General features: G+C 50.8%; 39 protein-coding genes, 1 rRNA gene and 1 pseudogene. 23 read left to right on the top strand and 18 right to left on the bottom strand.

All coding sequences use genetic code 11. The features are described 5' to 3' along the window. The first annotated feature begins 30 nt into the window (after positions 1–30). Together rrf and rlmM are read left to right on the top strand one after the other, a co-directional pair. Positions 31–146: ribosomal RNA gene (gene rrf, locus ELY33_RS11680) — 5S ribosomal RNA — on the top strand. Positions 147–382: 236 nt separating this feature from the next. Further along, the gene (gene rlmM, locus ELY33_RS11685; RefSeq protein ID WP_126948093.1) at positions 383–1,450 is read left to right on the top strand and encodes a 23S rRNA (cytidine(2498)-2'-O)-methyltransferase RlmM; all 1,068 of its coding nucleotides are present in this window, start codon (positions 383–385) and stop codon (positions 1,448–1,450) included. Between the two features lie 30 nt (positions 1,451–1,480). Here rlmM and ELY33_RS11690 read toward each other — a convergent pair whose 3' ends face one another. Next, complete coding sequence (locus ELY33_RS11690) at positions 1,481–1,768, bottom strand: antibiotic biosynthesis monooxygenase family protein (RefSeq protein ID WP_126948094.1); 288 nt, start codon at positions 1,766–1,768, stop codon at positions 1,481–1,483. A 28-nt stretch (positions 1,769–1,796) separates the two neighbouring features. On the opposite strand from ELY33_RS11690, the gene tusA reads away from it, so the two are divergent. Continuing rightward, positions 1,797–2,048, top strand: coding sequence for a sulfurtransferase TusA (gene tusA, locus ELY33_RS11695; RefSeq protein WP_126948095.1), 252 nt, complete (start codon positions 1,797–1,799; stop codon positions 2,046–2,048). A gap of 75 nt (positions 2,049–2,123) precedes the next feature. Here tusA and ELY33_RS11700 read toward each other — a convergent pair whose 3' ends face one another. The 3 genes from ELY33_RS11700 to ELY33_RS11710 all read right to left on the bottom strand — a co-directional run bounded on the left by ELY33_RS11700 (position 2,124) and on the right by ELY33_RS11710 (position 5,367). Then, entirely contained in the window at positions 2,124–2,834 is a 711-nt protein-coding gene (locus ELY33_RS11700) for a hypothetical protein (protein ID WP_126948096.1), read from the bottom strand. Positions 2,835–2,946: 112 nt separating this feature from the next. After that, the gene (locus ELY33_RS11705) at positions 2,947–3,945 is read right to left on the bottom strand and encodes a DUF3080 family protein (RefSeq protein WP_126948097.1); all 999 of its coding nucleotides are present in this window, start codon (positions 3,943–3,945) and stop codon (positions 2,947–2,949) included. Between the two features lie 3 nt (positions 3,946–3,948). Next, complete coding sequence (locus ELY33_RS11710) at positions 3,949–5,367, bottom strand: MATE family efflux transporter (protein ID WP_126948098.1); 1,419 nt, start codon at positions 5,365–5,367, stop codon at positions 3,949–3,951. A 242-nt stretch (positions 5,368–5,609) separates the two neighbouring features. Here ELY33_RS11710 and ELY33_RS11715 point away from each other — a divergent pair, with 242 nt between their 5' ends. Beyond that, on the top strand, positions 5,610–6,194 hold the full coding sequence (locus ELY33_RS11715) for an elongation factor P hydroxylase (protein ID WP_126948099.1): 585 nt from the start codon (positions 5,610–5,612) through the stop codon (positions 6,192–6,194). Here ELY33_RS11715 and ELY33_RS11720 read toward each other — a convergent pair. Together ELY33_RS11720 and ELY33_RS11725 are read right to left on the bottom strand one after the other, a co-directional pair. Next, positions 6,191–6,670, bottom strand: a complete 480-nt coding sequence (locus tag ELY33_RS11720) for a hypothetical protein (RefSeq protein ID WP_126948100.1) — start codon at positions 6,668–6,670, stop codon at positions 6,191–6,193. The two genes, ELY33_RS11715 and ELY33_RS11720, sit on opposite strands and share 4 nt — an antisense overlap. 12 nt (positions 6,671–6,682) lie before the next feature. Continuing rightward, positions 6,683–7,534, bottom strand: coding sequence for a TatD family hydrolase (locus ELY33_RS11725; RefSeq protein ID WP_126948101.1), 852 nt, complete (start codon positions 7,532–7,534; stop codon positions 6,683–6,685). A 266-nt stretch (positions 7,535–7,800) separates the two neighbouring features. Here ELY33_RS11725 and ELY33_RS11730 point away from each other — a divergent pair, with 266 nt between their 5' ends. Genes ELY33_RS11730 through ELY33_RS11750 form a run of 5 tightly spaced genes read left to right on the top strand, consistent with a single transcriptional unit; the run spans position 7,801 to position 14,735 of the window. Next, a complete protein-coding gene (locus tag ELY33_RS11730; protein ID WP_126948102.1) occupies positions 7,801–9,030 on the top strand; it encodes an ABC transporter substrate-binding protein in 1,230 nt (409 codons plus the stop codon). A gap of 47 nt (positions 9,031–9,077) precedes the next feature. After that, positions 9,078–10,634, top strand: coding sequence for a fatty acyl-CoA synthetase (locus ELY33_RS11735; protein ID WP_126948103.1), 1,557 nt, complete (start codon positions 9,078–9,080; stop codon positions 10,632–10,634). Positions 10,635–10,636: 2 nt separating this feature from the next. Then, on the top strand, positions 10,637–11,779 hold the full coding sequence (locus tag ELY33_RS11740; protein WP_126948104.1) for an acyl-CoA dehydrogenase family protein: 1,143 nt from the start codon (positions 10,637–10,639) through the stop codon (positions 11,777–11,779). A gap of 50 nt (positions 11,780–11,829) precedes the next feature. Further along, positions 11,830–13,017 carry a beta-ketothiolase BktB gene (gene bktB, locus ELY33_RS11745; protein ID WP_126948105.1) on the top strand — a complete coding sequence of 396 codons (1,188 nt, stop codon included), beginning with the start codon at positions 11,830–11,832 and terminating at the stop codon, positions 13,015–13,017. A 35-nt stretch (positions 13,018–13,052) separates the two neighbouring features. Beyond that, a complete protein-coding gene (locus ELY33_RS11750) occupies positions 13,053–14,735 on the top strand; it encodes a fatty acid--CoA ligase (protein WP_126948106.1) in 1,683 nt (560 codons plus the stop codon). A gap of 3 nt (positions 14,736–14,738) precedes the next feature. On the opposite strand, the gene ELY33_RS11755 is transcribed toward ELY33_RS11750, so the two are convergent. After that, on the bottom strand, positions 14,739–15,752 hold the full coding sequence (locus ELY33_RS11755) for an AraC family transcriptional regulator (protein WP_126948107.1): 1,014 nt from the start codon (positions 15,750–15,752) through the stop codon (positions 14,739–14,741). A 154-nt stretch (positions 15,753–15,906) separates the two neighbouring features. Between ELY33_RS11755 and ELY33_RS11760 the strand changes: the two genes are divergently transcribed. Next, entirely contained in the window at positions 15,907–17,826 is a 1,920-nt protein-coding gene (locus tag ELY33_RS11760) for an ATP-binding cassette domain-containing protein (RefSeq protein WP_126948108.1), read from the top strand. Between the two features lie 51 nt (positions 17,827–17,877). Here ELY33_RS11760 and ELY33_RS11765 read toward each other — a convergent pair whose 3' ends face one another. Beyond that, a complete protein-coding gene (locus ELY33_RS11765; RefSeq protein ID WP_126948109.1) occupies positions 17,878–18,330 on the bottom strand; it encodes a universal stress protein in 453 nt (150 codons plus the stop codon). 322 nt (positions 18,331–18,652) lie between these two features. Between ELY33_RS11765 and ELY33_RS11770 the strand changes: the two genes are divergently transcribed. Beyond that, positions 18,653–19,192 carry a preprotein translocase subunit YajC gene (locus tag ELY33_RS11770; protein WP_126948110.1) on the top strand — a complete coding sequence of 180 codons (540 nt, stop codon included), beginning with the start codon at positions 18,653–18,655 and terminating at the stop codon, positions 19,190–19,192. 8 nt (positions 19,193–19,200) lie between these two features. Here ELY33_RS11770 and slyA read toward each other — a convergent pair whose 3' ends face one another. Then, positions 19,201–19,653: a transcriptional regulator SlyA gene (slyA, locus tag ELY33_RS11775; protein WP_126948111.1), complete on the bottom strand. Its 453-nt coding sequence runs from the start codon at positions 19,651–19,653 to the stop codon at positions 19,201–19,203. 71 nt (positions 19,654–19,724) lie between these two features. After that, positions 19,725–20,882, bottom strand: coding sequence for a DUF5924 family protein (locus ELY33_RS11780; RefSeq protein ID WP_126948112.1), 1,158 nt, complete (start codon positions 20,880–20,882; stop codon positions 19,725–19,727). Positions 20,883–21,153: 271 nt separating this feature from the next. Here ELY33_RS11780 and fadB point away from each other — a divergent pair, with 271 nt between their 5' ends. Continuing rightward, positions 21,154–23,328, top strand: a complete 2,175-nt coding sequence (gene fadB / locus ELY33_RS11785) for a fatty acid oxidation complex subunit alpha FadB (protein WP_126948113.1) — start codon at positions 21,154–21,156, stop codon at positions 23,326–23,328. Positions 23,329–23,351: 23 nt separating this feature from the next. Continuing rightward, a complete protein-coding gene (gene fadA / locus ELY33_RS11790) occupies positions 23,352–24,530 on the top strand; it encodes an acetyl-CoA C-acyltransferase FadA (RefSeq protein ID WP_126948114.1) in 1,179 nt (392 codons plus the stop codon). Positions 24,531–24,589: 59 nt separating this feature from the next. Here the strand turns inward: fadA and ELY33_RS11795 are convergent, their stop codons facing one another. Together ELY33_RS11795 and ELY33_RS11800 are read right to left on the bottom strand one after the other, a co-directional pair. Beyond that, positions 24,590–25,678, bottom strand: coding sequence for a histone deacetylase family protein (locus ELY33_RS11795; protein WP_126948115.1), 1,089 nt, complete (start codon positions 25,676–25,678; stop codon positions 24,590–24,592). A gap of 120 nt (positions 25,679–25,798) precedes the next feature. Then, positions 25,799–26,260 (bottom strand): flavodoxin family protein, encoded by a 462-nt coding sequence (locus tag ELY33_RS11800; protein ID WP_126948116.1) that lies wholly within the window; start codon positions 26,258–26,260, stop codon positions 25,799–25,801. 81 nt (positions 26,261–26,341) lie between these two features. Here ELY33_RS11800 and ELY33_RS11805 point away from each other — a divergent pair, with 81 nt between their 5' ends. From ELY33_RS11805 to ELY33_RS11845, 9 genes and pseudogenes are all read left to right on the top strand, one after another. Then, a complete protein-coding gene (locus tag ELY33_RS11805) occupies positions 26,342–26,716 on the top strand; it encodes a thiol-disulfide oxidoreductase DCC family protein (RefSeq protein ID WP_126948117.1) in 375 nt (124 codons plus the stop codon). Between the two features lie 32 nt (positions 26,717–26,748). Next, a pseudogene (locus tag ELY33_RS18125) lies at positions 26,749–26,955 on the top strand (hypothetical protein); the annotation flags it as partial. A gap of 258 nt (positions 26,956–27,213) precedes the next feature. Next, entirely contained in the window at positions 27,214–27,672 is a 459-nt protein-coding gene (locus tag ELY33_RS11815) for an SUF system Fe-S cluster assembly regulator (protein ID WP_126948118.1), read from the top strand. A 74-nt stretch (positions 27,673–27,746) separates the two neighbouring features. Then, the gene (gene sufB / locus ELY33_RS11820) at positions 27,747–29,189 is read left to right on the top strand and encodes a Fe-S cluster assembly protein SufB (protein WP_126948119.1); all 1,443 of its coding nucleotides are present in this window, start codon (positions 27,747–27,749) and stop codon (positions 29,187–29,189) included. A 71-nt stretch (positions 29,190–29,260) separates the two neighbouring features. Then, a complete protein-coding gene (sufC, locus tag ELY33_RS11825; RefSeq protein WP_126948120.1) occupies positions 29,261–30,010 on the top strand; it encodes a Fe-S cluster assembly ATPase SufC in 750 nt (249 codons plus the stop codon). Continuing rightward, positions 30,007–31,347, top strand: a complete 1,341-nt coding sequence (gene sufD / locus ELY33_RS11830) for a Fe-S cluster assembly protein SufD (protein WP_126948121.1) — start codon at positions 30,007–30,009, stop codon at positions 31,345–31,347. Before sufC ends, sufD begins: the two co-directional genes overlap by 4 nt. Before the next feature lie 30 nt (positions 31,348–31,377). Then, positions 31,378–32,643: an aminotransferase class V-fold PLP-dependent enzyme gene (locus ELY33_RS11835; RefSeq protein ID WP_126948122.1), complete on the top strand. Its 1,266-nt coding sequence runs from the start codon at positions 31,378–31,380 to the stop codon at positions 32,641–32,643. Positions 32,644–32,665: 22 nt separating this feature from the next. Further along, positions 32,666–33,235: a putative Fe-S cluster assembly protein SufT gene (sufT, locus tag ELY33_RS11840; protein WP_126948123.1), complete on the top strand. Its 570-nt coding sequence runs from the start codon at positions 32,666–32,668 to the stop codon at positions 33,233–33,235. Between the two features lie 18 nt (positions 33,236–33,253). Then, positions 33,254–34,009, top strand: coding sequence for a SanA/YdcF family protein (locus tag ELY33_RS11845; protein ID WP_126948124.1), 756 nt, complete (start codon positions 33,254–33,256; stop codon positions 34,007–34,009). A gap of 121 nt (positions 34,010–34,130) precedes the next feature. Here the strand turns inward: ELY33_RS11845 and ELY33_RS11850 are convergent, their stop codons facing one another. From ELY33_RS11850 to ELY33_RS11865, 4 genes are all read right to left on the bottom strand, one after another. Next, complete coding sequence (locus ELY33_RS11850; RefSeq protein ID WP_126948125.1) at positions 34,131–34,577, bottom strand: hypothetical protein; 447 nt, start codon at positions 34,575–34,577, stop codon at positions 34,131–34,133. Between the two features lie 87 nt (positions 34,578–34,664). Then, the gene (gene rimK / locus ELY33_RS11855; protein WP_126948126.1) at positions 34,665–35,573 is read right to left on the bottom strand and encodes a 30S ribosomal protein S6--L-glutamate ligase; all 909 of its coding nucleotides are present in this window, start codon (positions 35,571–35,573) and stop codon (positions 34,665–34,667) included. A gap of 39 nt (positions 35,574–35,612) precedes the next feature. Further along, the gene (locus ELY33_RS11860; RefSeq protein ID WP_126948127.1) at positions 35,613–36,053 is read right to left on the bottom strand and encodes an ATP-dependent zinc protease family protein; all 441 of its coding nucleotides are present in this window, start codon (positions 36,051–36,053) and stop codon (positions 35,613–35,615) included. Between the two features lie 69 nt (positions 36,054–36,122). Continuing rightward, positions 36,123–37,175 carry a DUF3549 family protein gene (locus ELY33_RS11865; RefSeq protein WP_126948128.1) on the bottom strand — a complete coding sequence of 351 codons (1,053 nt, stop codon included), beginning with the start codon at positions 37,173–37,175 and terminating at the stop codon, positions 36,123–36,125. A gap of 285 nt (positions 37,176–37,460) precedes the next feature. Between ELY33_RS11865 and ELY33_RS11870 the strand changes: the two genes are divergently transcribed. Beyond that, positions 37,461–37,811 (top strand): YqcC family protein, encoded by a 351-nt coding sequence (locus ELY33_RS11870; protein WP_126948129.1) that lies wholly within the window; start codon positions 37,461–37,463, stop codon positions 37,809–37,811. A gap of 165 nt (positions 37,812–37,976) precedes the next feature. On the opposite strand, the gene ELY33_RS11875 is transcribed toward ELY33_RS11870, so the two are convergent. After that, a complete protein-coding gene (locus ELY33_RS11875; protein WP_126948130.1) occupies positions 37,977–38,603 on the bottom strand; it encodes an OmpW/AlkL family protein in 627 nt (208 codons plus the stop codon). 304 nt (positions 38,604–38,907) lie between these two features. Next, a complete protein-coding gene (putP, locus tag ELY33_RS11880) occupies positions 38,908–40,398 on the bottom strand; it encodes a sodium/proline symporter PutP (RefSeq protein WP_126943440.1) in 1,491 nt (496 codons plus the stop codon). Between the last annotated feature and the right edge of the window lie 53 nt (positions 40,399–40,451).

Below are 40,451 nucleotides of genomic sequence, written 5' to 3' on the forward strand. Positions count from 1 at the left end.
TACCCAGCATGATATACAGTACCTGTTACGCCTGACGACCATAGCAAGCGTGAACCACCTGATCCCATGCCGAACTCAGCAGTGAAACCGCTTCGCGCCGATGGTAGTGTGGGGTCTCCCCATGCGAGAGTAGGTCATCGTCAGGCACCTATTCGAAAAAACCCCCAAGGCTTACGCCTTGGGGGTTTTTTTATGGCTACTAAAAATAATTTAAGCTAATCAGGTAAATAAATACTCGCTACTGTACTCGCTATGGTTCTCATTACTGTTTTTGATACTTAGAAAGCACTTGATAGAAAGTGCTATGATGCGGCGATTGAGGGTGCATTTTATTCTGAATAAATGTTCGCCCATGACATGAAATTACTTTCGAGGTGAAAGGGTGAGTGAAACAGTACCCACGTCGTGGCTTGTCTATTGCCGCCCAGGCTTTGAAAGCGATGCACTGGCCGAAATGCAGCACCATGCCAAGCAGCAGGAGGTAAGTTGCGAACCGGCGCAAGGAGAAGGCTGGGCGAGTTTAACGCGCTTGGATGGGGAGCCAATTAATGATTTGCACCGTAAAGCGGCGTTTAAGCAGCTCATTTTTGCTCGTCAAAGCCTAGCAGCGTTGCCTGCTCTCACACTGTCCCGAGAAGACAGGCTCACTGCTATTCTGGATCAGGTAAAGTTAAGTCGCTGGAGCTTTGAAGAAATTTGGCATGAAACGCCAGATACCAATGATGGCAAAGCATTGGCAGGTTTGATTAAAGCGCTGACTAAACCATTGCAAAGTATGCTAAAAAAGCGGGGTGCCTTACGCGGAAAAGCCGGTGCGCGTCGCCTGCATATTTTCTGGACAGACGGTGATCAAGTTCAGCTGGGCATGAGCTTTCCTGATAATCGTAGTGAACTGATCAACGGTATTCGTCGTCTGCGTTTCCCTTCCCGTGCACCAAGCCGTTCAACGCTGAAGCTAGAAGAGGCATGGCATGAATTTATTCCTCGGGAAGAGTGGGATAAACGGCTTTCGGCTCACATGCAGGCAGCAGACTTGGGGGCCGCACCGGGAGGATGGACGTGGCAGCTAGTTCAGCGCGGTATGTATGTTTATGCCATCGATAATGGGCCAATGGACAAGCAGCTAATGGCCACAGGTCAGGTAGATCATCTAAAAGAAGATGGTTTTGCTTGGGAGCCGCCGCAGCGGATGGACTGGTTGGTGTGTGATATTGTCGACAAGCCTGTGCGTGTGCTGGCAATGGTGGAAAGGTGGTTAACCCGTAAATGGTGTAGGGAGGCGATTTTCAATCTAAAGCTACCCATGAAGAAGCGTTGGGACGAGGTTGATCGTTGTATTAGCACTCTGGAAGAAGCATTAGCAGCGTCAAATGTGCGAGCTAAAATTACATGCCGCCACCTCTACCATGATCGGGAGGAAGTGACGGTCCATGTAAGGCTCGCTCATTAATTTAAAAGGCGGAAGAGGAAACGAATGGAGTTAGTAGCCAGGCTCGTAGATGCGGATTGTTTCGTCTTCTGTTAATAGAGGTAAGATACGTTGCATGGCCATTGCTCGTGACTCACTTGAATGCCATTCTTTCCAAGCGCGAAGATCGCGCCACTTAGTAATCATAAGGCGACGATCAGTATGGCCAAGTTCAACAAGTGTTTCACCACCGACAAACCCACGTACACCGAGTGAAACGCGCATAGCCCCTCGTGCGGCTAGTTCATATTCTTCTTCCAGGCCAGGCATAATACGCCGTTCAATGATTACCTTGATCATGCTGTCTGTTTCCTAAACGAGATTGTAAATGACTGATAATACGTACGGCCCATGTGCCTTTGACGCATCGTTAGACACAACGGGTTTATATTGCCCCGAACCCATTATGCTAATGCATAACAAGGTGCGTGATATGTCGCCTGGGCAGGTGTTGAAAGTAATAGCGACAGACCCGGCTACAGTTCGCGATGTACCAAAATTTTGTCAATTTCTGGGACATCAGTTACTGCAGAAAAATGAGTCTGATGACCTTTACGTGTATTTTATTCGCTTAGCGTAGGCTTCTGAAGGCATGCGAGGCTATCAACCAATTCCAGCATTAAGATAGACTTTAAATTGGTAGCCTCGCAATTACTTACTTAAGATCATCCTCTTTATTTGGAACAACCATCATCGCCAGGGCTTCCAACGTCGCAGGGTCTTCATCCATTATGCGGCTAGCAATATGGCGTTGAAAAAAGTAGACCGTGCGATGGCGGGAGTGAGCATCGTACAGGCACTTATCTCCAAGTAGGATAGGAGTCATCGTGGCTTGTTGCTCATCAGCAAGTACTGCTTCGACGCTTCCATCGCTATAAAGACGCCATCCGTAAACTTGCTTCATATTCCAAGGAGCATTGGGATGATTCATACACAATGCATGAGTACCAAGTGTGTCTGGAAGCTGTTGAATCAGCGTAACCTCTCCAGAAGATTCATACTCGAAGTAGCTCGCTGAAGCCGTTAGCTCTTCATATTTATGATCAGGAGGTAGATCAAAAATTTCTTCAGTTTCGGGATCACGATAGCCAATAAACAGGCCATTTTCATGGCTGTCGAGTTCGTGGCAAGCGGCGAGTGTCTCCATCCATGGGACAAGGCCAATAACGTTACCGTTCTCTTGTAGTCCCCAAGCCAAAACTGGCAGGCCGTAATACGTGTCGGGACTCGCAGCGAGCTGGTAGACCATCTCCAATCCATCTAGCTCTGGGGCTAAGCGGATTAAACATTTCTGCGCCTGCTGACGCTGACGCACGGTTTCCAGGTCGATGACCTGGGCAGAGCGGGGTGACAGGGATGCGCCCATAATGTCCCTCCTTGTGCTGCGTGGTCACGACATCGGTAGGTAGCGATTGCTGCCTACCACTTAGTTCACAAATAGCACAGGTTGCCCTGAAGGTTAAGAGGGTTTGTGATTTTTAATTATCAGAACAGCCAGTAAATTGATCTCGTAGCGCTTGGTGTTCTTCTTTCGCTCGTTGGAGTTGCTGCCAGGGAGCTTGAGGGTTGCTCAACGATAGCCAAGTGTTCTGGTAGTTTGTAACCGCTTCAGGTGGCGTTAATTCATGGACATTAATCAGTCGGTTAATTGACATAAGCCACTGGTGAGATATTTGTTCAACAGGGGCCAGCCATGCTGGGAAGTTATCCTGTAGGCATTCGTTAGTCGCTGAACGCGTTGTTTCAAGTGCTTCGTTTGCCTCTATTAAACGCTGGTGGGCGAGCAGCAAAGTGCGTAGGACTTCTGCTGTTAAAGGTCTTTCTTGCAAAGTTTTCAGGTGGTTTTCAAGCGCTGAAGAGTCTTGTTGCCACTCTTGGCTAAATTGGTGCTTTACCATTTGCTCAAGGTAATCAACTGCTAGTAGCTGGTTGTCAATATTGGGTAGCTCAAGGCTGTTTAGAGGGGAGCTCGCCCTGGAAAAACTTTTTTCCCACTCTTCAGAATCAAAAATGGCATTCCAACTGACTGTTGGTAACTGCTCCGTTTTAAGCTCAGTAAGGGCAACCAGTCGCGCTTTATCGTCATCACTTAAGGTGTCTGGTATGTCACTATTCCAGCAAGCACTCAGGCGTTGCCATAACGTCCGTTCGTAAAGCCAGTGTTGGCTAGGGGGGGCAACGCGCCCCAGCTGATTGTTCCGTGCTGCGATAAGCGACGTTATTTGGCACCCACGTAACGCATAGATATTGAGCATTCCTTCTCGGGTTTCTGGAATGTCGAATAGCCGCTCTCGACGTTCAGGAAACTCGCCAATATTAGGCGGAGAGTGGCGTTCAATAGTCGCGATAGAAAGCCCCTTGGTAAGCTGTTGGTGATAGTCTACCCAGGGTTGTTCAGCGCTATTGTTACCGCAGCCGGCTAGTATCAAGCTGGCACTGATCGCTAGCCATAAAACATGTGGTGAGTAGGGGGTCATTGATTACTCCTGTTGACTAATCCGCTTCAACCGCCAAGCAAGTAATAGTGCAGCTGTGCTGAGTCCAGCAATAAGGCCTATCCAGTAACCATGTACACCCATGGGTTCAGACATGTCACCAATACCGTGAGTTCCTAGCCAGTGGCCCCCGCCCAAACCGACAATCCAGTAAGAAAGCACGGTAATGACCATCACTATTCGAGTGTCTTTATAGCCTCGTAACGCACCTGCTAAGTTGACTTGAAGTGAGTCTGATAACTGAAAAATCACTGCTAGGGATATAATGGTGAGTGCCAAAGCTTGAATGTCGGCATTGGAGGTGTACAGCGAAATCACCGGCACTGCGGTAAACCAGAGCAGAGTGCTGTTAATGACGGCTACAATAACGCTGATGACGATACCGTTCCAAGCAACCTTGCGTGCCATGGCAGAACGTCGTTGGCCCAATGTATTACCCACACGTACAGTAAGTGCCATGCCTAGTGACATCGGCAGCATAAACAGAATACTCGTGAAGCTTAGTGCGACTTGATGGGCCCCTACAGTCACTTCTCCGAAGCTTGCGATAAACAGAGCTATCAACGTAAATAACGTCACTTCTACAAAAATGGCCACGCCGATGGGCACACCGACCACGACAAGTTCACGGACACCGATGAGCGTTGGTGGCGTCAATTTTTTCCAGATGGAGACGCTTCGATAAGTACGGCCTTTACGGGTATATAGAGCCATTGCAACGGCCATTGTCCACATCGATAGCGCAGTGGCGATGCCACATCCGAACGCGCCTAGTGCAGGCAATTGTTGCAAGCTATTGGGTAATCCATCACCAAATAAAGTAATCAGGCCATCACCACCATAGATAAGTAAATAATTGCTGGGGATGTTAACGGCTAGCCCCACTAAACTTATCCATAACGCGGGACGGGTGTGGTTCATACCATCTGAAAAAGCTCTGAGTGCCTGAAATAGGGCAATTCCCGGCATTCCGAAAGCAACAGCAGTGAGGTAAGCAGCAGACTCTCTCGCAACCGCGGGAGGTACCTTCATAAGCTCGAATATAGGTGTAACGACAGTCCACAGCAGGGCAGCTGCAATAAACCCTAGAACTAATGCGACCCAAAGTGCCTGATGAACCGCAGGGCGAATATCAGCATTACGCTGGCCCCCCAACAGGTGTGCCACAATAGGGGTAAGGCCCATTAACGTACCGGTCATAAACAGCATTAGCGGCAACCAAAGGCTTGAGCCAACCGAAACGGCAGCTAAGTCAGTGGCGTTGTGCCGCCCGGTCATGATGACGTCGACCACGCTCATGCCCGCTTGTGCCAGTTGAGCGCCGCAAATGGGCAGCGCTAATGCCATCAACGTGCGTGTTTCTGGCCAATAGATAGATTTAATATTGCTAGTAAAGCCGCCCACAGTGTGTTTCCTGTTTAGCAAAGTGACCCAACAAAATCCGATAGAGTAGCAGGAGTTGTAATGATATCGGTAGCTGTCTAATGAGTTGTCGTCTCTTTAGCACAAAGGCAAAGCGCAGGTATACTTCACATAATGAATGACGAAACGAGCGGCGACTTAGCTAGGCGACACAGTTGAACGATATAGTTGGACGATATAGTTGGACGACACAGGTAGACGACACAGGTAGACGAAATAGATATATGGTGACTCAAGAGCAGGAGCGTTGGACGCTTCACGACATAACAGCATTATTTGATGGTGTGTTTTCAACGCGCTATCAAACGCGTTTAATCAAGGGCAACGATGAACCCCTATATCGCCCTGCCACGTCTGAAATACCTTATCATCAGGTGATTTTCGCACACGGCTTTTTTGCCAGTGCACTGCACGAGATAAGCCACTGGTGCATCGCTGGAGAGAAGCGTCGGCAACAGGAGGATTACGGATACTGGTATTTACCTGATGGACGCGACGCCCAGCAACAACAAGCTTTCGAAAAAGCAGAAATTGGCCCACAGGCCTTGGAAAAATTGTTTACCCTTGCCTGCGGACGCACGTTCAACGTTAGCGTAGATAACTTAGGGGGAGACGTTGAAGTGGATCGTGATGCGTTTGCCAATAAGGTAGACGCTAAGGTAGTTCATTATTTGAAAGAGGGGTTGCCACTGCGTGCCAACGCCTTCCTGGTGGCGTTGACACGTTACTATCAGTTTCAGGATACGTTAGCGCAGGCTGTTAAGCAGGCACAGCAAGAATTAGAAGAAGCATTGATCGCGACAATTTAGTCTTTCTCATTAAGCTGCTTGTGAATCGTGAGCATCACTTCAATTTCGTGCTCGGGCCTCATTGGTTCGAGTCCCATATCGTTGAAGGTTTCACTGCGTAGGCGGTGCCAATCACTCGCGCTAATTACTTTATAAAGTACCGGTGCAGGCGCTAGTTCAACAAAAGGATCTAAGCCGTAGGTGTCAAAAAGTCGAACCAGCGCCGCTTCATCCTCACCGTTATCGCTGGTGTACAACGTAGCTGAGAAATGATCGCTCTCTAATTCACGTATGACATCCAAGGGGCTGACGCCTAGGCTCTCTAGCTCTTCAATGCTATAAGACCCCATCACGTTAGTATCTTCACTTATCCAACTATCGTCAGGTTGGATAAGTGTCTGTTTAATTCGCCCATCCGGAAGAGACCAGGCAATAGCCAGTGGCAAGCCATCATCTTCGCCCGTCTCAATGGCAATAAATCCTGGGTAATCGGCCACGCTTGGCTCCTTTTACGTTTCCGCACCAAGGCGGAAAAAATTCTGGGCAGTACGGGTTGTTGCGTTGCCCAGTTCGGTTTCAGTCACGTCATGCCACTGGGCAATTTCTCTTACAATCCATGGTAGCAAGGCCGGTTCGTGACGGCGTCCTTTTAGCTTGGCTGGAAGGTTGCGAGGCAGCAGATAAGGGCAGTCAGTCTCCACCATTAACCTTTCCAATGGAATATTTTTCACGAGTGAACGAAGGTGGTGACCTCTGCGTTCATCACAAATCCAGCCAGTTAAGCCAATATGCAGATCTAAATCGAGATAGCCATGGAGCGTATCTCGGTCGGCGGTGAAGCAGTGAATAACGGCTTGGCTGATGTCCTCCCGCCAGCTATGCAGAATGTCACACATTCGTTTTCCCGCATCGCGCTCGTGCAAAAATAGCGGTAAACCGCTTTCAGCGGCGAGGGCCAACTGAGCTTCGAACGCTCGTTCTTGCTCATGAGGCGTCGAAAAATTGCGATTAAAGTCCAGTCCACATTCGCCAACGGCGACAACTTCCCGCTTCTGATAGAGCGCTTTCAATTGGCACGCTACATCTGCGTTCCACCCGCTAGCATCGTGCGGGTGAACCCCGGCAGTGGCATATATTCCTGGGTACTGCTTCGCCATTGCTACGGCTTGGTTAGCATGTTCAATATCAGTGCCCGTTACTATAAGAGTAGCCACATTGGCCGCTTTTGCTCTGGCAATAACATCACCTAAATCACGCTTAAAACTTTCATGAGTCAGGTTAGCGCCGATATCCACTAATGATGCACTAGAATGAAATTGCAGCGCCTCAGGTAAAAAACTATCCACAGCACTTGTCGTCAAACGTCACACTCCCAGCGTCAGGTAAAAGTAAGATAACCGCTATTTCTCGCCAATTTTCAGCCAGCCTAAAACGCCATTGTAACGCTGGCGAGTAACAACAACTAATGGTCTATTTCGGTGGATATCTGAATCGAATGGCACGAATTGCAAAAAAACTGGCTCGATAGGTAAACAGTAAACTGATTTTTACTCTTAACATGAGAATGAAACATAAGATAAATCGGGCTTAACGCTCTTTTAATAACAACAATAGACAGGTGAAAAACATGCAGCTATCACGTCAATTCGCTATTTCTGCGCTATCAGCAGCCGTCATTGCAGCTGGCTATGCTCCCGCCCTGGCGGCCAATGAGGGTATCTCGGATAATGAAATCCGTATTGGCTATCTGGCTGATATGTCTGGTGTTTATCGTGACCCTATAGGCCCGTTAGGGCAAGACGCCATTGAAATGGCGATTGAAGATATTGGCGGCAGCGTACACGGTGCCGACGTTGTCGTCTTTAGTGCTGATGATCGCAATAGCCCTGATGTTGGCTCAAGCGTCGTGCGCGGATGGATTGATGAACGTAATGTCGACATGGTCACTGGCCTAGTGGCTTCATCGGTTACATTAGCGGCAGTAGGCTTGTTGGAAGAAGCAGATAAACTTGGCTTAGTGAATGGTGCTGTTTCTTCTAGCGTTACTAATGAACACTGTTCTCCCAATCATATTCACTGGGTTTACGATACCTGGGCAATGTCGAATGGAACGGCAAAAGCTATTACTCAAGAAGGGTATAAAAACTGGTACCTGTTGAGTGCCGACTACTCGTTTGGTCATGCGCTTGAGGCAGATGTAGAACGAGTCGTTATCGAAAATGGCGGGACGGTAGTAGGTCGTGCGCGTCATCCCTTCCCCAACAATGACTTTTCCTCCTTTATGCTACAAGCCCAGGCATCAGGTGCTGATGTTATTGCACTCAATAATGCCGGTGGAGACACCATTAATGCCGTTCAAACCGCAGGTGAATTTGGCATTACCCAAGCCGGACAGATTCTAGCGGGTATGGTGTTATTCAGTACTGACATACGCAGCATTGGGTTAGAAAACGCTCAAGGGCTGCAGTTCACAAAGGCGTGGTATTACGATTTAAATGACGAGACGCGTGCCTGGGCAGAGCGCTTCCGTGAGCGCACTGGCAGCATGCCAACCATGGTGCACGCAGGGCTTTATTCCAGCACCCGCCACTATTTAGAAGCTATTGAAGCAACGGGAACAGACGATACGCAAACTGTTCGTCAACAGATGGCCGATACCCCCATTAATGATGTGTTTGCAACCGGCGGCTACATCCGTGAGGACGGCCGCATGGTGCATGACATGTATCTGGTTGAAGTGAAAACGCCGGAAGAATCTACCGACGAAGATGATCTTTTCAGGATCGTGCGCACTATTCCCGCCGAGGAAGCGTTCCGGCCACTGTCTGAAAGCGTCTGCCCACTCGTTAAGAACTAGGCAAGCGCTGAAGCCTTATCAACAAATCATAAAAATATGGACTTGGCATGGAACACACAGACTTAATTCATCGTAATACGATTGGTGCTGCGTTAAACCGTAGCGCCCGTAAATACTCTCAGCAGCTCGCGCTAACGTTTGGTGAGCGAACGTGGAGCTATCAGTCGCTTAATGAAGCCGCTAACAACGTGGCCAATGGCTTGTTAGCGGCCGGTCTTTCTTCGGGAGACCGGCTGGCGGTATACGGTAAAAACTCAGATGCTTATGTTATTGCCTGGCTGGCTGCCACTAAAGCGGGCCTGGTGCATGTGCCCATTAATTTCGCGCTAAGTAGTGACGAACTGCGCTATATCCTTGAGCAGTCAGGGGCGAAGGGGTTGCTAAGCGATAGTGCGTTAGCTGACAACGTTCGGGAGGCAACCCAAGGGTTAGCGTTAACGGTCAGTGGAACACTTCATGCTGATCAGCAAACTCGTCAGTCAGGCAGTTTTGATGTTTTGAATTGTGCACGCTCTTCTTCATCATCTGGCGAGCCGGCGGTCGTCCTGGATGGAAACAGCCTTGCGCAGTTGCTCTATACCTCTGGCACAACGGCTGCGCCTAAAGCGGCAGTGATGACCCATCAAGCGCTGATGGCGGAATATATGGCGTGCATGGTGGAGCTGGACATTAAGGGAAGCGACGCTATGTTAGCCGCGCTTCCGCTTTATCACTCCGCACAAATGCATGTTTTTTTAATGCCTGCGCTGCTATTGGGTGCCCCCGTTCATCTGCTTGAAGCGCCGCTACCGGATAGCTGTCTGGCGGCCATTGCTGAACAAAACATTGTTTCGTTCTTTGCACCGCCCACCGTGTGGATCAGCTTGCTGCGCCATGCAGATTTTGATCAATTCGATCTAACCACGCTTAAGAAAGCCTACTACGGCGCCTCCATCATGCCAGTGCCTGTGTTGGAGGAGATGCAGCGGCGTTTTTCCGGCGTTGGTTTATATAACTGTTATGGGCAGAGTGAAATTGCCCCCCTGGCAACGGTATTACGCCCTGAAGAGCATGCCGAGCGTCCTGCATCGGCGGGGCGTCCCATATTGACGGTAGAAACGCGCATTGTTGATTTGGAAATGAACGACGTTGCCCCCGGTGAGCATGGGGAGATTGTCCATCGTTCGCCGCAGTTAATGACGGGCTACTGGGATAAGCCTGTGATGACCGAAGAGTCTTTTCAGGGCGGCTGGTTCCATTCTGGTGACGTGGGTTACATCGACGAAGCCGGCTATCTATATGTCGTGGATCGGATCAAAGACGTTATCAATACGGGGGGTGTGCTAGTCGCCAGTCGTGAAGTTGAAGAGGCGCTCTTTAAACACTCGGCCATTTCGGAAGTAGCGGTGGTGGGGTTACCTGACGCAAAGTGGATTGAAGCGATCACTGCCGTTGTGGTGGTGAAAGAGGGGCAAGCGGTTAGCGAGGATGAGCTCATTCATCATGCAAAAAGCTTAATCGCCCCCTACAAGGTTCCTAAGCGTGTGGTGTTTGCCGAGACACTGCCCAAAAGTACTGCTGGTAAAATTCTCAAACGTCACCTGCGCCAAGATTTAAAGGAGTGAGCATGGACGAGCAAACACAAGCACTATTTCATGACATGATCACCCGCTGTTTAGCGCAAGAAGTGGCACCTTTTTATGAGCAGTGGGAAGCAGCGGGTGAAATACCGCGCTCGTTATGGTTAGCGCTAGGTGCGGCGGGTCTATTGGGGATTGATCTTGATGAGACCCATGGCGGCTCTGGTGCTGATATTGCCATTACCCAGCTGGCACTGGAGGAAATTTCTCGGCAAGGGTTTGGTGGGTTAGCCAGCGCTTACAATATTCACGCTAATATCGTGATGCCGTACCTACAAAATTTAGGCACTGATGAACAGCGCGAAATGTGGCTGCCCCGTATGGTAAGCGGGGAATGGTTAGGGGCGATTGCCATGAGCGAGCCTCATGCTGGTAGTGACCTAGCAGCAATGAAAACCCGTGCCACTAAAACAGCCGAAGGATGGATCCTCAACGGCAGTAAGCTGTTTATTACTAATGGCCAAGTGGCGGATCTCGTTATTGTCTGTGCAAAAACAGACCCAAGTGCAGGTGCAAAAGGGGTCTCACTGTTTCTGGTCGACACGTCATTACCGGGTTTTTCCCGCGGCAAGCCGATTAAAAAAATTGGCCAACACGCCAGCGATACAGCAGAGCTGGCGTTCGACCAACTACGGCTACCCGACAGCGCCTTACTAGGGGAAGAGGGCGCTGGGTTTCGTTATCTGATGCAAGAGCTTCCCCGCGAACGGTTAGGTGTAGGCGCACAAGCGCTTGGAGCAGTAGAGGGGGCTCTGGCGTTAACGCTTGATTACGTCACTCAGCGTCACGCCTTTGGCCAGCGCGTGGCCGATTTTCAAAATACCCGCTTTACACTGGCTGAAATCAAGGCGCAGCTGGATGTTGCCCGAGCTTACTTTGACCAGTGCGTTAATAAATACCGCCAGGGCACGATGACGAGTACCGACGCCGCCATCTTAAAATTACAGCTCAGCGAGCTGCAGTGTCGCGCGGTTGATCGGTGCCTTCAGCTGTTTGGTGGTTATGGTTATACCCATGAATATCCGATTTCACGGTTTTATTTAGATGCGCGTGTGCAAACGATCTACGCTGGTAGTTCTGAGATTATGAAAGAAGTGGTCGCACGTTCGCTGTTAGGCAAAGTGGCTTAAGCCTTTATCTTCAGCTCTTAAATACCGTGCGCCATTACTAAGGAGAGATTATGCAACTGGATAGCGTTGTTATTGTAAGCGGTGCTCGCACCGCCATTGGCGGGTTTGGTGGGTCGCTTTCATCGTTTGCACCCCATGAGTTAGGCACCATCACTGCTCAAGAAGCACTGCGCCGCGCGGGCATTGATGGCGCTGCTATCGACCACGCTGTGTATGGCCATATTATTACCACCGGCCCAGAAGATGCCTACCTTGCTCGTCATATCGCATTGAGTGCGGGTGTGCCGAAAGAAGCCGGTGCCTTTAATGTTAACCGGCTATGTGGTTCTGGCGTGCAGGCGGTGATATCCGCAGCACAGCAAATCGCCCTGGGTGACAGCCGTTTGGCATTGGCGGGCGGGGCTGAATCCATGTCACGGGGTGCCTATCTACTGCCACCTCAAGCACGCAATGGAATTCGCTTGGGCGATGCCAATATCCAGGATCTTACCCTTGGTATTCTGAGTGATCCATTTGGCAGTGGGCATATGGGGATCACCGCTGAAAATATCGCCAAGCAGTATGGCTTAAGTCGCGAGCAGTTGGATCAGTTTGCCGTGGACAGCCATCGTAAGGCGGCAAACGCCATTGCAGAAGGGCGTTTTGACGAGCAAATCGTGCCTGTTGAAGTGACGAAAGGTAAACAGACAGTTTCCTTTGTTCGCGATGAGCATGTGCGAGAAGGCGTCGAGTTAAGTGATTTAACACGGCTTAAACCTGCTTTTAAAAAAGACGGAGTGGTTACCGCAGGGAATGCCTCCGGGATTAACGATGGCGCCGCTACTTTGGTGTTGGCGCACGCTGATGAAGCACAGCAGCGCAATCTAACGGTTAGGGCGCGCCTTCGCGTAGCAACCACTGCCGGCGTGGAGCCTTCTCTAATGGGGCTTGGGCCAATCCCTGCGGTGAAACGCTGCCTTCAGCAGGCAGGGCTGACGATCAATGATATTGATGTGATTGAGTCCAATGAAGCATTCGCGGCACAAGCAATGGCGGTTGCCGACACGCTGGGTTTTCCATTGGAAAAACTAAACCCGAATGGTGGGGCAGTGGCGCTCGGGCATCCGGTAGGCGCGACCGGTGCCATTTTGGTCTTAAAAGCCTTACATGAACTGGAGAGACGTCATGGGCGCTATGGGTTGATCACGCTGTGTATCGGCGGTGGGCAGGGCATTGCGCTGTTAATAGAACGCGAGTAATAACGGTTTTCCAATAACAATCGAAAGGTGTGTTTATGTCTACGATAACGCCAAAAATACTTCCTTCTACACCATCTGCCACTAGCTCGCCTCTGTTAATCAAAGAGCTGCTGGAGTCAGGTGTTCGAATGGCGGGGAGCAATCAGATTGTTTATCGAGACCAGAGCCGTCATGACTACCGACGTTTTCGTGAGCGGGTACACCAGCTTGCCCATACGCTAACTGCACAGGGCGTTCAGGCGGGTGATGTAGTAGCCGTCTTGGACTGGGACAGCCATCGATATTTAGAGTGCTTTTTTGCCATTCCGATGATTGGCGCCGTGCTGCATACCGTCAATGTACGTTTGGCGCCCGAGCAAATTCACTACACGATGGAGCATGCTGAAGACGTCTTTGTGCTGGTGCATGAGGATTTTGTCCCGCTACTGGAGCCACTCGCTGATCAATTACCTAACATACGCGGCTATCTTCTCTGTCAAGAAACAGCAAGCCAAGAAACAGCGGGCCAAGAAACAGCGAGAACAGTCAGTACGGCGCTACCGTTAGTCGGTGAATTTGAAGCGTTGTTAAGTGAGCAGCCAACGCATTACGAGTTCCCTGTTTTTGATGAAAATGCAGTGGCCACGCTGTTCTATACCACGGGTACCACCGGCAATCCAAAAGGGGTGTTCTTTACCCATCGCCAACTAGTACTCCACACACTAGGCGAAGCAAGTACCTTTCAGGCACCGGGTTTTGAGCTGCTCAATCGTGACAAGGTGTACATGCCCATTACGCCGATGTTTCATGTGCATGCATGGGGCGTGCCTTACACCGCCACATTGATGGGGGCGACCCAGGTGTACCCTGGCCGCTACGAACCTGAAATGCTGGTTAAGCTGCTGGTCAACGAAAAGGTCGATTTCTCCCACTGCGTGCCAACGCTGTTAAATATGGTTGTTAGTGCTGATGCTATTGCATCGAAAAAAATTGATTTAACTGGGTGGAAGGTGCTCGTGGGTGGTAGTGCGCTTACCCAGGCCTTGGCCAGCCGTGCTTGGTCACTCGGAATTGATACACGCAGCGCTTACGGCATGTCAGAAACCTGCCCGCTGCTGACGGCTGATATTTTACCTCGGGATGTCGCAAAGGCCGATTTTGATGTCCAGCTTCCTTGGCGGTGTAAAGCTGGCTTGCCTGTGCCACTGGTGAAATTACAGGTAGTTGATGCGAATGGAGATCCGTTACCCCACGATGGCGTCAGTGTGGGCGAAGTGCGAGCTCAGGCACCTTGGTTAACTCAGGCGTACTATAAGGAAGAGAAGCGCAGCGAAGAGCTATGGCAGGATGGATGGCTGCATACCGGTGACGTTGGTTCGATTGATGAGCATGGTTTCTTGGTCATCAGCGACCGTATTAAAGATGTCATTAAAACTGGTGGAGAATGGCTCTCATCGCTTGAGCTTGAAAGCTATATCAGCCAGTGCCCAGGTGTCGCTGAGGTGGCGGTGATAGGCGTCGCGGATGATAAGTGGGGCGAGCGTCCAGCGGCACTCGTCGTAGCTAACGATTTGAACAACCCGCCTACCGCCGATGAGGTTCAGGCGTTTATGGAGCAGTTCGTAGAGCAGGGCAGCATCAACCGCTGGGGCATTCCATCGCTGATTCGCTTCGTCGATGAAATACCTAAAACCAGTGTAGGTAAACTGGATAAAAAGCGTATTCGCACCGAGATTTAGACACTAACGTTTAAGCCCCGCCGTTTGTGCCTTTCGGTAGGCGGCGGGGGAATCTCCTGTCCACTGTTTAAACGCTCGGCTAAGACAAGCCAAGTCTTCAAAGCCTAATTTTTCAGCAATTGCGGTTAGTGGCTGTGTGCTGCGCGTGAGCGCTTGAATGGCATAGTCGCGACGGTATTCGTCTTTAACCGCCTGGAAATGGGTACCTTCTAGCTTCAAGTGCCTTGAGAGCGTTCGGATAGACATGTGCAAAGCATCTGCGACATGTTGCACAGAGCAAGAAGCGGGTAAGTGACGGCTGAGATATTCGCGAACGCGGTGAGTGACTAAACGATCTTCAAAAGAGACATAGAACCAGTCAGCTGGCGCGCGTTGTAAAAATGCACCCAAGTGCTGTTTAGTTTGACGGATAGGGTGATCTAAGAAGGACTTGTCAAAGTAAACAGCGGTTTGCGCCTGATCAAAGCTTACTTTTCCAGGATAGAAGTAGAGGTAGTCAGCGCTGTGAGCGGGTTGCGCGTAGCCGCATTCCATCAATATAGGTGGAATTTTACGAGCGATCATCCATGAGGCGATACCGTGAAACAGCTTCAACATCAGTTCATGAATCAAGATTCGACTACCTTGAAGCGGCGCGCGTTCTTCCAGCGCCATACGAGCAAATCCATTTTCAACAGTAAAATCGTAGCCAAAATCATCTAAAAGAATTCGAAAAAACTGCGTATAGCGGTGAAGAGCAACATGCAATGTCGGGGCATCTAGCAAGCTCAAGCACAGCAGCTTTAGCGTTCCACAGCGTAGCGGCCTTGAGAAAAAGCACGGTGTTTCATCATCTAGCTCAAGAGCGAGCAGTCGGTAAAGCTCGGCAAACTGCTCAACAGTGACTCGCCCGTTTGGTGCGCTAAGAAGAAAAGGGGAAATTCCGGCAAGCCCCAAGTATCGAGCGGGCGGATGATCAGGGGCGGTTAGGCCACATAACAGCTCGTTCACATAGTGCATTGAGACGGTAATGGTCACGATGTCAGCCTTAAACGGGGAGCTTGATGCTACCTTGTTATTACCACGTGATGATGTGACGTTAGCACGATGTGTTGTTTGACTCTATAAGGGGTCTCCTTAACGTGAGCGCATGCGGTACACTGTGCGCCTCATGATGAAGGAGGGACACTGCGTGACCTTGTTACGACTCGAACAGCTGCAACTCGCTTACGGCACCCAAGTACTGCTTAACCGCGCCGACCTAACGGTTGAAAAAGGCGAGCGGCTGGCGCTGGTCGGGCGCAACGGCACCGGTAAATCAACGCTACTGAAATTAGTGTCGGGCGACATTCATGCCGATGACGGCTCTATTTGGCGTGCCCCAGGCTTAAAAATCGGTGTGCTGTCTCAGGAGTTGCCTGAATCTTCAGGCATGACGATTTTTGATATGGTCGCTCAGGGGCTGCCGGAAGCGGGAGAGCTGCTATCCGAATACCAACACCTGATCAATGATCCCGACCCCGATATGAACCGCATGGCCAAGCTGCAAACGCGCATCGAGGCCATTGATGGCTGGTCTTTTCATCAAAGCATTGACGTTGTGCTCACCCGTCTAGGGTTACCCCCTGACGCTGAAATGAGTGCGCTTTCAGGTGGCTGGCGCCGTCGTGTTGCATTGGCCCGAGCATTAGTATCTGAGCCTGATTTATTGCTTCTTGATGAGCCGACCAACCATCTTGACCTAGACACGATTGCTTGGTTGGAAGAGCAACTGCTGGCCTTTAATGGCGCGGTATTGCTCATTACCCACGACCGCGCCTTCTTATCTAAGCTGGCCACCACGATTCTTGAGCTAGACCGAGGCAAGCTTGGCCGTTACCCCGGTAACTATGCCGAGTATCAAGAGCGCAAGCAGCACGAGCTGGAAGTAGAAGCTCGCGAACATGCGCTTTTCGATAAAAAACTGGCCCAGGAAGAAGTTTGGATCCGTCAAGGCGTCAAGGCACGGCGTACCCGCAACGAAGGCCGTGTGCGTGAGCTTGAGCAGATGCGTTTAGAGCGCAGCCAGCGCCGTGAGCGTCAGGGCACTGCTAACCTCAACGTCGATAGTGGCGAGCGCACCGGTAAGCGGGTAGTTGAGCTGAAAGGCGTGACACAGCGCTTTGGTACTGATGTCATTCTGCGTGATGTGAACCTTGAAGTGATGCGTGGCGACCGAATTGGCTTCCTTGGTCGCAACGGTGCCGGTAAAACAACGCTGCTGAAAATCTTGCTGGGCGAGCTTGCCCCAACGCAAGGCAGTGTTCAGTTGGGTACCAATTTAAAAGTCGCTTATTTCGATCAGTTACGTGCTGGCTTGGAGCCGGAAAAAACCGTCTACGACAACGTCGCCCAAGGCAGCGATCGGGTAACCGTTGGTGGAAAAGATCGCCACGTGATGAGTTACCTTCAGGATTTCCTATTTACACCTGATCGTGTTCGACAGCCAGTTAAGGCGCTTTCCGGTGGTGAATCTAATCGCCTGTTGTTAGCTAAGCTGTTTACCCAACCTGCCAACGTACTGGTATTGGATGAGCCGACCAACGACCTGGACATGGAAACCCTGGAGCTGCTTGAAGAGCTGCTGCTGGACTTTGATGGCACGCTGCTACTGGTCTCTCACGATAGGACGTTTATGGATAACGTCGTGACCAGCATGCTTGCCTTTGAAGGCGATGGCTGTGTACGTGAATACGTGGGTGGCTACACGGATTGGATACGCCAGGGCGGTAGATTGCCGCCGGCACCGTGGGAAGGCGCGGCTCGTCAGAACACTGAGCCTACCAGTGTTGCGGCTGAAATAGCGGCAGAAAAGTCGGCTGCAGAACCTGCCAAAAAAACCGTCAAGCTCTCTTACAAGGTGCAGCGGGAGCTAGACGCATTACCAGCGGAAATTGAGCGCCTTGAGGGTGAGATCGAGGCGTTAGAGCAAGAGATCGGCAACCCTTCCTTCTATCAGCAAGAAGCCAGTGCTGTCACTGCTAAATTGCAGGCGTTAGAAAACGTACAGCAATCGCTTGAAACGGCAATGGAGCGTTGGATGGAGCTTGAAGCGATGGCTAGCGGCGATTAACACTAGCATCGTATTAGTAAAGGCACCCTGTGGGGTGCCTTTCATTACGGTTTATTCGTCGCTCTCTTCGCCTTTTTTGCCGACCCTAACGGCCAAAACATCACACTGCGCGCCATGCAGTACGCCGGTAGAGGTAGAACCAAGCAGTAGGGCAAAGCCATGACGCCCATGAGAACCAACAACGATGAGATCGACGTTGTGTTCATCTGCAAAACGATGAATTTCAGTGTCTGGCATGCCGACCACGACATGTTGATCTGCCGGTTCGACATGAGGGGCGGCAATCTCAGCTAGTCGTGTTTTTGCGTGATCATCCAGCTGGTCTTGAATGCTAGTGAGATCCATTGGAATATCGCCGCCGTAAGCGAAGCCCAATGGTTCGAGAGTATGCATAATAGAAATTTTGGCATCGTTGTTGCGTTCAGCAATCGCGACTGCGCGCTCTAAGATTTTATGAGAATCTTTGGTTAAATCAACGGCTACTAATATGTGGTGATAGCTCATGGCTTATCTCCTTAGTGAAGATTAACGAAGAAAACGCCTCGTTAGATGACCTTTACTTTAGGCTGCAAGCGCAATCTTAACAACGATCTATGTCATGCTTTTTTAAGTTACACCCATTTTGATGGATCGTACTTTTGGCTGGTTTTCAGGTCTCACATTTACCATTAGCACGTACATCCGTTATTCACAGCTAGTGCTTACGACTAGTGCTTACAGCCAGTGCCCGTATCCGGTGCCTTTACTCAGCACTTATTCAGTACTTATATCCAGTACTTATATCCAGTACTTATATCCAGTTCTTAAAGTCAGGAGAAGCGTTTAGATGGAATGGTTAATTATTGTTTTCATTTTGATGTTTGTTATTGCGCCGGTGATGTGGCTTAAGCCTAGTCCCAAGCAAAAGCGCCAAATGGCGCTGCGTTCGAGTGCCAAAAAACAAGGGGTAACCATCAAGATAGAAAAACCGCCTCTGCATCATTTCCGAGGCACGATGCCCGCTTATCGTTGGTATTTTCCCCAGCAAGCGCCAGGGCCGGATTTTGTGTTGGTGCGTGAATCGAACGCAAGCGAGGCGCTGGAGCTTTATCATGCAGGATGGCGCTGGCGTATTGCGCCTTTGCGGCCATTGCCAGAAACAGCATGCGCTTCTTTGAAAACCCTGCTAGAGCGCCTTCCACAAGATGCCTTGGTGATTGAGTCAAATTCTACTGCGTTGACCCTATGGTGGTGGGAGTCACAAACTGCCGAGCGCTTCTCTACCTATGAAGAAGATTTTCGGACATTAAAAGAAGCGCTTAGCGGGTTGTCAGACCGCCCTACTGCAAAGCCGCTAACTGGGTCCAGTGAAACAGCAGGGCATTAGAAGGACGTTTACGCCGAGGGGCCGTCTTGGTCTTTTGACTGAATCGCCATGCCGTTGGATTCTATTAGCGCCAACCACTTATCTAACTGTTCTAAGTCACTCTCAGTTAAGCCAGCCAGCATCTCTTTGCGTGCTACCTGAACGACGCTATCGATTTGTTCAAGAAGTGGCATTGCCGCCGGCGTTAGGTAGAGCCTTTTGCTGCGGCGATCATTATCGCAGGCCCGCCGCTCAACCAGTCCTTGCGCCTCAAGCTGTCCAAGGGTTCTTACTAACGAAGGCGCTTCTACGCCAATCGCCCTTGCCAAATCGCACTGTGGGTTACCTTCACCTAACTTCCATAGATGGTACAGCGTCACCCAGCGCGTTTGTGTTAACCCTAAGGGGGCAAGTCTTCGGTCAAGAATAGAGCGCCATAGGTGGGGCAGGCGTGCAATGCGAAAACCAATTGTTGAAGCCATAGTAAACAGCTACCGAAAAATGTAAGTAGGCGAATTGTCATAACCTGCGCCGCTGAATGCAAGGCGTTATGTTATTCGTCCGTTGATGAATCGTTTTCAGAACGGCTGTTTCCAGGTATGAAACGGCGCAAGTTTAGGCCGCTCAAGCCACTTGGCTGGATCTTGCTATCGGCTACCGTAGCTTGTCCCAGATCTTCCGAAACAGTAAACCGGATCAGGCCCAACCGCTGCCCGCTATCCGTCATAATGTCGATACGCCACTCTCCCGACGGTGCTTCAGGAAAATTCTGCTTATGGCTCCACGCCCGATAGCCTTGTTCTCGTCCACCGTTGATAGCAAGCTCGACTTCGTCTAACAACTCACCGTTGTGATGCCATACATGATGAATTGTCTCGCTTAATCCACGCGGTGCTCGAATGGCGGTATAGACGTAAAGGCCATTGGATCGGATTGCATCTGGCGTGAGTGCCATTGTCCCCTGAGGCGTGCGGCTTTGAATATCAAGAGACGGAGAAAGAGCGCTGTTGGTCATCCATAAACTGGCCGGAGGCACCCATATTTTGCCGAGCCAAGCCGCGTACGCCAGTACCATAGCGAGGGCAAAAAAAGCGCACCATCGAGCTAATGAGCGTTTTTTTAGCAAGTGCCAAAAACTGAGCAGCGCAACCACTATGGTAATTACCAGCGCAAGGATCAAGCTTTGGCCAGTCGTCAGTTTTAGCATGATAGGCAGAATTACCAATACCACTAAAAAGACACACTGGGCATGAAAAATAAAATAGAGGCCACGCCAGCGCTCGGCGAGTTTGTAATAGAGGGGATCGATGATTGACAGTATTGCCATTGCTATCACTAACAGTGCAAATAGCGTTTGCCCGCTGTTCCACACAGTTGTCACCAGGATAAACGGCAGCGTGAAGAACAGGGTTTCCTGGTGAATCATTTGGGCAATAAAAGTGGTGACAGTGCGTGGCAATGTAGGATGGCCGCGTTTAGTAAGCCAGCGCCCCAGAAGTCTCTCAGTGAGAAGTAAAAGCCAAGCAAAGAGAAGCCCCAGCGCTAACACGGCCCCCAGCCACTGCTGGCGATCCACTAGGAAAAAACTACCCAGCCCTGCACCAAATGCAATAGGTGGCCACAGCCAACTCCAAGGTTTTAGTCGCTCGACAGTGCGTTCAGCCCGCGTTTGTAATGCCGTGATACGAGTGGGAGTAAGTACGCTAGCCATGGCGATGTTGGCTCATAAAAGAAAGCAGCATGATCGTTGGATTAATCGAGAAAGTCGATGTGTTGCTCATTATGTCTATTAAAAGCGCAAAAAATGTGGGCCTGTTGTAAGTTAATTTGTGTAAGTGCTCTTGAGAGATAAGCGCATTAGCCAAAAGTCAGGGCTTGACGTTCCTCACTATCTCAACCAAGCTTACGCAATCAAACGACCGTATGAAATGCGTGGCGGGTCCGATAAAAGGTACCAGCCCGAACTTGTGGAGAGAGCGCGAATGATCTATCAGGGCAACGCCATCACGGTGGAGCGTCGTGACACCCAAGGTGGCAATGACATCGCTAAGCTCACTTTCGACTTGAAAGGTGAGTCCGTTAATAAGCTGTCCAGTGTTGTTGTGGCAGAGTTGGGCGAGGCAGTAAAAGCGCTTCAAGCTGAAAATGGCCTACAGGGGCTGATGATTAGCAGTGGCAAAGAGGCGTTTATTGTCGGCGCTGACATCACCGAATTTCATAGCCTTTTTGACAAAGGTGAAGAGTACCTTGTTGAAATGAACCTTAAGGTTCATGACATTTTCAATGCGCTTGAAGACCTGCCTTTTCCAACCGTAACGGCCATTAACGGCCTGGCACTTGGTGGCGGCTGTGAAGTGCTGTTGACTACCGATTTTCGCGTCATGAGTGAGAAAGCCAAAATCGGTCTGCCTGAAACCAAATTAGGCATTTTGCCAGGCTGGGGGGGGTGTGTACGTTTGCCCCGCTTGATTGGCGCAGATAACGCGATTGAGTGGATTGCAGGCGGCACTGAAAACCGTGCGAATGCAGCACTTAACGTCGGTGCAGTCGATGCTGTCGTCACTCACGAGCTGCTTGAAGAAGCCGCGTTGGATCTATTAGACCGTGCCAATGCCGGTGAGCTTGATTACCAAGCGCGCCGTGAAGAGAAAAAAGCACCGCTTAAACTTAACGCCATTGAGCAAATGATGGCGTTTGAAACCGCAAAAGGATTTGTTGCTGGCAAAGCTGGCCCTCACTATCCCGCGCCGGTAGAGTCGATTAAGGTGATCCAGAAAGGCGCAGGCGAAACACGTGCCCGCGCCCAGGCGATTGAAGCGAAAGCATTTGCTAAGCTAGCCCTTAGCAGCGTTGCTTTCAACTTGGTTGGCCTGTTCCTTAACGACCAGATCGTAAAGAAAAAAGGTAGCAAGTACGAGAAGCAGTCGCAGCCGGTTAAACAGACCGCTGTACTGGGCGCAGGTATTATGGGGGGAGGTATCGCCTACCAGAGCGCCAGCAAAGGCACGCCCATCGTCATGAAAGATATTAACGATGACGCTATCGAGTTAGGCCTAAAAGAAGCTCGCAAACTATTTGCTAAGCAAGTAGAGCGTAAAAAGCTGACGATCGAACAGATGGCCGAAAAGTTGACCAACATTCGCCCTACGCTCTCATACGGTGACTTCGGCAACGTTGACCTAGTGGTTGAAGCAGTAGTTGAAAATCCCAACGTTAAAGACGCCGTGCTGACCGAAGTGGAAGGCATGGTGAGCGAAAACACCATTCTTACCTCTAACACTTCGACGATTTCTATTAACCGTCTTGCCAAGAACCTCAAGCGCCCTGAAAACTTCTGCGGCATGCACTTTTTTAACCCGGTTCACCGTATGCCGTTGGTAGAAGTTATTCGCGGTGAGAAAACCTCAGACGCAGCGGTGGCTGCCACGGTTGCTTATGCACGCGCCATGGGCAAAACCCCGATCGTTGTCAATGATTGCCCCGGCTTTCTGGTTAACCGCGTATTGTTCCCTTACTTCGGTGGCTTCAGTTTCTTGGTAGAGCAGGGCGCTGATTTCCAACACGTTGACAAAGTAATGGAAAAATTTGGCTGGCCTATGGGTCCTGCCTATCTGCTGGATGTAGTGGGGCTGGATACTGCCGTACATGCTAACGAAGTGATGGCAGAAGGTTTCCCGGATCGTATGGCGCGTGATGGTAAAACCGCTATTCAAGTGATGTACGACAATAAGCGTTTGGGCCAGAAGAACGATAAAGGCTTCTATGCCTATGAAGAAGATAAAAAAGGCAAACCTAAGAAAGTTACCGACGAGCAAGCCTACGCGTTGGTAAAAGACGTCGTCAAAGAGCAGAAAGAGTTTTCCGACGAAGACATTATTGCTCGTATGATGGTGCCGCTGTGTCTGGAAACGGTTCGTTGCCTTGAAGATGGCATCGTGGAGACCCCTGCCGAAGCCGATATGGCGCTGATTTACGGTATTGGTTTCCCTCCCTTTCGCGGTGGCGCGCTGCGCTACATTGACGCGATGGGTGTTGCCGAGTTCGTTAAGCTAGCCGAAAACCTTGCGGATGAATTAGGCCCGCTTTACGCGCCCACTGAGAAGCTGCGCCAGATGGCTCAAAATAACGAGCAATTTTATTCTGGCACTCAGGCCTAACCACCACGCAAAGGAGATATAAGATGAGTTTGAAACCAAGAGATATCGTGGTGGTAGACGGTGTTCGTACCGCCATGGCGAAAGCTAAAAACGGTGCATTCCGCAATGTACGCGCTGAGAATTTGTCGGCAGCCGTTATGCAAGCGCTGTTTGATCGTAATGCTAATTTAGACCCGTCAGAAGTCGATGATGTGATCTGGGGCTGTGTTAACCAGACGCTTGAGCAGTCGATGAATATCGCCCGCAACGCGGCGATCATGACGGGCATCCCTCGTTCGGTTCCTGCGCAAACCGTTAACCGTTTGTGTGGCTCCTCGATGACGGCACTGCATATTGCTGCGGCCAACATTAAAGCGGGCATGGGCGATTTTTACGTAATCGGTGGGGTAGAGCACATGGAACATGTGCCCATGGCTCATGGTGTCGATGTTAACCCCGCCGCCAGCAAGTACGTTGCGAAAGCGGCCATGATGATGGGGCTGACTGCTGAGCTGCTGGGTAAAATGCACGGTATCTCCCGTGAAGACCAGGATAAGTTTGGTGTGCGCTCCCACCAGCGTGCCCAAGCCGCGATGGAGAAAGGCTACTTCGATAACGAAATTATTGGTGTTGAAGGCCACGATCAGCGCGGTTTTAAAATTTTGTTCAAGCACGATGAAGTGATTCGTCCTGAGTCAAGCCTTGAGTCGATGGCCAGTCTTAAGCCAGTGTTTGATCCTCGCAATGGTACGGTTACCGCGGGCACGTCATCTGCACTGTCGGTAGGTGCGTCAGCAATGGCCGTCATGAGTTACGAGCGCGCCCAGGCGTTAGGGCTTGAGCCGATTGCAAAAGTACTTTCAACCGGTGTTGCAGGCTGTGATGCCTCTATTATGGGCTACGGCCCGGTACCGGCGTCTAAAAAAGCACTGAAAGTTGCTGGCTTATCCGCCGCAGATATTCAAACGGTTGAGCTTAACGAAGCATTCGCCGCTCAAGGTCTGCCTGTCTTAAAAGATCTTGGTTTCCTAGATGCCATGGACGAGAAAGTGAACCTACATGGCGGTGCCATTGCTCTTGGCCACCCGCTGGGCTGCTCGGGGTCGCGCATTTGTACAACACTGCTTAACGTCATGCAGCAGCGCGATACCACCCTCGGCCTTGCCACGATGTGTATCGGGATGGGGCAAGGGGTAGCGACCGTGTTTGAACGACTCAAATAAGCATATCGCTTACTTACAAAACGGCACCCCTTGCGGTGCCGTTTTTTATTGCAGTGCTGCTAGCTGGTTTGAAACGCAGTACGATGAAAGTCAGCTGCCGCTTGGACTTCCGCGATGCCGCAGCTATCAGGTACCGGGACGGTATTTCCAGCCAGTACAGCCAGCACCGCTCGGGTGCCGTTGGCCAGCGACTCCAGGTTATAGCCGCCTTCTAAAACGAAGACTAAGCGGTCTTGGCAGTGCTGTTCAGCCAACTGTTGCAAGAACCCTGTTAGTGCACCAAAGCCATCGTAAGACACATTGAGCGCTAAATCATGCCAGTGTGGGTCAAAGCCAGCCGAGACTAAAATAATATCCGGCTTAAACCATGCAGCGGCTGGCGCTAGAATATCGCGAAAGGCTTTCAAAAATGCTTCATCGCCTGCACCAGCAGGTAGCGGGACATTAATTGTGGTGCCTTCAGCTAAGCCGGCACCGACCTCTGCGAGATGACCTGAGCCAGGGTAGAAAGGCGCAGCGCGGTGAATATCAAAAAACATGACATCGGGTTCTGCCCAAAAAATATCCTGGGTGCCGTTGCCATGGTGGGCGTCCCAGTCGACGATGAGCACACGTTCACAACCCAGTGCGCTGCGCGCATGAGCCGCTGCAACCGCGACATTATTAAATAAGCAAAAACCTCGTGCGCGAACAGGTTCCGCGTGGTGCCCAGGTGGGCGTACCAGCGCAAACGCGCTTTTCGCACGTTTTTCCATCACTGCTTCGACTGCCGCAATCGCCGTGCCTGCAGCGACTTCAGCCGCGTCAATGCTGCCTGGTGAGACTGCCGTGGTATCCACGTCCAGCCAGGCATTTTTTCCACGCAAACTAAAAATATCGTTAAGATAAGAGGTGGTGTGCACCCTGGCTAATTGTTCAAACGTGGCCGCTTTGCCTCCTTCGATGTGAAGGTCTGCAATCGGTGCTTTTTCAAGCAGATGTTGAATAGCTTGTAACCGGCCAGGATGTTCAGGGTATTTCCATGGCACCGGGAGTCCTGATAGCAGTTGACGAATTCGTTTATCGATTCGATCGGGCAAAAAATCAGAGTCGATATTGGGCTCATGAGCGAGTACACGATCATCGTAGAAGGCAATGACGTTATGCATAAAGGTCACCTATATACGTGCGTTAAGTATCTGCAATAGAAGCGAGGAGTGGCTTGTCGTGACTTTCTATTGCGCTGTGGGCACGAAATGCTTACTAACAGTAAGGCAGGCTAGGCGGGGTTATACAATGCCACATTCAATACTAAGCGCTAAGGTTAAGCTGAGTTCTTCTACCTGATCGGCAAATGAATCCTGCCACTCGCCGCGTAAGGTGAGTGGTTCCTGCACCCAGCGCCAGCGTAACCCTGTGACAATGCTTTCTACTGCGCGGCGTGTGCCGGTGCCATCTGTGCCCGCACGAATATAAAGCGCGCATGGAAGACCTTGTTTTTCTTCAAGTATTCTGTAATAGCTGCGATCAAAAAAATCCTTAAGTGCGCCGCTCATGTAACCCAGGTTTTCTGTCGTGCCTAACAAGATGCCATCGCAGGCGCGGATGTCATCAGGTCCAGCCTCAAAAGGCGTTTTTACTGTGCAGGTAACCTGCTCGACAATGTCTTGGCTCGCGCCCCGCTGAGCAGCATCACGCAGCGTACAGGTGTTAATTGATGGCGCATGGGCAACGATTAAGAGATGTTTCATTGTAGCGCCCTCGTTAGATGGAAGTTTGCGTGGAAAGCGCAAAGTGTCAAACTGCTAAGTACGACCACAGTGAGAGCTTATATGTCTGATAACGCCTCTATCAATGTTTTCTATGACGCCGTTTGCCCAGGCTGTCGCAAAGATCGTCGTCTTTTTGAGCGCTTAGCTGGCAAGCATGGTGATGGGATTAACTGGTGTGATGTTTCTGAGCATCAGCAGCAGTTGCATAAAAAAGGGGTGGCACCGGAAGCCGCTTTACGCTCGCTGCATATCGAAAAAGACGATGGCACCATTATCGAAGGCATCGACGCTTACCGTTTATTGATGATGCGTATTCCATGGTTTATGCCAATCGCATGGCTCATTGGCCTACCAGGGATCAAAAACGCGTTACGCTGGTATTATGATCGTTGGGTAGAAAAGCGCCTAAAGCGGGAAGGGCGTTGGTCTGAATAGGTAGGGATAGTGAAGAAGACAATAATTTTTGAGGTTCGATGCCGCCAGAAGGTAATGGTAGCCACCTTTACTATTACTGGGTGTTAGCGTTGGATCACCAAACGTCGCTACCTGAAAGGTTGACGTTTACTGAGCTGCTCAATGAAATTGAACCACACCTACTGGGTATGAACCGATTAGTCCTCCTGGATATTTTGGACAACCCGTGTAGACCCTGTCGCTCTCTAGGTCCTGTGTAATAATTTGTTGTGATGACGCTCCCATGATCGGTTTTCTCAAAAGCCTGCGAAAATCTTCGCAGGCTTTTTCGCGTTTTGCCCATCGACAGGTTTTTAAATGATAATGATTGTTGTTTTTGTTGCTATCAGAGTCGAACGTGCTGTTATTTTGCACAAATTGATAACGATTTTGTTATAGGGCTTCACAACAAATTTATACAGGACTAAAATGGTACCCATTAGGTGGTAAGCAAACCGCCACGGTTAACAGGAGTTAACATGCTCAAGCTTTCTCGGCTGACAGATTATGCCGCTGTGGTGATGGCGCAAATTGCTCGTCATCCACAGGCGTCTCATGCAGCGGCTGATTTAGCAGAAGCAGTGCAGCTGCCGCATCCTACTGTCAGCAAGACACTAAAAATGCTGGTGAAAGCAGGGCTGCTGGAGTCACAGCGTGGTGTCCAAGGTGGGTATCGTCTGGCTCGGCCAGCCTCACACATCACCGCAGCCGATATTATTGCCGCTATCGAAGGGCCGGTGGCGATGACTGAATGCAGCCAAGCTGAAGGCGAATGTGACTTGGTAGCCACTTGTGGCGTAGCCGATAACTGGCAGCGCGTATCGCTGGCGATTCGTACGCTACTTGAAAGCGTCACGCTGGCGCACTTGGCCGACACGACACCCATAAAGCTACCCGTACAATTACCGATTCAAAGCATTAGCCTGGCGACCGCTTAGGCAGTGCTACAGATAATTTTATCCCTATTGACGGCGAGCTAACCTCGCCACCCAACTGCCCGGAGGGTATCACCATGGCAAGCGAAGAAATGGAACAGTTGGTTCGTCGCGAATATAAAGATGGTTTTATAACCGATATTGAAAGCGACACCCTGCCACCTGGCCTTGATGAAAACACCATTGCCTTTATCTCCAATAAGAAAGGCGAGCCGGAATGGATGCTGGAGTGGCGTTTAAATGCCTACCGTCAGTGGTTGAAAATGAAAGAGCCCTCTTGGGCACATCTCGACTATCCGCCCATTGACTACCAATCAATCTCTTATTTTAGTGCACCGAAGCGCCCAGAAGATCGCCCGCAGAGCTTGGATGAAGTTGACCCCAAGCTTCTTGAAACCTATGAAAAGCTGGGTATTCCTCTGCACGAGCGTGCCGCACTTGCCGGGGTCGCGGTCGATGCCGTATTTGACTCTGTGTCTGTCACCACCACGTTCAAAAAAGAACTCGGAGAAGCAGGCGTTATTTTCTGTTCAATCTCCGAAGCGATTCGAGACTACCCGGACCTGATCAAGCAATACCTAGGCACCGTTGTGCCAGTGGCCGATAACTACTTTGCCGCGCTGAATTCGGCTGTATTTACTGACGGCTCATTTGTATTTGTTCCAGAGGGCGTTACCTGCCCTATGGAGCTGTCGACCTATTTCCGTATTAACGCGGCCAACACCGGCCAGTTCGAGCGCACGCTAATTATCTGCGAAAGTCGTGCTCAGGTGTCCTATTTGGAAGGCTGTACGGCACCAATGCGTGATGAAAACCAGCTTCACGCGGCGGTAGTCGAGCTTGTTGCGCTGGACGATGCCTACATCAAGTATTCTACCGTTCAGAACTGGTACCCCGGTGATGAAAACGGTAAGGGTGGCATTTACAACTTCGTTACTAAACGTGGCGACTGTCGTGGCGATCGCTCGCGCATTAGTTGGACACAGGTTGAAACCGGTTCGGCGATCACCTGGAAATACCCTTCTTGTGTCTTGCGCGGCAAAGACAGTATCGGTGAGTTTTACTCAGTAGCGGTCACCAATGGGCGCCAGCAAGCCGATACCGGTACCAAAATGATCCACATTGGCGAAGGTACTCGCTCCTATATTGTTGCCAAAGGCATTTCGGCGGGTAGGAGTGATCAATCTTACCGTGGCTTGGTCAAAATTGGCCCCCGTGCTAAAGGGGCGCGTAACTTTACCCAGTGTGACTCGTTGCTCATTGGCGACAAGTCCGGCGCCCATACGTTTCCTTATCAAGAAATCGGTAACAGCACCGCCACGATTGAACACGAAGCCACCACATCTAAGATTGGTGAAGACCAGTTGTTCTACTGTCAGAGCCGCGGGATTTCTGAAGAAGATGCGGTCAGCATGATTGTTAACGGCTTCTGTAAAGACGTTTTTCAAGAGCTGCCAATGGAGTTCGCGGTAGAAGCCGAAGCACTTCTGAGTGTGACCCTTGAAGGCGCGGTGGGCTAACCACTTCGACAATCGACTTTATTTTATGGGGGACGTGCTAGCGTCCCGCAAGAATTTAAAAGGTTTTAACTATGTTGCAAGTTAATGATTTACACGTCACCGTCGACGGCAAAGAAATTTTGAAGGGTTTAACACTCACCATTAATGCAGGTGAAGTGCATGCCATTATGGGCCCGAACGGCGCAGGTAAATCCACGTTGTCGGCTGTCATTGCCGGTAAAGATGGCTACGAAGTGACTCAAGGCAGCGTGACGTTTGAAGGCCAGAACGTGCTGGAAATGGAAATCGAAGAGCGCGCCCAAGCGGGCCTACTGCTTGGCTTCCAGTACCCCGTGGAAATTCCAGGGGTAAAAAATATCTACCTGCTGAAATCCGCGCTAAATGCCCAGCGTGTCGCCCGTGGCGAAGGCGAAATGCCTGCCCCTGAGTTTATGAAGCTGGTGAAAGAGAAGCTTGGCTTTATGAAGATGGATGCCAGCTTCCTGCAGCGTGCTGTCAATGAAGGTTTTTCTGGCGGTGAAAAGAAGCGTAACGAAATTCTCCAAATGCTGGTGCTTCAGCCAAAACTTGCCATGCTCGATGAAATTGACTCTGGTCTCGATATCGATGCGATGAAAGTGGTAGCCGATGGTGTTAATAGCCTGCGTGCTGGAGATCGCGCTATTTTGCTGGTCACTCACTATCAGCGGCTGCTTGACTACATCGTGCCCGATAAGGTGCACGTCTTAGTTGATGGTCGTATTGTTAGAACGGGTGATGCTGAGCTTGCTAAAGAGCTTGAAGCCAATGGTTATGAAGGCATCGAGGAGTCTGTGGCATGAGCGATACGCAAACGTTCTTGGACACGCTGAACGCGCGTAGCCAACAGCGCGGAGTTGAGCCAACATGGATTGCAGCTCGCCGCCAAGCCGGTGCAGCGCGTTTCGACGCTATGGGGTTTCCTACTCGCCGTGATGAAGAGTGGAAATATACCGACGTGCGAACGATTGCACAGGGCAATTTTGCGCTGGCTGAGAATGCAGATTTTTCTCAAGCGCAAGCGGCGGCGATGACGCTGCCGTTAGATGCCTACCGGTTGACCTTTGTCGATGGGATTTTCTCTGCAGCACTGTCCGACCTAGAGTCTCTGCCAAGCAGTGTTCAAGTAGTACCGCTTTCCAAAGCGCTGGCTGATAACCATGAAGCTGTTGGCGGGCCGCTAGGCCGCTTGACGGGTGTAGAGTTCTCTACGTTTGCAGCGCTAAACACTGCGTTTATGGAAGAGGGTGCGGTGGTGCGTATCGCACCGGGTACTGTGGTTGAAAAACCCATCTTGCTACAGTTCTTGTCCCGTGCAGGCACGCCAGTGATGAGCCATCCGCGCATCTTGGTAGAAGCAGCAGGGCGCAGCGAAGCGACGCTAATTGAGCACTATATCGGTGAAGCTGAAGCGGCAAACTTTACCAACGTTGTTGCTGAACTGATGCTTGATCGCGGTGCAATTCTGAATCACTACAAACTGCAAGAAGCACCTTTGGGCGACATGCATGTCGCCAGCATTCATGTTGAACAGAGCCGAGACAGCCGCTACAACTCTTATAACCTGAACCTGGGTGGTGCGCTGGTGCGCAACGACCTAATTAGTGACCTGAACGGCCAAGGAGCGGAGACACACTTCTATGGTCTGTTCTTCGGTCAAGGCCGCCAGCATGTGGATAACCACACGAAGGTCAATCACAATGCGCCGCTTACGTTCTCGAATGAGAACTACAAGGGCATACTGGATGACCGGGCCCACGGCGTCTTTAACGGTAAGGTTTACGTTAAGCGCGATAGCCAGAAGATTGAAGGTTTTCAAAGTAACCAAAATTTACTGCTTTCTGATCGTGCGCATATCGATGCCAAGCCTGAGCTTGAAATTTATGCTGACGACGTGAAGTGCTCTCATGGCACCACCACTGGGCAGTTGGATGAAGATGCGATTTACGCGTTACGTACCCGCGGAATCGACAAAGCCACCGCACGAGGCCTGTTGACGCTTGCATTTGCTGGCGAGGTGCTTGAACAGGTTGCGCTTGATGTGATTGCTGAACGGGTCGAGTTGGCGGTGGCGGGCAAGCTGCCTGAACGTTTCAACCTTGCTGGATTGGTAGAAACGGCGGCTGCGTTCAACGACTAACGCACTCAACGACTAGTCAAGGAGTCATCGATGCCCCATAGCGTGATTGAGAAACCCACCGTGCCTGCACCCGCGACGTTTAATGTCGAGGCGTTGCGTGATGACTTCCCAATACTTAAACGGGAAGTGCACGGAAAGCCGTTGGTATATTTAGATAATGCCGCGACAAGCCAGACGCCCCGTCAGGTTATCGATGTATTCAGCGATTATTATTCGCGCTACAACGCCAATATTCATCGCGGCCTGCACACGTTGTCAGATGAGGCGACAGCTGCGTTTGAAGCCACTCGGCATCGCGTTAAGGCGTTTCTCAATGCGGAAGATGAGCGGCAGATCATCTTTACGCGGGGCACGACTGAAGCGATTAATTTGGTGGCTCAAAGCTGGGGGCGCTCTCAGCTTGCTGCTGGTGATGAAGTGCTAATTTCAATGCTGGAGCACCACTCCAATATTGTGCCTTGGCAGTTATTGGCGGCTGAAATTGGCTTTACCATTAAGGTCATACCCGTTGAGGCGAATGGTGCGCTTGATATGACAGCGTACCGTTCGTTGTTCAATGAGCGCACTAAACTGGTGGCGGTTAATCATGTCTCCAATGCGTTGGGAACGATTAATCCCGTTAAAGAGATGGCAGCGCTTGCCCACCAGCACGGTGCGCTCATTTTGGTGGATGGCGCCCAGGCAACACCGCACCAGAAAGTTGATGTCCAGGATATTGATGCTGATTTCTATGCGTTCTCTGGGCATAAAATTTATGGCCCTACTGGCGTTGGCGTGCTCTACGGTAAAAAAGCGTTATTAGAAGCGATGCCGCCCTGGCAGGGTGGTGGCGAGATGATTAAAACAGTTTCTTTTGACGTCGCTACCACCTTTGCGGAGCTTCCGCATAAATTCGAGGCCGGCACGCCTGCTATTGCGGAGGTGATTGCTCTGGGGCGCGCTATTGAGTGGCTAGAAGGTGTCGGTGTAGAAGCAATAGGTGCTTGGGAAGCCGTACTGCTAAAACATGCCACCGCAGCAGTGAGCCAGATAGATGGTCTGCGCATTCTTGGCACCGCGCCGCAGAAAGCTGGGGTGCTTTCGTTTGTGGTTGAAGGCGCTCACTCTCAAGACATCGGGCTGCTGATTGATCAGTTAGGCGTCGCTATTCGTACCGGGCATCACTGCGCGCAACCGCTGCTTCACCATTTTGGTGTAGACGCTACGTGCCGCGCATCATTTGCAGCGTATAATACGCTGGAAGAGATAGATACGTTTGTTGCGGCGCTTAACCGCGTGATTGGAATGGTCCGCTAAAGGCCGTTATTTAAGGACTGTTATGAATATCGAGCAAGTGGCCAGTCTTGAACGTGGCCAAAAGCTGCCGCTTCAGCGGGATGTCGACGCCATTGCAATTCCGTTTGGCAAGACGGAGACACTGGCGGAAGACAGCGTTGTCAGCGTTATGCAAGCGAAGGGAAGTTCGGTAAGCGTTGGCTTTGAAGGGCGGCTTTTTCTTATTGAAGGGCGTAATTTAGATGCGTTAGGGCTTGAACCTCTGCCACGCCCAACACTGCCTGAAAGTGCCAGTGATGAAGAAATTGAACAGTTTGTCTGGGAGCAGTTGCGCACCTGCTTTGATCCAGAAATACCGGTCAACATTGTCGATTTAGGACTTGTCTATGGCTGTCGTCTTGAGCGCTTGATTAGCGGCGAAAGAATGGTCACTATTCGTATGACGCTTACTGCGCCAGGTTGTGGAATGGGTGATGTCATTGCGGCGGATGCGCGTAATAAAATTCTAGGCGCGCCTCAGATCAACAAGGTGCATACTGAAATTGTTTTCAGCCCGCCCTGGAGCCGTGACATGATGAGCGACGAAGCCAAGCTTGAACTCGGCATGTTTTAACCCCTGCTGGGGAGCTGGATGCGCAGCCTGCTATTACGTTACATAAAGCGTTTTTTAATGTCGCTAGGAGCATTAATGCTGCTGGCGACATTGCTGTTTATAGCTGGTAATTTCTGGGTGGTTGCCAGTACGACTCGCTATATTGATGACCATTTTGCCGAGTGTCGCCCGACCGATGTGGCGATTGTGTTTGGTACCTCTAACTGGACCCGAAGCGGCTTCCGAAATCCTCACTTTAACGCACGCATGCGAACTTCCGCCCGTTTAATTGCCGATCAGCGAGTAAGTCACCTTTTAATTTCAGGGGACAATCGCACTCAAGCCTATAACGAACCTCGCGCCATGTGGCGTGACCTTTATCGGCGCGGCGTGCCAGCAGATCAACTTACTATGGATTTTGCTGGTTTCAGCACTTACGACACGCTTGTGCGAGCTCGAGATGTCTTTCAATTAAATGAAGCGTTGTTGGTTACTCAGAGCTGGCATCTTCCGCGCGCGGTTTTTATTGGTCGCGCATTAGGCATGGAAGTGACCGGCTGCGTAGCAGAAGAAGGGCCAGCTGCTGGGGAATGGAGGTTGAAGGTTCGCGAATGGGCAGCGCGCGTGGCAACCCTTGGTGATCTTTATATCTGGGGAAGAGAGCCTTACTTTTTAGGCTCTCCAGAACCTATCGAATTAAGGGATGTCGACAGCGGTGTTAGCAAAGCCTCTCGCTCATCCTTAAATATTGATATTAAACACTTTATTACGCGGTTGGTGAGCTCGCCAGAGTGAACGACAGCGCCGATGTCAATAGATTGACGATGCGGACTCCCGTTGACGATGTATCCTACAAATAACCAATCCATTTTATAAATTAGCGATGCATTGTATAAATTAGCAACGCATTTCAAAGCTAACGGTGCATTTTGCGTTTTTGTAAGCTGTACAGCTCGCGTATTAACTTTCGACACCCTTGCATGCACTCTTCTACCACAGGCTCAATAGGGTCGGGCAGGGGATGGGTGAATAGTGTAGACAGGGCTTGCATCAGTACACGCTCTTGTTCTAACAATTCATTGATTAGTACCTGACTATCATTGCCCACAAAACTTTTTAAGCGGCTCCAAAGCCATAAAAAGTCGTCACGCTCTACGTCGGCATCTCGAGGTAGCATTTTCAAATGCGCACGAGCCAGCTCTTGAAGTTTACGCATCTGTTTTAACCGCTCAGTGTAATGCGGCTTCAGCGCGTCACGCAGCGTAGGACGCAGGCGTTCAAGGTTATCCTGGAAATAATCAATGCTATCGGCCAGCGCTTCCAATACACTGTCCATCGCCACTTGGCGATTGTCGAGAAACATGAGCGTCTACCTCCTTCGGTGACGCGGATTGTGGGGGTGACAGCGTTAATTTGCCACCCCTAACGCGGATTATTTTTGCATTCAGCCTTAGCCATTAGGCTTGGTTGGCGCTTTACGCGCCTGCATAGCATTTTTTCCAATGTGCTCGATGATCATTCCAGCAATATCTTTACCGGTTGCATTCTCAATACCTTGTAAGCCTGGCGATGAGTTAACCTCCATAATCACCGGCCCATGATTCGAGCGCAGTAAGTCAACACCTGCAACGCGCAGCCCCATGGCTTTTGCCGCTCGAATGGCGGTCGAGCGTTCTTCCGGTGTAATGCGAATGACGCTAGCGGTGCCGCCACGGTGCAAGTTTGAACGAAATTCCCCTTCGGCTGCTTGGCGCTTCATGGAAGCGACCACTTTATCGCCGATCACTAAGCAGCGAATGTCAGCGCCACGCGCCTCTTTTATATACTCTTGCACCATAATGTTGGTTTTCATGCCCATAAACGCTTGAATAACCGACTCGGCAGCTTGGTTAGTTTCGGCGAGTACAACACCGATACCTTGCGTGCCTTCTAGCAGCTTGATCACTAACGGTGCACCTTTGACCATGGTAATAAGGTCAGGAATGTCGTCAGGTGAATGGGCGAAACCCGTGATCGGCAAGCCCAGTCCTTTCCGAGAGAGAAGCTGCAACGAGCGCAATTTATCCCGCGAACGGGTGATCGCGACAGAGTCGTTAATGACATAGGTGCCCATCATTTCAAATTGGCGCAGCACAGCGCAGCCATAAAACGTAACCGATGCCCCAATACGTGGAATGACGGCATCGAAGTGCTCAATTTCAGCACCTTTGTAGTGAATCGACGGATGATGGGAAGCGATGCTCATATAGCAGCGCAGCGTGTCTACCACGCGGGCAGTGTGACCGCGTTGCTCGGCAGCTTCAATAAGGCGTCGAGTTGAGTATAGATTGCGATTGCGCGAAAGCAGGGCAATATGCATGCAAGGCTCCGGGGCCGAAAGAGTGGCTAATAAGTTAGTTTAAGGCTCGCCGTGCAAAAATGCAGCCCCAGGTGCTATAAGCAAGCGCCGCATTGCGCGGCGCCCAAGCAGCATGGGATGGCGCATATTGCTACGATCAGTCAGGGTTAGTTCAACCGGAAAATTCAGTTCACCCAATTGCATTGAAGTGCGGATTACATAGCGCCACTCACTGTGCCCATTAGAACTGGTAATGCGCCGCCTGTCATGCAAATGAAGCTGGTAGCGATGTGCTGGCGTTTTCGGGCCACCGCTATGGGTGATGAAACTTACCCAGAGTTGCCCGTCCTCGTCTTCATGAGTGTCAATCTCTTCGGCATGCAAAGCAGAAGTGCGTGCGCCAGTATCTGCTTTGCAGCAAAGGTGAAGCCCTAATTCAGGTAACGTCACCATTTCACGACGGCCGATGACTGCTTTGGCCTGATAGGGTAATTCCTTCACGGCGTACTCCCGGCAAATGAAGGTCGGTAATCAACAAATGGTTTTGTCTATCGTCTCACAAAAAAATGTCTAGCTTCTAGCTTGGTTAATCAACGCACTCAGCCTTTGCTGAATGGCGGAATCTGTCGGTGCGTCACGGAGTGCCAGCATAATGGGCAGGCGTAGCCTTGGAATAAGTGCAAGATCACGGACTACAGCATTAAAGTTGGTACGTCTGTCTTCTGCCAAGCGCTGTAAAAAAAGCGGTAAACGCTCAGCGTCTTCTAGCAGCAGCCATCCACGGCCAGCGATAGCGGCAATAATGTCTGGGCCACAAGCAGCTGAGTCGCTCAATAGACTTGAATACCATTCGCCTACACCCGTTGACGATGTGCTGCCCACTGCACGTACACAGGCGCACAGGGTTTCTATGTCGGCATCGCTAGCGGCCTGTTCTCCGCGCGCTCGCAAAGCATTTACCAGTGGCTCTGCAAGCGGTCTATGCTCAAGGCAGTAACACAGCGAGTGAACGACATTAATCGGCAAGCGGGGGAGACGCATCGCTAGTGCTTCTGATATGGGTAAATCAAGGCGAACCACGTAATCAGCGATGCCTTGTAACCCCAGTGCTTGCCAATCAAACGTCTGCTGACCAGTAAGATATGCTTCTACAGGCTCTAAGTGTTGGCTAGCGGCTAATTCCAATGCATAAGTGGCCTGAGCATTGAGCATTGCTTGAAAAGTGATATCAGGCGAGAAAGCAAGTGGATTATCCTTCATTAAATGATCCACGTCTGTTGTTTCTTGCTGTTTCAGCGGTTTGCTTTCTATTTGTGCAACATTTCGCCCAAGGGTTTCTAGCAAGCGGTTAATAAAACCGTCCCGCTGGGCTGGTGAGAGCATGCCCTGTTCGTCTAGTGGTAGCGCCAAAAACCAAATGGCTGGTTCAGGCATGTCACCCATACGAAAGACGATGCCAAGTCGTGCCTGCTGTTGCCAGGGCTCTGGCCAGGCAATTTCACCGCTTTCGAATGCTCGCAGCGTTTCTCGGGAGCACGCCACTACCCGCCGTCCCATATGGTGAAGGGAAACGTCTGCGCCGCTACGTGTAAAAAATTCATCAAGAGTTTGGATTGGTTGCATGACATCCTTCCGCATTTCAAGCCTGCACTCTACCTTGCTGATGTTCCACTGTCAGCCGCTAACGCTGATCAATCCGTGCTTTATTATCAAAGTGATCAAAAATTGCACAACATCCTGCAACCCGCATGAGACTAGCAGCAGCGACACCTTTCCATAGTTTATCCACAGCCTCTTGCAGGTTTTCTGTGAATCTGTGAATAAAGCACAAATTTTCCCAGACGGTTGGCAACTTACTCACAGTGCTGGAATAATAGTGCTTTATTGATTCAAATGAAAAAGGTGCTTATGAGCGTCCATCAACAGCTTCAAACCGCGCTTCTTGAGCTTGAAGCCACTATGAAGGCCGCTAACTTATGGCGTATGCCAGCCCCTGAGGTTGCTGCATTTAATAGTCAGCAACCCTTCTGTATTGACACTATGTCGCTGCCTCAGTGGATTCGTTTTGTCTTTATCGCTCGATTAAATGCACTGATTGACGCCCAGGCCGCCATGCCTGCCAAGTGCGATGTAGCCCCCGCAATGGCCGCTTACCTAATGCAGGAAAAAGTGCGTGCTAGTGACCAACTGTTGGTCGTTCGAGCTGTCGAAAGAATTGATCAGCTTGTTACTGAAAAACTAGATAGCGGTACTAGATAGCGGTACTAGAAAGACTGCTGCTGAGTCTAACGATAATACGTCGCCGGTTTCCGGCGTGATGACGTCATCAGCAAAGACAATGCCCAGGACCGCAAATAGCGGTGCTGGGCATTTTTTTATGGAATTATTCGGTTTGCGTTAGCCACTTACGCAGGCGTAGCGGTGTTAGAAGCGGTAACTTAAGCCAGCCATAACCACTACCGGGTCAATCTCTACCGTTCCAGCAGCAGCACCGTTTACGGTTGCGTCCGTATCGATATCGATGTACCACGCTGCTGCGTTAAGTGCCCAGTTCTCATCGATGAGCAAATCGATACCCACTTGAGCGGCGGCGCCCCAGGAGTCGTCAAGCTCTAACTCGCCAATAGCTAGTTCCTCATCTGAGAAAAAGGTGTAGTTAATACCTGCGCCAACATAAGGCTGTACGCGCGCTTCAGTGCCCCCTAAAGGGTAGTACTGGAGTGTCAGTGTGGGTGGAAGGTGTTTGGTAGAAGCGAGATTGTCACCATTCAGCGCAATATCGTGCTCAAACGGCAGAGCGGCCAGTAACTCGATGCCTACCTTGTCGTGAAAGCGGTATCCCAAGGTAAAGGCGAAATCGGTTTTGTCCTGAACGTCAACTGCGAACGCGCCGCCCGCTAATGAACCGTTGTCGCTTTTCGGTTCTACTTTTGCAACACCTACACGAGTGAAGAAATCACCGGCACCGTAAGCGAACGCTTGGCTGCTTGCCAGCATCGTGGTGGCGGCAAGCCCAGTGATAAGCAGAGTAGATAGAGTTTTGTGGCGCATAGCGTCGCTCCTGACCGTTAAAATAAGTCGTTTCAGTAATGGGTTAACGAGAGTCGATAGGGTGTGTCGAAAACCATGAAAAGAGTATATCGGGTAGAGGAGGGCAGGTTATTGACCTGGAGCAAAGAGTGGCACGCAGGGTTTAATCCGTGGGCGGATAAAAGAGGCTACCTGAAGTGAAAGAGACCTTCCCGTGACGATGTGCCCGATAAGGCATCTGACATGGGAAGGTCTCAATGATTAACCTAGTTTTTAGCTACTTTTAGCTACTTTCAACTACGTTAAGGGCGTGATCAACGCTCGTTTAGCGATCAATATGCTGATATTCACCAGAATCGTCAGTCATACTGCTCACCACCATGATGGCAATGAAGGATGCGATGAAGCCTGGAATAATCTCGTACACGCCAGGGCCACCCATGAACTCACCGTTCCAGCCGAGTGAGATCCAAACCATGACCGTGACCGCACCGACCACCATGCCTGCGATGGCACCATTACCGTTGGTACGCGGCCACATCAGCGACAGAATAATCAGCGGGCCAAAGGCGGCACCAAAGCCAGCCCAGGCGTTACTTACCAGGCCTAGAACCTGAGAGTTTTCGTCAGACGCAATGAACGCGGCGACGAGGCCAACCAGTACGACACAAATCCGGCCGACGCGGACACACTCCTTGTCCGTTGCTTCTTTACGTAGGAACAGGCGGTAGAAATCTTCAGTTAAGGAAGACGACGACACCAGAAGCTGACTGGAAATTGTGCTCATGATGGCCGCTAACAGTGCTGCGTAGAGGAAGCCGGTGACCAGCGGGTGGAATAGCAACTCCGCCAGGATGATAAAGATCGTTTCTGGGTCCTGAACCTCCAGCCCATTACGAATCGCATAGGCCCGTCCAAAAATACCCAGAGAAACGGCACCAATAAGAGAAATCAGCATCCAGCCCATGCCAATGTTGCGGGCAACCGGCACCTCTTTCAGCGTCCGAATAGCCATGAAGCGCACAATAATGTGGGGCTGCCCAAAATAGCCCAGTCCCCAAGTCACTGCAGAGAGCCACCCGATAAAGGTCAGTCCCGACGTCCAGGAAAGTAGCGTGGGATCAACCTCATTCAGGGTTTGTGACGCCTGGGCGAATCCGCCGCCCCCTTCGCCGAAGAGAACCACTGCCGGCATGATCACTAGCGCCAGCATCATGATGCAGCCTTGCACGAAGTCGGTCATGCTTACGGCCAGGAAGCCGCCTACAACGGTGTAAATAAGCACCACGCCTAGGGTTATAATGACCCCCATGGCGTAGTTGCTCATGTCACCGATATTGAAAATTCCGGCAAATGCGCTTTCAAACAGCTTGCCGCCAGCCACTAGGCCCGATGCTGTGTAAACGGCGAAAAAGATGACGATGACAATAGCGGATACGGTTCTAAGCGACATCGCCCGAGTTGGGAACCGGTTCGCCAAGAACGCAGGGATGGTAATTGCGTTGCCATAGTGAACGGTCTGTTCACGCAGGCGCGGGGCGACCAACGTCCAGTTGAAGAAGGCCCCCACCAGCAAGCCAATCCCGATCCAAGCCGAGCCCAGGCCGGATACAAACATGGCACCAGGTAGCCCGAGTAGCAACCAGCCGCTCATATCTGAAGCACCGGCCGAGAGGGCAGCGACCTGAGGACTGAGCCCACGCCCACCCAGCATGTAATCCTCGGATGAGGACGTTGCTTTGCGCATAGCATAAATGCCAATAGCGATCATGAGCGCAAAGTAGGCAAAAAGACTTATCCAAACACCGATAGCCATGAAAACTCTCCAAGTCGTCAGGACGGAGCTAGCTCCGACAGATTAGCGCGCTT

Origin of the sequence: Vreelandella andesensis (assembly GCF_003989795.1) — a bacterium.
Lineage (GTDB): Bacteria > Pseudomonadota > Gammaproteobacteria > Pseudomonadales > Halomonadaceae > Vreelandella > Vreelandella andesensis.

What these genes read in the sequence shown, in the direction of transcription:
- ELY33_RS11690 (WP_126948094.1), bottom strand. Translation starts at nt 1,768, where the DNA reads ATGATCAAGGTAATCATTGAACGGCGTATTATGCCTGGCCTGGAAGAA.
- tusA (WP_126948095.1), top strand. Translation starts at nt 1,797, where the DNA reads ATGACTGATAATACGTACGGCCCATGTGCCTTTGACGCATCGTTAGAC.
- ELY33_RS11700 (WP_126948096.1), bottom strand. Translation starts at nt 2,834, where the DNA reads ATGGGCGCATCCCTGTCACCCCGCTCTGCCCAGGTCATCGACCTGGAA.
- ELY33_RS11705 (WP_126948097.1), bottom strand. Translation starts at nt 3,945, where the DNA reads ATGACCCCCTACTCACCACATGTTTTATGGCTAGCGATCAGTGCCAGC.
- ELY33_RS11715 (WP_126948099.1), top strand. Translation starts at nt 5,610, where the DNA reads ATGGTGACTCAAGAGCAGGAGCGTTGGACGCTTCACGACATAACAGCA.
- ELY33_RS11730 (WP_126948102.1), top strand. Translation starts at nt 7,801, where the DNA reads ATGCAGCTATCACGTCAATTCGCTATTTCTGCGCTATCAGCAGCCGTC.
- ELY33_RS11735 (WP_126948103.1), top strand. Translation starts at nt 9,078, where the DNA reads ATGGAACACACAGACTTAATTCATCGTAATACGATTGGTGCTGCGTTA.
- ELY33_RS11740 (WP_126948104.1), top strand. Translation starts at nt 10,637, where the DNA reads ATGGACGAGCAAACACAAGCACTATTTCATGACATGATCACCCGCTGT.
- bktB (WP_126948105.1), top strand. Translation starts at nt 11,830, where the DNA reads ATGCAACTGGATAGCGTTGTTATTGTAAGCGGTGCTCGCACCGCCATT.
- ELY33_RS11750 (WP_126948106.1), top strand. Translation starts at nt 13,053, where the DNA reads ATGTCTACGATAACGCCAAAAATACTTCCTTCTACACCATCTGCCACT.
- ELY33_RS11765 (WP_126948109.1), bottom strand. Translation starts at nt 18,330, where the DNA reads ATGAGCTATCACCACATATTAGTAGCCGTTGATTTAACCAAAGATTCT.
- ELY33_RS11770 (WP_126948110.1), top strand. Translation starts at nt 18,653, where the DNA reads ATGGAATGGTTAATTATTGTTTTCATTTTGATGTTTGTTATTGCGCCG.
- slyA (WP_126948111.1), bottom strand. Translation starts at nt 19,653, where the DNA reads ATGGCTTCAACAATTGGTTTTCGCATTGCACGCCTGCCCCACCTATGG.
- ELY33_RS11780 (WP_126948112.1), bottom strand. Translation starts at nt 20,882, where the DNA reads ATGGCTAGCGTACTTACTCCCACTCGTATCACGGCATTACAAACGCGG.
- fadB (WP_126948113.1), top strand. Translation starts at nt 21,154, where the DNA reads ATGATCTATCAGGGCAACGCCATCACGGTGGAGCGTCGTGACACCCAA.
- fadA (WP_126948114.1), top strand. Translation starts at nt 23,352, where the DNA reads ATGAGTTTGAAACCAAGAGATATCGTGGTGGTAGACGGTGTTCGTACC.
- ELY33_RS11795 (WP_126948115.1), bottom strand. Translation starts at nt 25,678, where the DNA reads ATGCATAACGTCATTGCCTTCTACGATGATCGTGTACTCGCTCATGAG.
- ELY33_RS11800 (WP_126948116.1), bottom strand. Translation starts at nt 26,260, where the DNA reads ATGAAACATCTCTTAATCGTTGCCCATGCGCCATCAATTAACACCTGT.
- ELY33_RS11805 (WP_126948117.1), top strand. Translation starts at nt 26,342, where the DNA reads ATGTCTGATAACGCCTCTATCAATGTTTTCTATGACGCCGTTTGCCCA.
- ELY33_RS11815 (WP_126948118.1), top strand. Translation starts at nt 27,214, where the DNA reads ATGCTCAAGCTTTCTCGGCTGACAGATTATGCCGCTGTGGTGATGGCG.
- sufB (WP_126948119.1), top strand. Translation starts at nt 27,747, where the DNA reads ATGGCAAGCGAAGAAATGGAACAGTTGGTTCGTCGCGAATATAAAGAT.
- sufC (WP_126948120.1), top strand. Translation starts at nt 29,261, where the DNA reads ATGTTGCAAGTTAATGATTTACACGTCACCGTCGACGGCAAAGAAATT.
- sufD (WP_126948121.1), top strand. Translation starts at nt 30,007, where the DNA reads ATGAGCGATACGCAAACGTTCTTGGACACGCTGAACGCGCGTAGCCAA.
- ELY33_RS11835 (WP_126948122.1), top strand. Translation starts at nt 31,378, where the DNA reads ATGCCCCATAGCGTGATTGAGAAACCCACCGTGCCTGCACCCGCGACG.
- sufT (WP_126948123.1), top strand. Translation starts at nt 32,666, where the DNA reads ATGAATATCGAGCAAGTGGCCAGTCTTGAACGTGGCCAAAAGCTGCCG.
- ELY33_RS11845 (WP_126948124.1), top strand. Translation starts at nt 33,254, where the DNA reads ATGCGCAGCCTGCTATTACGTTACATAAAGCGTTTTTTAATGTCGCTA.
- ELY33_RS11850 (WP_126948125.1), bottom strand. Translation starts at nt 34,577, where the DNA reads ATGTTTCTCGACAATCGCCAAGTGGCGATGGACAGTGTATTGGAAGCG.
- rimK (WP_126948126.1), bottom strand. Translation starts at nt 35,573, where the DNA reads ATGCATATTGCCCTGCTTTCGCGCAATCGCAATCTATACTCAACTCGA.
- ELY33_RS11865 (WP_126948128.1), bottom strand. Translation starts at nt 37,175, where the DNA reads ATGCAACCAATCCAAACTCTTGATGAATTTTTTACACGTAGCGGCGCA.
- ELY33_RS11870 (WP_126948129.1), top strand. Translation starts at nt 37,461, where the DNA reads ATGAGCGTCCATCAACAGCTTCAAACCGCGCTTCTTGAGCTTGAAGCC.
- ELY33_RS11875 (WP_126948130.1), bottom strand. Translation starts at nt 38,603, where the DNA reads ATGCGCCACAAAACTCTATCTACTCTGCTTATCACTGGGCTTGCCGCC.
- putP (WP_126943440.1), bottom strand. Translation starts at nt 40,398, where the DNA reads ATGGCTATCGGTGTTTGGATAAGTCTTTTTGCCTACTTTGCGCTCATG.